The sequence below is a fragment of the Pseudomonas sp. FG98 genome (assembly GCF_057808595.1).
On record NZ_JBMDIJ010000030.1, the window covers coordinates 1 to 57,143 of the forward strand.

General features: G+C 63.6%; 51 protein-coding genes and 2 pseudogenes (1 of these 53 running past the window's edge). 26 read left to right on the forward strand and 27 right to left on the reverse strand.

The window, feature by feature from the left end; translation table 11 throughout:
* The 12 genes and pseudogenes from ACODSK_RS17945 to ACODSK_RS18000 all read left to right on the forward strand — a co-directional run.
* Positions 1–815 (forward strand): RHS repeat-associated core domain-containing protein (locus ACODSK_RS17945; protein ID WP_489017912.1); only part of this gene is annotated, 815 nt, incomplete at its 5' end.
* A gap of 12 nt (positions 816–827) precedes the next feature.
* A complete protein-coding gene (locus tag ACODSK_RS17950) occupies positions 828–1,163 on the forward strand; it encodes a DUF7716 domain-containing protein (protein WP_489017914.1) in 336 nt (111 codons plus the stop codon).
* Between the two features lie 59 nt (positions 1,164–1,222).
* Positions 1,223–2,231, forward strand: a pseudogene (locus ACODSK_RS17955) (RHS repeat domain-containing protein); the annotation flags it as partial.
* On the forward strand, positions 2,225–2,689 hold the full coding sequence (locus ACODSK_RS17960) for a hypothetical protein (protein ID WP_489017916.1): 465 nt from the start codon (positions 2,225–2,227) through the stop codon (positions 2,687–2,689). The pseudogene ACODSK_RS17955 and the gene ACODSK_RS17960, both read left to right, overlap by 7 nt.
* A 19-nt stretch (positions 2,690–2,708) precedes the next feature.
* Positions 2,709–2,909: pseudogene (locus ACODSK_RS17965) on the forward strand (hypothetical protein); the annotation flags it as partial.
* Between the two features lie 172 nt (positions 2,910–3,081).
* On the forward strand, positions 3,082–3,693 hold the full coding sequence (locus tag ACODSK_RS17970; RefSeq protein ID WP_489017917.1) for a glutathione S-transferase family protein: 612 nt from the start codon (positions 3,082–3,084) through the stop codon (positions 3,691–3,693).
* Between the two features lie 34 nt (positions 3,694–3,727).
* The gene (locus tag ACODSK_RS17975; RefSeq protein ID WP_489017918.1) at positions 3,728–5,761 is read left to right on the forward strand and encodes a 2Fe-2S iron-sulfur cluster-binding protein; all 2,034 of its coding nucleotides are present in this window, start codon (positions 3,728–3,730) and stop codon (positions 5,759–5,761) included.
* A 28-nt stretch (positions 5,762–5,789) separates the two neighbouring features.
* Entirely contained in the window at positions 5,790–6,254 is a 465-nt protein-coding gene (locus tag ACODSK_RS17980) for a nuclear transport factor 2 family protein (protein WP_489017919.1), read from the forward strand.
* A 112-nt stretch (positions 6,255–6,366) separates the two neighbouring features.
* Positions 6,367–7,257, forward strand: a complete 891-nt coding sequence (locus ACODSK_RS17985) for a LysR family transcriptional regulator (protein ID WP_489017921.1) — start codon at positions 6,367–6,369, stop codon at positions 7,255–7,257.
* A 106-nt stretch (positions 7,258–7,363) separates the two neighbouring features.
* Positions 7,364–7,894: a sigma-70 family RNA polymerase sigma factor gene (locus tag ACODSK_RS17990; RefSeq protein WP_489017922.1), complete on the forward strand. Its 531-nt coding sequence runs from the start codon at positions 7,364–7,366 to the stop codon at positions 7,892–7,894.
* The gene (locus tag ACODSK_RS17995; RefSeq protein WP_489017923.1) at positions 7,891–8,844 is read left to right on the forward strand and encodes a FecR domain-containing protein; all 954 of its coding nucleotides are present in this window, start codon (positions 7,891–7,893) and stop codon (positions 8,842–8,844) included. The genes ACODSK_RS17990 and ACODSK_RS17995 overlap by 4 nt, the downstream gene beginning before the upstream one ends.
* A gap of 89 nt (positions 8,845–8,933) precedes the next feature.
* Entirely contained in the window at positions 8,934–11,396 is a 2,463-nt protein-coding gene (locus tag ACODSK_RS18000; protein ID WP_489017924.1) for a TonB-dependent siderophore receptor, read from the forward strand.
* A gap of 21 nt (positions 11,397–11,417) precedes the next feature.
* Here the strand turns inward: ACODSK_RS18000 and ACODSK_RS18005 are convergent, their stop codons facing one another.
* The 8 genes from ACODSK_RS18005 to ACODSK_RS18040 all read right to left on the reverse strand — a co-directional run bounded on the left by ACODSK_RS18005 (position 11,418) and on the right by ACODSK_RS18040 (position 19,645).
* Positions 11,418–11,717, reverse strand: coding sequence for a type II toxin-antitoxin system RelE/ParE family toxin (locus ACODSK_RS18005; protein ID WP_489017925.1), 300 nt, complete (start codon positions 11,715–11,717; stop codon positions 11,418–11,420).
* The gene (locus tag ACODSK_RS18010) at positions 11,704–12,003 is read right to left on the reverse strand and encodes a type II toxin-antitoxin system RelB/DinJ family antitoxin (RefSeq protein ID WP_489017926.1); all 300 of its coding nucleotides are present in this window, start codon (positions 12,001–12,003) and stop codon (positions 11,704–11,706) included. The genes ACODSK_RS18005 and ACODSK_RS18010 overlap by 14 nt, the downstream gene beginning before the upstream one ends.
* A gap of 148 nt (positions 12,004–12,151) precedes the next feature.
* On the reverse strand, positions 12,152–14,002 hold the full coding sequence (locus ACODSK_RS18015) for an amidohydrolase (protein ID WP_489017928.1): 1,851 nt from the start codon (positions 14,000–14,002) through the stop codon (positions 12,152–12,154).
* 285 nt (positions 14,003–14,287) lie between these two features.
* Positions 14,288–15,865 (reverse strand): glutamine-hydrolyzing GMP synthase, encoded by a 1,578-nt coding sequence (guaA, locus tag ACODSK_RS18020; protein WP_489017929.1) that lies wholly within the window; start codon positions 15,863–15,865, stop codon positions 14,288–14,290.
* A gap of 80 nt (positions 15,866–15,945) precedes the next feature.
* Entirely contained in the window at positions 15,946–17,415 is a 1,470-nt protein-coding gene (gene guaB, locus ACODSK_RS18025; protein WP_489017930.1) for an IMP dehydrogenase, read from the reverse strand.
* An 85-nt stretch (positions 17,416–17,500) separates the two neighbouring features.
* Positions 17,501–18,058 carry a sugar ABC transporter ATPase gene (locus tag ACODSK_RS18030; protein WP_489017931.1) on the reverse strand — a complete coding sequence of 186 codons (558 nt, stop codon included), beginning with the start codon at positions 18,056–18,058 and terminating at the stop codon, positions 17,501–17,503.
* 81 nt (positions 18,059–18,139) lie between these two features.
* The gene (locus ACODSK_RS18035) at positions 18,140–18,802 is read right to left on the reverse strand and encodes a hypothetical protein (RefSeq protein WP_489017932.1); all 663 of its coding nucleotides are present in this window, start codon (positions 18,800–18,802) and stop codon (positions 18,140–18,142) included.
* 84 nt (positions 18,803–18,886) lie between these two features.
* The gene (locus ACODSK_RS18040; RefSeq protein WP_489017986.1) at positions 18,887–19,645 is read right to left on the reverse strand and encodes a sulfite exporter TauE/SafE family protein; all 759 of its coding nucleotides are present in this window, start codon (positions 19,643–19,645) and stop codon (positions 18,887–18,889) included.
* 115 nt (positions 19,646–19,760) lie between these two features.
* On the opposite strand from ACODSK_RS18040, the gene ACODSK_RS18045 reads away from it, so the two are divergent.
* From ACODSK_RS18045 to ACODSK_RS18060, 4 genes are all read left to right on the forward strand, one after another.
* Positions 19,761–20,651, forward strand: coding sequence for a LysR family transcriptional regulator (locus ACODSK_RS18045; RefSeq protein WP_489017933.1), 891 nt, complete (start codon positions 19,761–19,763; stop codon positions 20,649–20,651).
* A gap of 51 nt (positions 20,652–20,702) precedes the next feature.
* Entirely contained in the window at positions 20,703–21,461 is a 759-nt protein-coding gene (locus ACODSK_RS18050; protein WP_489017934.1) for a transglutaminase-like domain-containing protein, read from the forward strand.
* Between the two features lie 146 nt (positions 21,462–21,607).
* The gene (locus ACODSK_RS18055) at positions 21,608–22,348 is read left to right on the forward strand and encodes a response regulator (RefSeq protein ID WP_489017935.1); all 741 of its coding nucleotides are present in this window, start codon (positions 21,608–21,610) and stop codon (positions 22,346–22,348) included.
* A 149-nt stretch (positions 22,349–22,497) separates the two neighbouring features.
* On the forward strand, positions 22,498–23,022 hold the full coding sequence (locus tag ACODSK_RS18060) for an HvfX family Cu-binding RiPP maturation protein (protein ID WP_489017936.1): 525 nt from the start codon (positions 22,498–22,500) through the stop codon (positions 23,020–23,022).
* Between the two features lie 737 nt (positions 23,023–23,759).
* Here ACODSK_RS18060 and ACODSK_RS18065 read toward each other — a convergent pair.
* From ACODSK_RS18065 to ACODSK_RS18080, 4 genes are all read right to left on the reverse strand, one after another.
* Positions 23,760–24,182 (reverse strand): organic hydroperoxide resistance protein, encoded by a 423-nt coding sequence (locus tag ACODSK_RS18065; RefSeq protein ID WP_489017937.1) that lies wholly within the window; start codon positions 24,180–24,182, stop codon positions 23,760–23,762.
* A complete protein-coding gene (locus ACODSK_RS18070) occupies positions 24,179–24,952 on the reverse strand; it encodes an HvfC family RiPP maturation protein (protein ID WP_489017938.1) in 774 nt (257 codons plus the stop codon). Before ACODSK_RS18070 ends, ACODSK_RS18065 begins: the two co-directional genes overlap by 4 nt.
* Complete coding sequence (locus ACODSK_RS18075) at positions 24,945–25,790, reverse strand: HvfB family MNIO-type RiPP peptide maturase (protein ID WP_489017939.1); 846 nt, start codon at positions 25,788–25,790, stop codon at positions 24,945–24,947. Before ACODSK_RS18075 ends, ACODSK_RS18070 begins: the two co-directional genes overlap by 8 nt.
* Before the next feature lie 64 nt (positions 25,791–25,854).
* The gene (locus tag ACODSK_RS18080) at positions 25,855–26,307 is read right to left on the reverse strand and encodes an HvfA family oxazolone/thioamide-modified RiPP metallophore (RefSeq protein ID WP_489017940.1); all 453 of its coding nucleotides are present in this window, start codon (positions 26,305–26,307) and stop codon (positions 25,855–25,857) included.
* A gap of 274 nt (positions 26,308–26,581) precedes the next feature.
* Here ACODSK_RS18080 and xseA point away from each other — a divergent pair, with 274 nt between their 5' ends.
* The 3 genes from xseA to leuA all read left to right on the forward strand — a co-directional run bounded on the left by xseA (position 26,582) and on the right by leuA (position 30,788).
* The gene (xseA, locus tag ACODSK_RS18085; protein ID WP_489017942.1) at positions 26,582–27,961 is read left to right on the forward strand and encodes an exodeoxyribonuclease VII large subunit; all 1,380 of its coding nucleotides are present in this window, start codon (positions 26,582–26,584) and stop codon (positions 27,959–27,961) included.
* 4 nt (positions 27,962–27,965) lie between these two features.
* Entirely contained in the window at positions 27,966–28,790 is an 825-nt protein-coding gene (locus tag ACODSK_RS18090; RefSeq protein WP_489017943.1) for a peptidoglycan DD-metalloendopeptidase family protein, read from the forward strand.
* 324 nt (positions 28,791–29,114) lie between these two features.
* Positions 29,115–30,788, forward strand: a complete 1,674-nt coding sequence (gene leuA, locus ACODSK_RS18095; protein ID WP_489017945.1) for a 2-isopropylmalate synthase — start codon at positions 29,115–29,117, stop codon at positions 30,786–30,788.
* Positions 30,789–30,910: 122 nt separating this feature from the next.
* On the opposite strand, the gene ACODSK_RS18100 is transcribed toward leuA, so the two are convergent.
* The 3 genes from ACODSK_RS18100 to zwf are packed head-to-tail and all read right to left on the reverse strand — an operon-like array spanning position 30,911 to position 33,777.
* On the reverse strand, positions 30,911–31,588 hold the full coding sequence (locus ACODSK_RS18100) for a bifunctional 4-hydroxy-2-oxoglutarate aldolase/2-dehydro-3-deoxy-phosphogluconate aldolase (protein WP_489017946.1): 678 nt from the start codon (positions 31,586–31,588) through the stop codon (positions 30,911–30,913).
* A 16-nt stretch (positions 31,589–31,604) separates the two neighbouring features.
* Positions 31,605–32,318 (reverse strand): 6-phosphogluconolactonase, encoded by a 714-nt coding sequence (gene pgl, locus ACODSK_RS18105; protein ID WP_489017947.1) that lies wholly within the window; start codon positions 32,316–32,318, stop codon positions 31,605–31,607.
* Entirely contained in the window at positions 32,305–33,777 is a 1,473-nt protein-coding gene (zwf, locus tag ACODSK_RS18110) for a glucose-6-phosphate dehydrogenase (protein ID WP_489017949.1), read from the reverse strand. The genes pgl and zwf overlap by 14 nt, the downstream gene beginning before the upstream one ends.
* 209 nt (positions 33,778–33,986) lie before the next feature.
* Here zwf and ACODSK_RS18115 point away from each other — a divergent pair, with 209 nt between their 5' ends.
* Positions 33,987–34,847 carry a MurR/RpiR family transcriptional regulator gene (locus ACODSK_RS18115; RefSeq protein WP_489017988.1) on the forward strand — a complete coding sequence of 287 codons (861 nt, stop codon included), beginning with the start codon at positions 33,987–33,989 and terminating at the stop codon, positions 34,845–34,847.
* Positions 34,848–34,967: 120 nt separating this feature from the next.
* On the opposite strand, the gene ACODSK_RS18120 is transcribed toward ACODSK_RS18115, so the two are convergent.
* The 11 genes from ACODSK_RS18120 to edd all read right to left on the reverse strand — a co-directional run bounded on the left by ACODSK_RS18120 (position 34,968) and on the right by edd (position 47,127).
* A complete protein-coding gene (locus tag ACODSK_RS18120; protein WP_489017951.1) occupies positions 34,968–36,275 on the reverse strand; it encodes a carbohydrate porin in 1,308 nt (435 codons plus the stop codon).
* 58 nt (positions 36,276–36,333) lie between these two features.
* Positions 36,334–37,488, reverse strand: a complete 1,155-nt coding sequence (locus ACODSK_RS18125; protein WP_489017953.1) for an ABC transporter ATP-binding protein — start codon at positions 37,486–37,488, stop codon at positions 36,334–36,336.
* 3 nt (positions 37,489–37,491) lie between these two features.
* Complete coding sequence (locus tag ACODSK_RS18130; RefSeq protein ID WP_489017954.1) at positions 37,492–38,325, reverse strand: carbohydrate ABC transporter permease; 834 nt, start codon at positions 38,323–38,325, stop codon at positions 37,492–37,494.
* Positions 38,318–39,226 carry a carbohydrate ABC transporter permease gene (locus ACODSK_RS18135; RefSeq protein WP_489017956.1) on the reverse strand — a complete coding sequence of 303 codons (909 nt, stop codon included), beginning with the start codon at positions 39,224–39,226 and terminating at the stop codon, positions 38,318–38,320. Before ACODSK_RS18135 ends, ACODSK_RS18130 begins: the two co-directional genes overlap by 8 nt.
* 120 nt (positions 39,227–39,346) lie before the next feature.
* Complete coding sequence (locus ACODSK_RS18140) at positions 39,347–40,612, reverse strand: ABC transporter substrate-binding protein (RefSeq protein WP_489017958.1); 1,266 nt, start codon at positions 40,610–40,612, stop codon at positions 39,347–39,349.
* 102 nt (positions 40,613–40,714) lie between these two features.
* The gene (locus tag ACODSK_RS18145) at positions 40,715–41,137 is read right to left on the reverse strand and encodes a MarR family winged helix-turn-helix transcriptional regulator (protein ID WP_489017959.1); all 423 of its coding nucleotides are present in this window, start codon (positions 41,135–41,137) and stop codon (positions 40,715–40,717) included.
* Entirely contained in the window at positions 41,137–42,003 is an 867-nt protein-coding gene (locus ACODSK_RS18150) for an alpha/beta hydrolase family protein (RefSeq protein WP_489017961.1), read from the reverse strand. Before ACODSK_RS18150 ends, ACODSK_RS18145 begins: the two co-directional genes overlap by 1 nt.
* Positions 42,004–42,182: 179 nt before the next feature.
* On the reverse strand, positions 42,183–43,574 hold the full coding sequence (locus tag ACODSK_RS18155; protein WP_489017990.1) for an ATP-binding protein: 1,392 nt from the start codon (positions 43,572–43,574) through the stop codon (positions 42,183–42,185).
* A 37-nt stretch (positions 43,575–43,611) separates the two neighbouring features.
* The gene (locus tag ACODSK_RS18160) at positions 43,612–44,322 is read right to left on the reverse strand and encodes a response regulator (protein ID WP_489017963.1); all 711 of its coding nucleotides are present in this window, start codon (positions 44,320–44,322) and stop codon (positions 43,612–43,614) included.
* Positions 44,323–44,347: 25 nt separating this feature from the next.
* Positions 44,348–45,304: a glucokinase gene (locus ACODSK_RS18165; protein WP_489017965.1), complete on the reverse strand. Its 957-nt coding sequence runs from the start codon at positions 45,302–45,304 to the stop codon at positions 44,348–44,350.
* A complete protein-coding gene (gene edd, locus ACODSK_RS18170; RefSeq protein WP_489017966.1) occupies positions 45,301–47,127 on the reverse strand; it encodes a phosphogluconate dehydratase in 1,827 nt (608 codons plus the stop codon). Before edd ends, ACODSK_RS18165 begins: the two co-directional genes overlap by 4 nt.
* Before the next feature lie 220 nt (positions 47,128–47,347).
* Between edd and gap the strand changes: the two genes are divergently transcribed.
* The 4 genes from gap (at position 47,348) to ACODSK_RS18190 (ending at position 52,729) form a co-directional block, all read left to right on the forward strand.
* Positions 47,348–48,349: a type I glyceraldehyde-3-phosphate dehydrogenase gene (gene gap, locus ACODSK_RS18175; RefSeq protein ID WP_489017968.1), complete on the forward strand. Its 1,002-nt coding sequence runs from the start codon at positions 47,348–47,350 to the stop codon at positions 48,347–48,349.
* Positions 48,350–48,475: 126 nt separating this feature from the next.
* Positions 48,476–48,994: an RNA polymerase sigma factor gene (locus ACODSK_RS18180; protein WP_489017970.1), complete on the forward strand. Its 519-nt coding sequence runs from the start codon at positions 48,476–48,478 to the stop codon at positions 48,992–48,994.
* Between the two features lie 135 nt (positions 48,995–49,129).
* On the forward strand, positions 49,130–50,032 hold the full coding sequence (locus ACODSK_RS18185; RefSeq protein WP_489017992.1) for a FecR family protein: 903 nt from the start codon (positions 49,130–49,132) through the stop codon (positions 50,030–50,032).
* Between the two features lie 117 nt (positions 50,033–50,149).
* Positions 50,150–52,729, forward strand: coding sequence for a TonB-dependent receptor (locus ACODSK_RS18190; protein WP_489017971.1), 2,580 nt, complete (start codon positions 50,150–50,152; stop codon positions 52,727–52,729).
* 197 nt (positions 52,730–52,926) lie between these two features.
* On the opposite strand, the gene arcD (ACODSK_RS18195) is transcribed toward ACODSK_RS18190, so the two are convergent.
* Entirely contained in the window at positions 52,927–54,354 is a 1,428-nt protein-coding gene (arcD, locus tag ACODSK_RS18195; protein WP_489017973.1) for an arginine-ornithine antiporter, read from the reverse strand.
* Positions 54,355–54,767: 413 nt separating this feature from the next.
* On the opposite strand from arcD (ACODSK_RS18195), the gene arcD (ACODSK_RS18200) reads away from it, so the two are divergent.
* Positions 54,768–56,195, forward strand: a complete 1,428-nt coding sequence (arcD, locus tag ACODSK_RS18200; protein WP_489017974.1) for an arginine-ornithine antiporter — start codon at positions 54,768–54,770, stop codon at positions 56,193–56,195.
* Between the two features lie 33 nt (positions 56,196–56,228).
* On the forward strand, positions 56,229–57,143 hold the 5' portion of the coding sequence (gene arcA, locus ACODSK_RS18205) for an arginine deiminase (protein ID WP_489017976.1). The gene runs 342 nt beyond the window's last position; 915 of the gene's 1,257 nt are visible here — the first part of the coding sequence; its start codon is at positions 56,229–56,231; its stop codon lies beyond the right edge, outside the window.

The following is a 57,143-nucleotide window of genomic DNA, read 5'->3' on the forward strand; positions in this document are numbered from 1 at the left end:
TGCTGCAGGAGAAAACGCCGGAGCAGAGCCAGCTGTACCTGTACGAACCGGGCAGCTACGCACCGCTGGCCCGAGTCGATCAGCGCGAAGGCGAAGCGCAGAAGCTCCATTACTTCCACACCGACCAGATCGGCACACCGCTGGAACTGACCGACAGCGAAGGACAGATCGTCTGGCAGGCAAGTTACTGGAGCTGGGGGCAGCTACACCGGCAGCACGTGGACAAGACCGAACAGAACCTGCGCTTCCAGGGGCAGTACTTCGATGAAGAGACGGGGCTGCACTACAATACGTTTCGGTATTATGAGCCGGAGATTGGGCGGTTTATAACGCAGGATCCAATTGGGTTGGCGGGGGATATTAACCTCTATGGTTATGCGCCTAGTCCGACTGGCTGGGTTGATCCACTCGGATGGGCGAGCAGGCCGAACAATGGAGAATATAAAATTTTCCATGACTATATATTGCAGCCCAACAATAGGTATTCTAGTGATGCTGTCCAGTTTTCTCGGGCCAACATTGACTTTTTAAATCACATGAACAATAGTCCGGAATTCAGGCGCGACATGTTAGGTCGATATCCAGCTTTAGAGGTATGGATGAGCTCGAGAAACAGAAGTAAAAGCCCACCAGGACTTACATGGCACCATCACGAAGATCTGAATAGGTTGTCACTGGTTGATCGAATAGACCATAAACTCAACCATGCTTTATATCATCCGACAGGGAAAGGGGGGCGAGATATCTGGGGCGGTGGTGCAGAAGGAAGAAAAGGGAAGCTTCATGGTGCTTCTGGGAAGTCATGTGTCGGCTAAAAAGAGGTTTTTATGTTGTCAAAAAACAAGTTCCACAAAATCATTGACGTGATCGCTTATGTTAAAGAAAGCGACGGAAAAGATGACGATTTCTGCCTGTATGGCGCGGATAAAAATACGCTTGAGATCGACGGGGAGTATTTCATATCTGACTACCCTGACGTTTGTAGTGATAAAGAAATCTATCCTGAGGAGGTAACGAATCTTGGACTCAGCTATCTGTACTCAGGAGAACAGTTCGTTGATGTAGTGACATTGGCTATTGATCAAAACCCAGATGCGAGCGATAGTCTTCTGATTAGTGCGCTAAATTACTATCAGGAAAATGACGACTTCCTTGACATTTGACTGTATGAAATATGGTGCCAGGCACAGCCAGTAACTATTGCTCGGTCGGCTAATCCGGAAGATTTGGCGAATGGCGCCATTACCAGCATCGCTATGACGCCTGGGGCAACCTGATCGAACGACGCTCCATCAACCAGGCACTGAAGCTGCGCTACGACTGTGAAAACCGGCTGATCGGCAGCCAGCGCTGGCAGGAAGGCCGGATGGAAGCCGAGGGCGAGTACCGTTACGACAGCCTGGGCCGGCGGGTGCCGAAAACCGTTGAATACCGAGGCGGCGCCAAACGAGAGAAGCGCTTCCTCTGGCAGGGACTGCGGATGCTGCAGGAGAAAACGCCGGAGCAGAGCCAGCTGTACCTGTACGAACCGGGCAGCTACGCACCGCTGGCTCGGGTCGATCAGCGCGAAGGCGAAGCGCAGAAGCTCCATTACTTCCACACCGACCAGATCGGCACACCGCTGGAACTGACCGACAGCGAAGGACAGATCGTCTGGCAGGCAAGCTACTGGAGCTGGGGGCAGCTACACCGGCAGCACGTGGACAAGACCGAACAGAACCTGCGCTTCCAGGGCCAGTACTTCGATGAGGAGACGGGGCTGCACTACAATACGTTTCGGTATTATGAGCCAGAGATTGGGCGGTTTATAACGCAGGATCCGATTGGGTTGGATGGGGGGGCTGAATCTTTATCAGTATGTGCCTAATCCTACGGGGTGGGTTGATCCGTGGGGATGGGAGTGCTGGAATAGTGCGAGAAAGAACTATTGGAAAGCAGAAGCTAAAACACCTACCAGAGCATACTCATCGTCCAATATGACTCGCATGGCAGCAGGAAAAGCGCCCAAGATCACGGTCGAAGTTATTAATAGGAGGACTGGCATCCCACAAACAAAAGATGTTTCAATGGAATTGCATCATAGAGATATTCCACAGCGACTAGGTGGTGACGACGTACACAAAACTCGGAATCTAGATGCGCTTACACCTTGGGAACACGAAGCAGTGGACCCATTCAGACATGCTGGTAGTGACCTGGTCAGGATTATCAAAGGGGTAGATGTATGGTAGTCGCAGATGATGTACGTGTTTGGGTCAGTGGTGAGCTGTATACTGAATTGCTTGGATATGTTGTAAAGAAATTAGGGCTGTCGGTGAGTGCTGAAGAACCACCGGGCGTTGCCTTTCAGTTTGATGCTAATAAGTTAAACCTAGCGGGATTACCATTGGATGCCTTGGAGGTGATTGCGAAAAACCAAGACTTGGTTTGCAAATTTGTCTCTGAAAAGCTTGAGAAACTAAGTGGCGAGGCGGAAGATCAAGAGGGTAAAAGTGAGGGTGATGAGGCTGATGTAGTTCTGCAGACTCATGCCTTTTACCTGAACTTTCTCAATCTGTACTTGATTGAATTGCACTTTTTGATGTTTGATCGCCTGGGTCTTGATGCATATTTGAAGTCTATACGAATCCCCAAGGCAAAAAAATACTCTGCACAGATAATTAAAATGTATGAGGAGCTCAACAAATAGTAGGCAAAGAGTTTGATTGCTCCACAATGGGATCTACCGCACCCAGGGCAAGCTCACCAGTTGCTACGGCTACGACGCCATGGGCCGCAAGGCCTGGCAGTACGCCTCGACCCTGCCGGCGGAGATGCTGTCCACGGTCAGGTACCCGGGGTTCAGGTTCGAGGTCTACCTGGACAAGGACTGCAACCCGATTCACCGGCGCTACCAGTACGACCCGGCAGCCAATCGCCCGGACCTGAGCGACCATACAGGCAATGCCCACAACACTATTCCATCTGACGCAATAAAGAACTGCCAAGAAAGCGTATTCCGCCGAAAAGCGTCCGGTTACACACTGTTCACACGGATCGGGAATCACCCCGCCCCGCTCAACACAGTCAAGGAGCCGGACCATGAAAATCCATTACCACCCTCTCTCGGGCCATGCCCACCGCGCCGTTCTGTTCGCCTCGCTGCTGGGCGTTCCCCATGAGCTGGTCAAGGTCGATCTGGCTGCCGCAGCGCACAAGTCGCCGGCCTTCCTCGCCCTCAACCCGTTCGGCCAGATCCCGGTGCTGGAAGACGGCGAAATCGTGATCGCCGACTCCAACGCGATCCTGGTGTACCTGGCGAAGAAAGCCGGTCGCACTGACTGGTTGCCGGAAGATGCCCTGAGTGCGGCGCGGGTGCAGCGCTGGCTGTCGGTGGCCGCCGGCGAACTGGCCTACGGTGCGGCGGCTGCACGGCTGGTCACGGTGTTCAACGCCAGCTTCAACCCCGATGAAGTAATTGCCCGCGCCCACGTCATGCTGGGCCGGCTGGAGCAGCACCTGGCCGACCGCGAATGGCTCGCCGCCGCGCACCCGACCATCGCCGACGTGGCGATCTACAGCTACGTGGCCCGTGCCCCGGAGGGCAATGTCGACCTGTCGGACTACCCCGCAGTCAACGCCTTCCTGCGCCGCGTCGAGGCACTGCCGGGCTTCGTGCCTTTCACCCAGAGCCGCGCCGGGCTGAACGCCTGAGCCAAACCTGTCCCACCCCACGGGAGCGATGACCATGGCCGAGCACCTGAAACCGCAGTCCATCTGGCATGAAGGCGAGAAATTCATCCAGGAAAAACTGGGCGTCGCCGAGCGTATGGAGGGTGTCGGCCAGCGGGTGATCCGCGATTTCATGCCCGACCAGCACCGCGAGTTCTACGCGCAGTTGCCCTTCATGGTGCTGGGCAGCGTGGATCCCGAGGGTGATGCCTGGGCGACCTTTATTGAAGGCCAGCCCGGCTTCATGAGTTCGCCCTCCCCGACCCGCCTGGATATCGCCGCCCGCCCGGACCCACTGGATCCGGCAGGGCGCGGCATGTTCGACGGTGCCCCGGTAGGGCTGCTCGGCATCGAGATGCACACCCGGCGGCGCAATCGCATGAACGGCGTGGTGTCGAGCCTCGACCAGGGCTTTCGGGTCGAGGTGGACCAGAGCTTCGGCAACTGCCCGCGTTACATCCAGTTGCGCGACTTCAGCTTTGCCCGTGATCCACAGGTCGCCTTCTCCGGGCAGATCGAAACCCTGGCGGCGCTCGATCCGGCCGCCCGCACGCTGATCGAAAACGCCGATGCCTTTTTCGTCGCCACCTACGCCGACCGCGATGAGCGTCGCCAGGTCGACGTGTCCCACCGTGGCGGCAAGCCGGGGTTCGTCCGCGTCGGCGACGACGGCACCCTGACCATCCCGGATTTCAACGGCAACCTGTTCTTTTCCACCCTGGGCAATATCCATCTCAACGGCAAGGCCGGGTTGCTGTTCGTCGATTTCGAAAGTGGCGACGTGCTGCAACTGAGTGGCGATGCCGAGGTGATTTTCGAGTCGCCGGAAATCGCCGCGTTCCAGGGCGCTGAGCGGCTGTGGACCTTCCGTGCCCGGCGCATCGTCCGGCGTCCCGGCGGGCTCGCCCTGCGCTGGGCCTTCCAGCAGGACGGCGAAGCGGAAAGCTCGCTGATGACCGGTGACTGGCAAGCAACCGCAGAACGCCTGCGCGCCAGCCAACTGGCCAGCAGCTGGCGCCGCTTCAAGGTGGCGGAGACCGTGCGGGAAAGTGCCTCGATCCAGTCCTTTTACCTGGAACCGGAAGATGGCGCGGGCGTGCTGCCCCATCTTGCCGGGCAGTACCTGCCGATTCGCGTGCAGATCCCAGGCACGGAAAAGCCGTTGATCCGCACCTACACCCTGTCGACCGCGCCGTCCGATGGCTACTACCGCATCAGCGTCAAGCGCGACGGCCTGGTCTCGACCTGGCTGCACGAACACCTGCACGAAGGCGACACCCTGGAAGCCCGCGCACCTGCCGGCGACTTCACCCTCGATGACAGCAGTTCCCGCCCGCTGGTGCTGCTGGCCGGTGGCGTCGGCATCACGCCGATGCTGGCGATGGCACGCCACCTGGCCTTCGAAGGCCGGCGGACCCAGCGCATGCGTCCGGTCGTGCTGTTCCATGCCGCCCGCACGAAACAGGAGCAAGCCTTCCTCCGCGAACTGCGCGAGCTGGATATCGGTGTGGTGCGGGTGCTCAGCGATACCCGCGATGCCCAGGAAGGCCGCGACTACGACGCCGCAGGCCGGATCGACATGCCGCTGCTAAGCCGCTACCTGCCCTTCGGCGACTACGAGTTCTACCTGTGCGGCTCGCCGTCGTTCAGCCAGTCGCTCTATGACGGACTGCGCGGCTACGGCGTCAGCGACGGGCGGATCCACGCCGAGGCGTTTGGGCCCGCATCGCTGAAGCGCTCCACCGATCACGTGCAAAGCAGCCCCGCTGCCCTGCCACCCGCGACTACCTCGATCCCGGTGACCTTCATCGACTCGCTGAAGGAAGCGCGCTGGGAACCCGGCTCCGGCACCCTGCTGGAACTGGCCGAAGCCCGCGGCCTGGAACCCGCCTTCAGTTGCCGCGAAGGCCATTGCGGCAGTTGCAAGACCCGCCTGCTCAAGGGCGCGGTCAGCTACATCAAGGAACCCGCCGCCAAGGTCGGCGAGGACGAAGTCCTGGTCTGCTGCGCGGTGCCCGCCGGCGAAGACCCGATCCAGCTTGCCCTTTGATTGATTCACCTCACCCAGGAGATTTGCCATGTCCCGCCCACCGCTGCCCCCATTCACCGAAGCAAGCGCCATCGAAAAGGTCCGCCTGGCCGAAGATGGCTGGAACAGCCGCGACCCGGCCAAGGTCGCCCTCGCCTACACCCTGGATACCCGCTGGAGAAACCGCGCCGAGTTCGTCCGCAACCGCGACGAAGCCCAGGCCTTCCTCACCCGCAAGTGGAACCGCGAGCTGGAGTACCGCCTGATCAAGGAGCTCTGGGCCTTCACCGGCAACCGTATCGCCGTGCGCTACGCCTACGAATACCGCGACGACAGCGGCCAGTGGTACCGCGCCTACGGCAATGAAAACTGGGAATTCGCCGAAGACGGCCTGATGCGCGCGCGGCATGCCAGCATCAACGAACAGCCGATCCGCGAGGATCAGCGCCAGTTCCATTGGCCGCTGGGCCGGCGTCCGGACGATCACCCGGGCCTGAGTCACTTCGGTTTCTGAAGCCGGCACTGGAAGGAACGTGAAAATGGCACATAATCCCGGGCACCCTGACCGTGTCCCGGGCCCCACCGGAGACACCCAAGACACCCTGAAACGAAGGAAACACAGCGCAATGGACCGTTGGCTGGCAATGCGGGTTTTCGTCAAGGTCGCGGAAACCGAGAGCTTCGCCAAGACCGCCCGCGCGGTGCACATGAGCGCGCCGGCGGTGACGCGGATCATCGCCGCGCTGGAGGACCTGGTCGGTGCGCGCCTGCTGGTGCGCACCACCCGCTCGGTCAAGACCACCGAGGCCGGCGCGCGCTACCTCGCCGACTGCCGGCGCATCCTCGGCGATATCGCCGAAGCCGAGGCGGCGGCGGCCGGGCACTACAGCGAACCCTCGGGCACCCTGGCGATCACCGCGCCGATCCTGTTCGGCCAGTTGCACATCCTGCCGATCGTCACCGACTACCTCGATGCCTACCCCGGCATGCATGCCCGCACCCTGTTTATCGATCGCCAGGTCAATATCGTCGAGGAAGGCCTGGATATCGCCTTGCGCATCGGCCATCTGGCGGATTCCGGGCTGACCGCCGTACGCGTCGGCTCGGTGCGGCATGTGATCTGCGCAGCACCGGATTACCTGGAAAAACGCGGCATCCCGCGCACCCCGGCGGACCTCAAGGAACACCGTATCGTCGCCTCCAACAGTTCATGGGCCTCGCCGGAATGGCGCTTCACCGGCGGGCAGCGGATCAGCATCGACCCGACGCTGCTGTGCAATACCAACCAGGCAGTGATCGACGCCGCGCGCTCGGGCTGGGGCGTGACCCGGGTGCTGCAATACCAGGTCGGTACGGCCTTGCTCGCGGGTGAGCTGGAGGTGGTGCTAGAGGCATTCGAAGAGCCGCCCTTGCCCATCCATCTGGTGTATCCCGAGGGGCGGCAGGCGCCGGCGAAAGTGCGGGCGTTCGTGGATATGGCGGTGGAGCGGTTGCGGGGGAATCCGTTGTTCACCTGAGGGCAATGGCCATCAAAGCACTGGCACTTGTGTTGCAAATGCGGAAACGTCGCGCCTAATATACGAACAATTCCCATTTACAACTTACGTTAGTAGCCCCACCGCCATGACCACGCCGGATGCCTCCCTGAACACCCAGGTCACCCATCTTTACCAGTCGCAAAGTCGCTGGCTGCATGGCTGGCTAAGGTCGCGCGTCAACTGCCAGCACATGGCCGCCGACCTGGTGCAGGACGTGTTCATCCGGGTCCTGACCGCCGTGGACGGGGCTACCAGGCTGAGCGCGGTGCGCGAGCCCAAGGGCTATCTGGCAACCATTGCGCGGCGCCTGATGATCGATCGCATGCGTCGCACCAACCTGGAAAAGGCCTGGCTGCAGGCACTGGCCGAGCATCCGGAGGCCTTTCACCCCTCTCCCGAACATCAACTGGCGCTGCTGGAAACCCTCTACGAACTCGACGCCATGCTCGCCGCATTGGGCGACACGGTGCGCAAGGCGTTCCTGTTGTCGCAGGTCGACGGCATGCCCTACAAATCGATCGCCGCAGAGCTGGGCATCTCCGAGATGAGCGTGCGCCGCTACATCACCAAAGCCGCCGAACACTGCATGATCTACAGCCTGTGCCACGGCCTTTGAGCAGCACCTTGAACCCCGGGCAGCTCGCCGCCCTGCGCCAGGCCGCCGAATGGCTGTGCCAGCTGAACAGCGGCGAGGCACAGCCGAGCGACCATGCCGCCTGGCAACGCTGGCACGATGCAGCGCCGGACAATGCCTGGGCCTGGCAGCAAGCCGAGCGCCTGCAAAATCGGGTGGCCAGCACCGCTCATCCCTCCACCGCCCGGGTGTTGCACCTGACCGCCGAGAACCGCCGCAGCAGCCGGCGGCGGGTGATCAAGGCGGGCGTGATCCTGCTGGGCGTCACCGCGCTGGGCGCCGGCAGCTACCCGCAAACCTCGCGTCTGAGCTGGCTGGCAGATTACCGCAGCGGTGTCGGCGAGCAGCGCCGGCTGCGCCTGCAAAACGGCACCACCGTCCACCTCAACACCGACACTGCGCTGGATGTCGATGAAACGGCCGGGCACCCCAGGTTGTTCCTGCGCCAGGGCGAGATCATGGTCGAGGTCCCCGCGCAGCAGCAGTGCCAGGTCCAGACCCGGCATGGGCTTATCGACGCGCAACACTGTCGTTTCTCGGTACGCCTGCTGGATACCGGCAGCCGTCTTGATGTGCATGCCCGGCAAGCCCGCGTCAGCCTGCCTTCCGGCCAGTCATTGATGCTCGGCCAAGCGCAGCGCTGCCAGTTCGACGACCAGCGCTTCGGCCCTATCGAGGCGCTTGCCAGTGGCTCCGACGCCTGGGACAAAGGCCTGATCATCGCCAACGGCCAACACCTGGGCCACTTCATTGCCGAGCTGTCCCGCTATCGGCCGGGCTGGCTGCGCTGCGCCCCCGAAGTGGCGGACCTGAGCCTGAGCGGCACCTTCAAGCTCGACGATACCGAACAGGTCCTGCGTGCGATTGCCAGCGCCCTGCCCGTGCGCCTCGAACGGCGTACGCGCTACTGGGTGACCGTGGTCAGCGCATAAAAATCACCACGCCTGAACACTTTCCGCGGGCTTGTCCGACTCATAGGTGATCCCGGCACTTGCTGGCTGAATTTCCTTGAGAGAGCCCCATGACATCGACCTGCTCACCCCGCCGCTCGCCCACTCTGCGCACCAGCGTTGCGCTGTCCCTGCTGCTTGCAGGACCTGCCGCCGCACTGGCAGCGCCAGCCCATGACTACGAGCTGAGACAAGGCGACCTGGGCGAGGCCTTGACCGGCTTTGCCGCACAGGCCGGCGTGGTGCTGTCGTTCGACACTCGCCTGACCGCAGGCATGCGCACCCCGGGCCTGCACGGGCAGTACTCGGTGGAAGAGGCGTTGGCATTGCTGCTGCGCGGCACCGGCCTGCAGGCCGTGCGCGAAGCGGATGGCCGCTACAGCCTGGTGAAACTGCCGCAAGACAGCGCCATGGTGCTGGCCCCCAGCACCATCAGCGCCCAGGGCCTGGGCGAGGTCACCGAAGCGACCGGGTCCTATACCACCGGCTCGGTGTCCGTCGGCAAGACTCCGCAGGCGATCAAGGACACGCCGCAGACCGTGAGCGTCATCAGCCGCCAGCGCCTGGAAGACCAGAAGCTCACCACCGTGGCCCAGGCGATGACGCAAACCACCGGCATCAGTCTGTTCGAGGGCAGCCTGACCTCCACCCGCTACCTGTCCCGTGGCTTTGAAATCACCAACTTCCGCGTGGACGGCGGGGCGTCCATGGCCGATGGCGTGTGGAAGAATTCCGACACGGCGATCTTCGATCACATCGAAGTGCTGCGCGGCGCCGACGGCCTGTTCGCTGGCGCTGGCGAGCCCGGGGGAACGGTCAATTTCGTGCGCAAGCGCCCGACCTTCGAGCCCCAGGCCAGCATCACCACTTCGGCTGGCAGCTGGGACGACTACCGCAGCGAACTGGACGTCAGCGGCCCGCTGGCAGCCGACGGCAAACTGCGCGGCCGGGCAGTAATGGTCAGCCAGAACAAGCAGTCCTTCATGGATGACGCCAGTGCCAACCACGACCTGTTCTACGGCGTGCTGGAAGCCGACCTGACCGACAGCACCAACCTGTTCGTGGGCCTGAGCCGCGGCCGTTACCGCGACAGCGACCAGACCTACGGACTGCCCCGCTACAGCACCGGCGAAGACCTGAAACTGTCGCGCAGCCTGTTCCTGGCGGGTGCCGACGACTACTTCACACAGCGCGAGAACAGCTACTTCGCCACCCTCAAGCAACAACTGGGCGAAGACTGGAGCCTGAACCTCGACACCCTCTATACCCGCCTGCTCACGCAACGGGACTACTACAACTTCAACGGCGCCATCGATCCCGCCACCGGCAGCGGCAGCAACGCGGAATGGGGCTACCAGGACGCCAGGGCCCACGAACGCTCGGTCGACCTGTCGCTGCGCGGCAACTTCACCAGCTTCGGCCTGGAACACAGCCTGGTGGCCGGCTGGATGTGGCACGACTTCGACACCCGCACGCCCTTGTACACCGGCGGATTCGTCAGCGTGCCGAACATCTTCACCTTCGATCCCAAGGACTACCCGAGCCGCAAGGCACAAGCCGTGCAGAACGGCAGCAACCAGACGAAAAGACGTACCGACGGCCTCTACACCAACCTGCGCCTGCAACTGGCCGAGCCGCTGCACTGGTTCATCGGTGGCAGCCTGACCAACTACCGTTACGCCTACGACTACACCGATACCACAACGGGCGTGGTTTCCCCGTCCCGCTACGAGGACAGCAATGTGCTGGTGCCCTACACCGGCCTGACCTACGCCCTGACGCCGCAATGGACTGCCTACGGCAGTATCAGCGAAATCTACAAGTCCCAGGCCGATCGCCTTGCCGGCCCGCTGCCGGGTGGCAGCTCGCTGGATCCGATCGAGGGGCGCAGCTATGAACTGGGGATGAAGGGCTCGTTGTGGGACGGCAGGGTCAACACCTACGTGGCGCTGTACTACGTCAAGCGCGAGGGCGAGGCGGTGCGCGACCCGAACAGCGGCTCATCGAGCAACCCGCAGACCGGCGCCAGTTGCTGCTTCCTGCGCGAAGGCGAAGTCACCAGCAAGGGCATCGACCTGGAAATCAGCGGAGAAGTGCTGGAGCGCCTGCAAGCCACGTTCGGCTACACCTACAACCACATCGAAAAGAACGCCAGCTCGCTCGACTACACCTCGCTCACGCCCAAGCATCTGGCCAAGCTGTTTGCCACCTACCAACTGCCGGGTGCCTGGTCGGCGTTCAAGGTCGGCGGTGGAGTCACCGCGCAAAGCGCCAGCTTCGTCAGCGGCAGTGCCCTGGTCCGCGACGGCAACGGCAACCTGACCGGGCAGAGCCAGACCTACAGCTTCGGCCAGGCCGGCTACAGCCTGTGGAACGCCTTTGCCCATTACGACGTGGACGAACACTGGAGCCTGGCCCTGAACGCCGAGAACCTGTTCGACAAGCGTTACTACTCGACCGTGGGGTATTCGGACTACGCCAACTTCTACGGTGAGCCGCGACGTTATACGTTGACGTTGAGTGGGCGTTTCTAAGCCAGAAGGATCAATGGTGCATCAAGGAACTCGGTGATCCTGCGGTAGCGGCCAGCACTGCGCAGCATGCAACACTCGCAGGATCAACAGGGTGGATGCACCTTCCATGTAAACGACGATGTAGTTGGGCCTGACTACCATTTCCCGGGTGCCCTGAACCCTGCCAGGCTTATAGAGCCTCGGGTGTTCTCGCAGCTTCAAGGCTTTGCGTTCGATCTCGTCATACAGACGTTGCGCAGCATCAGGATCGTCATCCGAAATGTAGTCGATGATCGCCAGTAAATCGGCTCGCGCAGCTTGGGTCCATTCAAGCCCGAGCACGGCGCTTCCTGTCGATCAATGCTTGTGCCTCATCCATGACCTGCTCATGCGGTAGCGCTGCACGAGTATCCTCCAGCGCCTCCAGAACCTTGGCCCGGAACCATTCGTCATGAATCTGGGGATCGCTGGCCAGCCCCGCCGGCAACCCGCCCTCCTTGGTAACCCGGGTCAGAAAAATCCGCACCGCGTCCGAAACGGACAAACCAACGTTGGCCAATGTCTCGGTCGCATCGGCTTTCAACTTGTCGTCGATACGAATGTGGAGCATGGAAGTTTGGGCAGCCATTGCGGTGACTCCGAATTTGAATGTCGCCAGTGTGTATCTCAATCGATACACACTCAAGGACCTTCTGTCAGACCACCCTCAGCGCTAAAAGCACCAGAAGCCCGATTCATCCGGGCCTCTGGATGCCTGCTTCGCTAGCGGTACGCCCTTACGCCGAATACACCTTGCGCCCACTCACCCAGGTTTCCTCCACCTGGATACCACGCATGCCCGCAGCATCGGTGGCCGTCCATTGCAGCGGGTCCTGGGCCAGGATCACCAGGTCGGCCTGCTTGCCCGGTAACAGCGAACCCACCTGATGGTCGAGGTGGCATTGCCAGGCGGCATCGATGGTCACCGCGCGCAGGGCCTGGTGTACGTCGAGACGTTCGTCCTTGTTGAGAATCCGCTTGTTCTCGTCCGGCTCGTCCACCACGGCTTCCATCACCCGGCCGACGGCCTGCTCCATGTAGCGCAACGGGCCGAACGGGGTGACGAAACGGTCGCTGTGCAGGCTGATGCGCAGGCCACCTTTCAGGGCCGAAGCACAGCGGTCGAGCATGTTTGCCCGCTCCTCGCCGAGGATGGTCTGCTGGAACGCCCGGCCCCAATAGCCGACGTGACCGATCAGGAAGCTTGGGGAAATCGCCATGCGCTTCATGAGGGCGATGGCATCGTCGTGCAGCAGCGAGCAGTGCTCGATGCGATGACGCTGGTTGGCCCAGGCCGGTTCGCTGGTGAATGGCGGCTCGGGCAGCGGGGCCTTGTCGGTCGGCGGATTGCACAGGGCCAGTTGGTAGGCGGACAGCACGTTGTCGATGGCTTCGTCGCCGTTGGCATGGGTGAGGATCGGCCAGCCCTTGGCGGTGACATCGGCCATGACATTGGCCAGTTCGCGCACCGGGTTGTAGTTGAACAGGCCGTAGGCGCCGACGCCCGGTACCTGGTGTTCATGGCAGCATTGGTAGGGCGCGCTTTGCAGCCCGGTAAGCCCCTGGTTCGAGCCGTCGGCGATCAGCTTCATCGCGCGCAGGGTGAACAGTTCGTTGCCCTTGCTATCCAGCTCGGGATGGTAGGACTTCAGCCACATCTTCAGATCATCGGCATCGCTGCCATACAGGGCCCCGCCTACCCGCAGCGTCAGCACATGGGTCTTGGCCAGCAGGCGCATCAGGCCGATTTCATACTGCTTGCCGACCAGGCCGACGCTCGCATCGAACACCGTGGTGATGCCGCGCTTGTTGGCGTCCTTGAACACCTGCAGCAGGTTGCGGAAAAACTGGAACGCTCCCGGTTTAGGCAGCTTTGGGATCATCAGGGCCGATTGGGTTTCGGTGAGGACGCCATTCTTGTAATCCTTTTCGAGACCGGCCAGCTCCAGGGCCTTGGTGTTGGCATAGCTGATATGACCGGACGCGTTGAGCAGGAAGATCTTCAGCTCAGGCAATTCGGGGTAGAGGCCATCGAGCGTGGGCGCGTCGATGTCCTGCCATTCCTTCATCAACGAAGGATCGACACCGAATCCGGTCACCCATTGCTCAGCTTCGGGCTTGTCTTTCACCGCCTCGGCGGCCGTCACGATCCTGGCCTTGACGTAGTCGATGCTGTATTCCCTGTTCAGGCTCTGGTCCTGGATAGGCGACAGATCGGTCCATCCGGTGATCAGAGCAGTGGACATCAGGTGCGCATGAGCATCGATCAAGCCGGGCAACAGGGTTTCCTCCGGCTTCAGCGGGTGATCGACCGGCTTGTACTGCTGCATCGCCTTGCGCACATCGTCCAGCGCACCGCTCGCCTTCACCTCACCCTCGGCGATACCGATGGCCTCGACCTGCTGCCCCGGCCGCTCGGGATCAGGGTAGATATTGCCGCCAAAGAAAATCACGGCTTGCTGGCCGCCATGGGGGGCCAGGGTCTCGGCCTCGGAGAGCAGGGCTTGCCAGGCTTCGGCAGCGTGCTCGAAGCGCGGCAGCATGTTGGGGGTGCAGCAGGCACAGCCGAATTGAGGACGTTGCGACATGATGATTCCTTTCAGTTTCAGAGGTGGTCTGTGGAATGACGATGAACATCGCATGGCACGATTTCAGTTCGGTTTCCCCCGCGTCCCGCAGTGCGAAGAAGTCGAGAGGCCGTCCTGATCCGTGCTCGATCGCGGGCCTAACTTAACACTACAAATTGTGCGGGTAGTCACAATTTGGTCTGTGAACATAGCAATCCAGCACTGAACGCCAGGCACAAAAAAACCCGCTGCAAGGCGGGTTTCTTTGTGGATCATGCCTGCTGGAAACAGGCTATGAACGCGGGATCACTCCCACTCGATGGTCGCCGGCGGCTTGCTCGACACGTCGTAGGTCACTCGCGAGATACCTTCGATCTCGTTGATGATCCGGCCGCTGACGGTTTCCAGCAGCTCGTACGGCAGGTGCGCCCAACGGGCGGTCATGAAGTCCACGGTCTCGACGGCGCGCAGGGCGACGACCCAGGCGTAGCGACGGCCGTCACCGACCACGCCCACCGATTTGACCGGCTGGAACACCACGAAGGCCTGGCTGGTCTTGTGGTACCAGTCGGCTTTGCGCAGTTCTTCGATAAAGATGTGGTCGGCACGACGCAGCAGGTCGGCGTATTCCTTCTTCACTTCACCGAGGATGCGCACGCCCAGGCCCGGGCCCGGGAACGGGTGGCGGTAGACCATGTCGTACGGCAGGCCCAGCTCCAGGCCGATCTTGCGTACTTCGTCCTTGAACAGCTCGCGCAGCGGTTCGACCAGCTTGAGGTTCATTTCCTCCGGCAGGCCACCGACGTTGTGGTGCGACTTGATCACGTGGGCTTTGCCGCTCTTGGCGCCAGCCGACTCGATGACGTCCGGGTAGATGGTGCCCTGGGCGAGGAACTGGATGTTTTCCAGCTTGCTGGCTTCGGCATCGAACACGTCGATGAAGGTGCGACCGATGATCTTGCGCTTCTTCTCCGGGTCAGCTTCGCCTTCCAGGTTGCCGAGGAACTGCGCTTCGGCGTCGGCGCGGATGACCTTGACGCCCATGTTCTCCTTGAACATGGCCATGACCTGGTCACCTTCGTGCAGGCGCAGCAGGCCGTTGTCGACGAACACGCAGGTGAGCTGGTCGCCGATGGCGCGATGCAGCAGCGCGGCAACCACCGAGGAGTCGACGCCGCCGGACAGGCCCAGCAGGACGTTGGCCGAACCGACCTGCTCGCGAACCTGGGCGATGGCGTCTTCGACGATGTTCGAGGCGGTCCACAGGGCTTCGCAGCCGCAGATGTCGAGGATGAAGCGGGACAGGATGCGACCGCCCTGCTTGGTGTGGGTCACTTCCGGGTGGAACTGCACGCCGTAGTAGCCGCGGGCGTCGTCGAACATGCCGGCGATCGGGCAGCTCGGGGTGCTGGCCAGGACGTGGAAGTCCTGCGGCATGCGGGTGACCTTGTCACCGTGGCTCATCCACACGTCCAGGCCGAGGACGCCGTCGTCATCGACGTGGTCTTCGATGCCGTCCAGCAGGCGGCTCTTGCCGACCACGTCGACACGGGCGTAGCCGAATTCGCGCAGGTCCGAACCTTCGACCTTGCCGCCCATCTGCTCGGCCATGGTCTGCATGCCGTAGCAGATGCCCAGCACCGGTACGTTGAGGTCGAACACCGCCTGCGGCGCACGCGGGCTGTTGGCTTCGTGAACCGACTCGGGACCGCCGGCGAGGATGATGCCGCGCGGGTTGAAGGCACGAATCGCTTCATCGTCCATGTCGAACGGGTGCAGTTCGCAGTACACGCCGATTTCGCGCACGCGGCGGGCGATCAGCTGGGTGTACTGGGAACCGAAGTCGAGAATCAGGATGCGGTGAGCGTGAATGTCGAGGGCCATGACTCAATCTCGTCAGTGGTAATCGGAAACGACGCGGGGCTGTTCGATAACAGCCCCGCTGAACGGTGTTGCCGGAAGCATCAACCTACGCGGTAGTTTGGCGCTTCCTTGGTGATCTGTACGTCATGCACGTGGGACTCGGCCATGCCGGCACCGGTGATGCGCACGAATTCAGGCTTGGTGCGCATCTCTTCGATGGTGGCGCTGCCGGTGTAGCCCATCGAGGAACGCAGGCCGCCCATCAGCTGGTGGATGATCGCGGACAGTGCGCCCTTGTAAGGAACGCGGCCTTCGATGCCTTCCGGAACCAGTTTCTCGGCGCCGGCCGAGGAGTCCTGGAAGTAACGGTCCGAGGAGCCTTGCGCCTGGGCCATGGCACCCAGCGAACCCATGCCGCGGTACGCCTTGTAGGAACGGCCCTGGAACAGCTCGACTTCACCCGGCGCTTCTTCGGTACCGGCGAACATCGAACCCATCATCACGCAGGAGGCGCCAGCCACGATGGCCTTGGACAGGTCACCGGAGAAGCGGATGCCACCGTCGGCGATCAGCGGTACGCCAGTGCCTTCGAGGGCGGCAGCGACGTTGGCGATGGCACTGATCTGCGGCACGCCAACACCGGCGACGATACGGGTGGTGCAGATCGAGCCAGGGCCGATACCGACCTTGACCGCGTCGGCGCCGGCTTCGGCCAGGGCCTTGGCGGCAGCGCCGGTGGCGATGTTGCCGCCGATCACCTGCACTTGCGGGAAGTTCTCTTTCACCCAGCGAACGCGGTCGATCACGCCCTTGGAGTGACCGTGGGCGGTGTCGACCACCACCACGTCAACGCCGGCGGCAACCAGGGCGGCTACGCGCTCGCCGGTGTCCTTGCCGGTGCCGACCGCGGCGCCGACGCGCAGGCGACCCTGGTCGTCCTTGCTCGCCAGCGGGTAGGCCTTGGCCTTCTCGATGTCCTTGACGGTCATCATGCCCTTGAGGTTGAAGTCGGCGTCGACGATCAGGACCTTCTCCAGGCGATGCTTGTGCAGCAGCTCGCGGACTTCGTTCTTGTCGGCGCCTTCGCGGACGGTGACCAGACGCTCTTTCGGCGTCATCACTTCGCGAACGGTGGCATCCAGGCGGGATTCGAAACGCACGTCACGGGAGGTGACGATGCCGACCAGATCGCCGTTGTGCAGCACCGGCACACCGGAGATGTTGTTCAGGCGGGTCAGCTCGAACAGGTCGCGCACGGTGGCGTCGGCATCGATGGTGATCGGGTCCTTGACCACGCCGGCCTCGAACTTCTTGACCTTGCGCACTTCACCGGCCTGCTGGTCGATGGTCATGTTCTTGTGGATGATGCCGATGCCGCCTTCCTGGGCCATGGCGATGGCCAGGCGGGCTTCGGTCACGGTATCCATGGCGGCGGAGACCAACGGAATGTTCAGCTCGATGCCACGGGTCAAACGGGTCTTGAGACTGACTTCGTTGGGCAGTACCTCGGAATAGCCAGGTACAAGGAGAATGTCGTCGAAGGTCAGGGCTTCTTGGCTGATACGCAGCATCGCGGGGGCTCCCGGGCGGGAAAAATGGAAGCGCGCCATTATACTCATGCGCGCCTGTTCGCTCAATGTAAAGATGGGCCTTCGGTCAGTTGCCCGACAGCGTTCCGCGCACTACCGCCACCGGCTGGTCGAGCCAGTCGGCGAACTCGTCGAGGAAGGCTTGGCGGAAACCGGCCTGGGCCCACCCGTTGAAGATGAAGCCCAGGTTGGAAAAGGCACATGGCTGCAGGAAAAGGAAGCCGTTGATGTCGTCTTCATGGCCGCATTCCGGGCAGATGAAGTTGTCGGTCTGCGCCGGCATCCACTCTTCGAGGCTGTCGAACAGCGCCTCGCCGATCTCCTGACGGCACTCCGGGCAGCCCGCTTCTTCGAGGAAATCCACCGACGGCGTATAGATGCAGCGCTTGGTGATGATCTCCAGACCGTTGATACGCTTGCCGAACGGCAGCAGTTCGGGCCGTTCGACCACCTTGCGCGCCCCCTCGGCGATGGCATGGGCCATGCGATTGCCGGTGCCGCCGCAGGTGCTGAGGGACTCCTCGACGATCTTCTCGCGCACCAGCCAGCGCAGGATGGCCCGGGCGCGGGCTTCGTGCACCGGGATGGAGGACATTTTCGGAACGATGATGCTCTGGGTGATCATGACGGTGGTCGGCGCAACTCGAAATCGCCAGTCTACCTCACCTGGCTGTGGCGGATGCGCCGCCCGGATATCCTGACCGGCCTACAACTGGGCCCTGAAACTCCCGTCCAGCATGATCATTTCGTAAGGTGCATCGGGACCGGTACCGATCAGGTCGTCGGTTTTGTGAATCCGCACAAGGACATTCCTGAACTCGCCGGAGATCACACCCTGCTCGCCATTGTTCTGCAGCACGAGTTTGCCGCTGACCACGTCGAAGGAAACCGTGATATCACCCTCGGGAAAATAGGGCGGATTTCGGAAATACAGCGAATAACCGATGGTTACAGCGGGATCGACAACCGCTTCTCCGACTTCGTAGGAGCCACTCGGCAAATTTTTCCGCAGCCCGATCCCCAGTTGTTCGAAGAACGCGTCATGAGGCGGCCAGGTGCGATGGGTCCCGATGACCATCCAGGCGTTAAAGGCTGAGTCGTCAATCAACTCGACAATGTCGGCAACGTAGTCTCTCCGCTCACCACCCGCCATTCGCTTGAAGACCGCCGAAACAGCAGCGTCCTGACGGCCTGTGCCGCTAGTCGGTACGACCCGGTCGGGGTCGGCCAACCAGGTCCTGGCACTTTCATCGTTAGGTAATGAACTTTTCAGTGCACCAATGCGGCGCAAGTAGTCGAAAACAGCAGACATGATGGTGACTCCCTGGACATGGATGATGACGTTCCTCGCCGCACCGGGGTCGAACATCATCAATTCCACACGGGAGGACGCCCTTGGAATGCATCGAGAATGCGTCCGATCGGAACCTGACAGAAATAACAGGTTGGTGACTCATGCCTGGCTCAGGTAACGCCCGATCAGCGCCACGCCACTGGCCAGCACCAGCCAGGTGACCAACCGCACGAAGACCTCGCGAGACATGTTCAGGGTCAGGCGCCGGCCGATACGCAGGCCGAGCAGCATCATCGGCAACAGGCACACCGCCAGCAGCAACAGCGGCATGTCGGCATACACCCCGGCGATCAGGAACAGGCTCAGGCGCACCACGGTGCTGCAGCTGATCAAGGCGCTCTGGGTCGCCCGCGCCTGCTCGGTAGAGTCCAGCCGCGCATTGAGGTACAGCGCATATAGAAAGCCACCGCTGCCGAACAGCGCACCGAACAGCCCGCCCACCGTCCCCGCCGGCACCGACCACGCCGGAGCCAGATTCGCCGGCTTGACCTTCACCGCCAGGCTGTACAGCGCATAGGCGGTCACGAACAGGCCCATCAGCAGCATCAACACATCGGCATGCAGGTTGAGCAGGAACACCACGCCAAGGGTGCACCCCAGGGCCATGAACGGCAGCAGGCGCAGCAACTCGCCCCTGTTCACCGCCTTGCGCGCCGGCAGCCAGTTGCCGAAGGCGGCGACGAAGTCGAGCAGCACCAGCAGTGGGATGATCCGCGACAACGGCATGAAGTTGATCAGGATCGGCCCGGCCACCAGTGCTGTGCCGAAACCGGCGATGCCGAACACTATGTAGGCTGCGGCCACGCCGAGCAGGATCGGCAACCAGTCGAGCAGGGATAACGGCAATTGGGCGAACAGGGTCGAGAGCATCCGCAGAGCACCTTGAAGAGAGTTTCAGCGCACCTTACCCAGCGGGCAGTCATGCCGACTAATATGCAATATCGCCATCAGCCATCTCGAAACGGCATAGCTCATGATCTCTACCCGCCAGTTGCGCTACTTCGTCGAAATCGCCGAGAGCGGCAGCTTCAGTGCCGCCGCCGAACGCCTGTATATCGCCCAGTCGGCCCTGAGCCGGCAGATCCGTGAACTGGAACAGCAACTGGACACGGCGCTGTTCGAACGTACCGCCCGTCTGCCGCGCCTGACTGCCGCCGGCAGCGCCTTCCTGCCGCGGGCACGCAGCCTGTTGCAGGAGCTGGACAAAGCCGCCGACCTGGCTCGCGCCGTCGGCCAGGGCCTGCGCGGTAGCCTGCGATTGAGCCATTCCAGCACCGTCCCACTGACCGGTACCCTGTTGCAAAGGGTCAGTGGCTATCTGCACGACAACGCTGGGGTCTCCATGGAGATAGCCCAGCTTTCCTCCGAAGGCCAACTCGAGGAGCTGGCCGAGGGGCGTCTGGATATCGGCCTGCTGCGTCTACCGGTACTGCGCCAGCATGAGGGCCTGTGCGTCGAGCCACTACTGGCCGAGCCGCTGCTACTGGCAGTGGCCGAAAACCATCCACTGGCGCAGCGGGACAGCGTGCAACTGGCCGACCTGCGCGACGAGGCCTTCATCTCCATTCCCCATCGCCAGCGCGGCGGCCTGAGCTACCTGTCGGCAGAACTGTGCATGGCCGCCGGCTTCTTCCCCCGCCCGGCGCGGGTGGTGTCGCGCAAGACCACCCAGTTGCAACTGATCCAGGCCGGCTTCGGTATCGCCCTGCTGCCGCGCTGCATGCAGGACATTGCCCCGGCGGCGTTGCGCTTCATTCCTCTGGCCGATCCGGGGTGCGTCAGCACCGTCGCCATCGCCTACCGGCGCGATGCCGGGCCTCTGGTCCGGCAGTTCCTCGAACAGATGCACGAGAGCCAGTCTTGACCTTGAAGTAACTACAGGGTCCACCCTAGGCAAAAACACGGAGGCTTTGCCATGCGCACCCAACAGGACCAGGACTATCTGCAACGCACTGGGATACTCGATTTCGACGCCCCGGCGATCACCCGACTCATCGACAGCCGCGGCTGGCGCCAGTTGCCGGCGGAACAGGCGGCGCGGGCCGTCTACGAGTTCTGCCGCGACGAGATCCTGTTCGGCTACAACGCCGGTGCCGACAGCCTGTCGGCCTCGGCGATCCTCGACGAAGGCCTGGGCCACTGCAACACCAAGTCGAACCTGCTCATGGCCCTGCTGCGCGCCCTGGGCATCCCCTGCCGACTGCGCGCCTTCACCATCGACAAGCACCTGCAAAAGGGCGCGATGACCGCCTTCGTCTACTTCATGGCACCACGGGAGATCCTGCACACCTGGGTCGAAGTCAGCCTGGACGGGCAGTGGGTGGTGCTCGAAGGGGTGATTCTCGACCAGCAGTACCTACGCGCGTTGCAGAACAGATTCAGCAACTGCCGACACGCTTTCTTCGGCTATGGCGTGGCGACACCTTCCCTGGCCGAGCCGGCGGTGCAGTGGACCGGCCGCGATACCTATATCCAGCACGAAGGCATCGCCCGGGAATTCGGCCTGTATGACTCGCCGGACGATTTCTACCGCGAGCACAAGACCAACCTGAACGGACTGAAGGGCTGGCTGTACCACAACTTCTTCTACAAGGTGCTCAACGACAACGTACGGCGCATCCGCGAGGGCGTGCTGGACTCTGGCGGCAATCGCGCCTGTGGTCACCGGCAGTAGCCCACGACAGATTTCAAGACACCAGGCTGACCTCCACGAACGTAGCCAGCCCCCAGGCACGAGATACAGTGGAATACAAAGGCCACAAGGCAACCGCGGGCAAGCGCTATACACTGCGTCCCATCCACCCCAAACGAGGAACCGGCATGGACCATGTCGATCACGTACTCATCGTCGATGACGACCGCGAGATCCGCGAGCTGGTCGGCAATTACCTGAAGAAGAACGGCCTGCGCGTGAGCCTGGCGGCGGATGGCCGGCAGATGCGCGCCTTCCTCGACGGCAATACGGTGGACCTGATCGTGCTGGACGTCATGATGCCCGGCGACGACGGTCTGAAGCTGTGCCGTGAGCTGCGCGTGGGCAAGCACAAGGCCACCCCGGTGCTGATGCTCACCGCGCGCAACGACGAGACCGATCGCATCGTCGGCCTGGAAATGGGCGCCGACGACTATCTCAGCAAGCCCTTCTCCGCCCGTGAGCTGCTGGCGCGGATCAATGCCGTGCTGCGCCGCACCCGCATGCTGCCGCCGAACCTGCAGGTCAGCGAAGCCAGCCGCCTGATCGGCTTCGGTCGCTGGAAACTGGACACCACTGCCCGCCACCTGCTTGACGAAGACGGCACCCTGGTCGCCTTGAGCGGCGCCGAGTACCGCCTGCTGCGCGTATTCGTCGATCACCCGCAGCGCGTGCTCAGCCGCGAGCAGTTGCTGAACCTGACCCAGGGCCGCGAGGCGGACATCTTCGATCGTTCCGTCGACCTGCTGGTCAGCCGCCTGCGCCAGCGCCTCCTTGATGACGCCCGTGAGCCGGCCTATATCAAGACAGTACGCAGCGAAGGCTACGTCTTCGCCCTCGCCGTCGAACTGCTGGAGCCCCATACCTGAAGGCGCGCCGAGCCGGCGCCCGACAGCCTTGTACAAAGCGATACATCACGGCCATTGCCGGACACATCACGGATAAACCCGGTTGACACCATGGCTCCACGAATCGCGGCGGCATTCCGCACGTCGCGTTCATACCCCGGAGCCTTGCCATGAACCGTCCCGTTGAAATCACTTCGAAGTCGCCAAAGTCCGTTTTCGAACCACTCGATCGCCTCGCTGCCTGGAGCTGGGACATTCCCCTGCGGCTGTTCCTGGCCTGGGAGTTCCTGGAATCGGGTCTGGAGAAATGGCACGGCGACAACTGGTTCGAACAGATCCACGCCAACTTCCCTTTCCCGTTCAACCACTTCTCCGCCGGCTTCGACTGGCAGGTGTCGATGTGGGCTGAACTGATCGCGCCGGTGCTGCTGCTCCTGGGCCTGGCAACGCGCTTCGCCTCGGCCGCGCTGATCGTCGTGACCCTCGTCGCCATCGCCGCCGTGCACTGGCCGACACAGTGGTCGGGCCTGGCGGAGCTGGCCCGGGGCTACAGCATCACCGACCATGGCTTTGGCAACTACAAGTTGCCCCTGATCTACCTGGTGGCGTTGGTGCCGCTACTGCTGAAAGGATCTGGGGGGCTTAGTGTGGATGCCTTGGTTCGTCGGTTCGCGAGCAGCGTTCGTTCGGTCTGATTACCTGCTTTGCGACATGGGTATCTACGCGTTCTTTTTACTTTGTGCTGGTGCTGGTGCGGCGAGCTTATCCGTTCAAGGCGGCGCCGCTGGCGGCCCCTTCCGCCTTTACGGCGGCCTACTTTTTTCTTGGAAAAAGTAGGCAAAACCGCCTGCTCCTGCATCCGGCCCTACGCTTCGCTACGGGTCCCCTCCCTCCGGTGCCTTACAGGGGCCGAGCGGCCTACGACTTGCTGCGCAAGTCTACATCTCGCTCCTTCGGCTAACGCCGAAGGGTGCTGCGCACCTGCCCCTTCCAGACACCTCCGCTCGGCCTCCTGACGTCGCGAGTTACGGGTGGCGCCTGCACGGGCGCATCTTCGAAATCAAAGACTGCGCCAACAGGTCAAAGCCAAAGCAGGAGCTTTTACTCCTGCTCTTGCTCTGGCTTTTGCTCTTCTTGCGCGCCAGTTCAGACACCACAAGGTGCGACCTTGTCAGGCCGCGATGGCCGCGAAAGGCGCCGGAAGGAGGGGACCCGAAGCTCAGCGTAGGGCCTGATGTGGGAGCGAGCGGTTTTCGTCCATTTTGCCAAGACAAAATGGACTCGCCGTAGAGGCGAAAGGGGCCGGCAGCACCGGCATAGCAAACGGATAAGTGCGGGCTTTCAGCGTCCAGGATCATCCGAAAATCCGGGTACCGGCAAAAGGCCCGCACACCTTAAAAGAGATGCACGGGCCTGGCAGTCAAAAGCGCAATCACGGAATCACAAACCCCACCTCGATATTGCCCCGGGTCGCCTTGGAGTACGGGCAGATCTGGTGCGCTTCCGCCACCAGTTTCTCCTTGTCCTCCGCCGACAATCCGGGCAACTGCACGGTCAGCCGGGCAGCCAGGGCGAAGCCGCCGTCAGCGGTGTTGCCCAGGGACACATCGGCATCCACCGCCACGCCTTCCGGCAGCCGGACGTTGTATTTCTGCCCGGCCCGACGCAGGGCGCCGATGAAACAGGCGGACCAGCCGATGGCAAACAACTGCTCGGGATTGCTGCCGGGACGGCCGGAGCCGGGCGGGCTCAGCGCCAGGTCCAGCTCGCCGTCGAGGGTCTGGCCGCGCCCGTCGCGGCCGCCGGTGGTGTGGGTCTTGGCGGTGTAGAGGATGGTTGTCAGGGCGTTGCTCATGCTGTTTCTCCTTCACGGACGAGGACGGTTGTTGCAGTTGGGCGGGTGCCGAGCACCGCGCCTTGCTCCTTGAGGCTGCGCAGCAGGGCGAGGCCCGGCGTTTCGATGGCAGCCAGTTCGAGGCCGGCGATGTGCGCCAGCGCCTTGAGGTGTTCACGGCCCGTGAGCTGGCTCTGCTGCAGCGATACCAACAGGGCATGGGCCAAAGGGGCAAGGCGCGAAAAGTGCACCTTCAGGTCGGCGCCACGGCGGACCAGCAGCAACGTGGGTGCAAGGGGCTTCTCCTGCGGGATGTGGCCTGGACCGATCTGACTCACCGGCCAGACATAGGCCAGTGGTGCGGCAAGACTGGAGAGCAGCGGCACACCGTCAAGCAGGTCGCCGTCCGCATCATGGGCCGGCTCGACCTCGTCACTGAGCAGCAGCGCGGTCTCGATCCATTCGTAATGAGCCAGTTCCACCACCCAGCCAGGCTGCCCGGAGCAGGTGTCCAGGTAGTCGACGAACTCGCCGGCGACTTCAGTGAACAGTGGTGTGTGACACCGATAACGGGCGTAGAAACCCTCGGTGAGCGACTGCCATTGCTCGTCCGGCAAGCTGGCGCGCAGCACCGGGAAGTTGCCGGCCAGCAGCGACTGCAGGTTGCCCAGGAACAGTTGCCGATACACCGCCAGGCGCCGCTCTTCGATGCCGGGTGGCGCTGCGTTGGCCTGCGGGTCGCGAATGAAACGGGTCATGCGCAGTTGCTGTTCACGCAGGGTCTCAGCCATGGCGCACCTCCCGCGCATACGCCGCATGCTGCAACTCGCGGATGCAGGCCACTTCGTCGAGCAGTTCGGCCAGCGGCGGCAGGTTGAAATCACGTTCCAGCAGGGTCGGCAGATTGCCCAGGTGCTGGTAGGCGCTGGCCAGCAAGTCCCAGACATCGGGTCTCACGCTGGCACCGTGGGTATCGATCTTCAGGTCTGGCGCGTGGTCGTAATGACCCGCCACATGCAGGCAGGCAACCCGCCTGGCCGGCACACGGGCGAGAAAGCCGGCAGCGTCGTAGCCATGGTTGTGCGCGTTGACGTAGAGATTGTTGATGTCCAGCAACAGGTCGCAGTCGGCCTCATCGAGTACCGCGCGGAGGAAGTCGATCTCGCTCAGCGCCTGGTAGGGCGCGGCGTAGTAGGAGATGTTTTCCACGGCAATGCGCCGGCCAAGGACGTCCTGCACTTCGCGGATGCGTCCGGCGATATGGCGCACCGCTTCGTCGGTAAAGGGCATGGGAATCAGGTCGTACAGATGGCCTTCGTCAGAGCAGTAGCTCAGGTGTTCGCTGAACAGCGGCACCTGATAGAGGTCGAGGAATTCGCCAATGCGGCACAGGAACGCGTGATCCAGCGGCTCCGGGCCGCCGAGGGACAACGACAGGCCGTGACAGGACAGCGGGAAGCGTTCGGCCAGGCGGGCCAGGTCTCGACCATATGCACCGCCGACGCCGATCCAGTTGTCCGGTGCGACTTCGAGAAAGTCCACCGCGTCGTCGGCCATGCTCAGCAGGTCGGGCAGCAACGCACGGCGCAGGCCGAGACCGGCGCCTTGCAGGGATGCGGGAAGGGTCATGGCGGTCTCCTGCGGGATGAAATGCCCTCCCCGGCCAGTGGCCCGGGGAGGTTGCCGGTGCGACTCAGTTCCTGGCCTGGCTCAGCTTGCTGTAGAGATCGGACGGGAACGGTTTGCCGTTGGCGTCGAACTGGTTCTTGCGGAACTGGTAGACCTCGCCTTCGGAGAGATAACCGTCATGGTTGGCATCGATGGCATCGAACTCGGCGTTGGCCTTGGGCGCCACGGCCAGCAGTTCGGCACGGGAAACCCGGCCGTCGTGGTCGGCGTCGGTACGGTTGAAGGAGGCGTCGCCGCACTTGCCTTCACCGCACTTGCCCTCGGCGCCGCTGGCTTTGACCTGAGCGCCGCTGGCCCCGCATTTGCCTTCACCGCATTTGCCTTCGCCGGCCTTTTCGGCGGAGGCCAGTTGGTAGCCTTGCGGCAACGCCTCGGCAGCAAAAGCGGAGGCCAGGTTCAGGCCGCCGACCAGCACGGCAGCCAGAAGGCCCAGTTGGGTTTTCGAGGTACGGGTCATGATGCTTCTCCAGATACTGGGGCGCATTCGCGCGCCGGGTCATGCCTCAAGGGCGGATGAGCCAGCAAACGGGGCCAGCAGGCCTTGTCGTTCGGGCTGGGTCATTTGGCCTGCGGCGTGTATCCCGGACGTATCCGGCGGAGGAAGCATTTGTAAGGGAGTCCGGAAGGCATGCCGCCAGATACAGAGGGATACATCCGGCAGCGCGCTCGGTGTAACCGCGTTGATTCCACCTTGTGACACCCGTCCCCCCGATCCTTTATAGTGCCGCCCCATGATCAGAGACCCTTTCGAACGCCTCGGCCTCGACCGTGAAGTGCTCACCGTCAGCCAACTCAACGGCCGCGCCCGCGTGCTGCTGGAAGATGTCTTCAGCAGCATCTGGGTCGAGGGCGAGATATCCAACCTCGCCCGCCCTGCCTCCGGCCACGTCTATTTCACCCTGAAGGACAGCGGTGCCCAGGTGCGCTGCGCGTTGTTCCGCAACAACGCCGCCCGGGTCCGCCAGGCCCTGCGCGACGGGCTGGCGGTCAAGGTGCGCGGCAAGGTTTCGCTGTTCGAGGGCCGTGGCGACTACCAGTTGATCCTCGATACCGTCGAACCGGCCGGTGACGGCGCCCTGCGCCTGGCCTTCGAGGCACTGAAGGAAAAGCTCGCCGCCGAGGGCCTGTTCGCCGCCGAGCGCAAGCGCCCGCTGCCCGCCCATCCGCAACGCATCGGCATCATCAGCTCGCCCACCGGCGCGGTGATCCGCGACATCATCAGCGTATTCCGCCGCCGGGCGCCGCAGGTCGAACTGAACCTGGTGCCCACTGCCGTGCAGGGCCGCGAAGCCATCGGGCAGATCGTCCGGGCTATCCAGAAGGCCGACGCCCAGGGCTTCGACGCGCTGATCCTGGCCCGCGGCGGCGGCTCGCTGGAAGACCTCTGGTGCTTCAACGAAGAAGCCGTGGCCCGTGCCATTGCTGCCTGCGTAACCCCGATCGTCAGCGCCATCGGGCATGAGACCGATGTGTCCATCAGCGATTTCGTCGCCGACGTACGCGCCCCGACGCCCTCCGCCGCCGCCGAACTGCTGGCACCGGACAGCAGCGATCTGCAACGGCGCCTGGAAAACCTGCAACGACGCCTGCTGCTGCGCATGCAGAACCGCCTGGTGCATGACCGCCTGCGCCTCGACGGCCTGGCCCGGCGCCTGCGTCATCCCGGCGAGCGCCTGCGCCAGCAGGCCCAGCGTCTCGATGACCTGGACATGCGCCTGCGCCGCGCCTTCGAGCAGCGCCTCAACCAGCGTCGCGAACGCCTGGCCCGCCTCGATACCCGCCTCGCCGCGCAGCATCCCGGGCGCACCCTGGCCCTGCTCAAGCAGCGCCTGGACAACCTCGCCGAGCGCCTGCCGAAAGCCATGCGCGACCAGCTCAAGGACCGCCGCCAGCAGCTGCAGGCCCAGGTGCAGATGCTCGAAGTGGTCAGCCCGCTGGCCACCCTGGGGCGTGGCTACAGCATCCTTCTCGACGAGCGCGGCCAGGCCATTCGCAGTGCCGCGCAGACGCAGAACGGCCAGCGCCTGAAGGCCCGCCTCGGCGAAGGCGAGTTGCTGGTGCGGGTCGAGGACAATCACCAGACTCCGGTCACGCTTTCCCTTCTGGACTGAACCCATGCCACGACTGTTTTCCGCACTTCTCCTGCTGTGCCTGACCTTCGCCAGCAGCGCCCAGGCCAGCTACATCACCCGCCAGCTGAACAAGCCGGTGCCCGGCGGCGTCGCGGTGATCGACCTCGGCCCGTCGGCCCAGCCCCTGACCGCGCGTTTCGATGGCAAGCCGGTGCTGGTGGTCAAGGAGCAGAACAACTGGCTGGCCATCGTCGGCATCCCCCTGACCCAGAAACCCGGCAGCGCCAGCATCACCCAGGGCAACCGCAGCCTGAGCTTCACGGTCGGCAGCAAGAAGTACCAGGAACAGCACATCACCCTGAAGAACCAGCGCCAGGTCAATCCGAATCCGGCCGACCTCAAGCGCATCGATGCCGAGCTGGCCGAGCAGATCAAGGCCTACCGCAGCTTCAGCGCCGGCACGCCGAGCAACCTGATCCTCGACAAGCCGGTCAACGGCCCGCTGTCGAGCCGCTTCGGCGTGCGCCGTTTCTTCAACGGCGAGGAGCGCAACCCGCATTCCGGCCTGGACTTCGCCGTGCCTGCCGGCACCCCGGTGAAGACCCCGGCCAATGGCAAGGTAATCCTCACCGGCAGCTACTTCTTCAACGGCAACACGGTGTTCGTCGATCATGGGCAGGGCTTTATCAGCATGTTCTGTCACCTGTCGAAGATCGATGTGAAGCCAGGCCAGGTGCTGACCCGCGGGATGGTGGTGGGCAAGGTCGGCTCGACCGGACGCGCCACCGGCCCGCACATGCACTGGAATGTCAGCCTCAACGACGCGCGGGTCGACCCGGCGATTTTCATCGGTGCCTTCCAGCCCTGAGCGACAAGCCAGACGGCGCTGTTGCGCCAATCAAAAAGACCGCGCAACCGACGCGGTCTTTTTCATTGCAGGGCGCGATTAAATGCCGATAAAAACCGGATTCCGCACATTTCTATCAATTTTTTCGAGGTGCTTGCCATCTTTCACCTCACTGGTTAGGGTTGAGGGCATGAAAACCTTTGAAATGCTTATCCGCCTCCGCCAACACCGCAGCCTTTGCCTGGTCAGTGCACGACTACCAAGCTGAATCGCGTCGCCTCGCCCATTCCAAATTTTTTCTTGTTTCGGCAGGCCAGTTCCAGGCCGCATTAAAGGATTGCTCTCATGTCCATGCTCAAAGACCCTTCGAAGAAATACCGCGCCTTCCCGACCATCGACCTGCCTGACCGCACCTGGCCGTCGAAGACCATCACCCAGGCGCCGATCTGGTGCAGCTCCGACCTGCGCGACGGCAACCAGTCGCTGATCGAGCCGATGGACTCGGAAAAGAAACTGCGCTTCTGGAAGACCCTGGTCAGCGTGGGCGTGAAGGAAATCGAAGCCTCGTTCCCGTCCGCCTCGCAGACCGACTTCGACTTCGTCCGTACCCTGATCGAAGACGGCCACATTCCTGACGACACCACCATCCAGGTCCTGACCCAGGCCCGCGAAGACCTGATCTCGCGCACCTTCGAGTCCCTGCGCGGCGCGAAGAAGGCCATCGTCCACCTGTACAACGCCACCAGCCCGTCGTTCCGCCGCATCGTCTTCAACCAGGACAAGCAAGGCGTGAAGGACATCGCAGTGAACGCCGCCAAGCTGTTCGTCAAATACGCCGCCCAGCAGCCGGAAACCCAGTGGACCTTCCAGTACTCGCCGGAGACCTTCAGCGCCACTGAAATGGAATTCGCCAAGGAAGTCTGCGACGCGGTGATCGAGGTGTGGAACCCGACCCCGGAACACAAGATCATCCTCAACCTGCCGGCTACCGTCGAAGTGTCGACGCCGAACGTCTACGCCGACCAGATCGAATGGTTCTGCCGCAACGTCAACCGCCGTGACAGCGTGATCATCAGCCTGCACTGCCACAACGACCGCGGCACCGGCATCGCTGCCACCGAACTGGGCCTGATGGCCGGCGCCGACCGTGCCGAAGGCTGCCTGTTCGGTAACGGCGAGCGTACCGGCAACGTCGACCTGGTGACCCTGGCCCTGAACCTCTACACCCAGGGCATCGACCCTGAGCTGGACTTCTCCGACATCGACGGCGTGCGCAAGGTGGTCGAAGAGTGCAACCAGCTGCCAGTGCACCCACGTCACCCGTATGTCGGCGACCTGGTCCACACCGCATTCTCCGGCTCGCACCAGGATGCCATCCGCAAGGGCTTCGCCCAGCAGAAGGAAGACACCTTGTGGGAAGTGCCGTACCTGCCGATCGACCCGGCCGACATCGGCCGCAGCTACGAGGCGGTGATCCGCGTCAACAGCCAGTCCGGCAAGGGCGGTATCACCTACCTGCTGGAACAGGAATACGGCATCAGCCTGCCGCGTCGCATGCAGATCGAGTTCAGCCAGGTGGTCCAGGGTGAAACCGACCGTCTCGGCCTGGAAATGACTGCGCAGCAGATCTACAAACTGCTGCAACGCGAGTACCTGCAAGCCAACTCGCCGTACGCGCTGGTCAGCCACCGCCTGCAGGAAGAAAACGGCCACAGCGCCGTGGAAGTGGAAGTTTCCGGCGAAGGCGAGACCACCCTGCACTGGCGCGGCAAGGGCAACGGCGCCCTGGAAGCCCTGGTGGCCGGCTTGCCGGTTGCCGTGGAAATCATGGACTACAACGAGCACGCCATCGGCGCCGGCACCAATGCCAAGGCCGCGGCCTACATCGAACTGCGGGTTGCCGGCGGTCGTCCGGTACACGGCGTGGGCATCGATGAAAACATCACCACCGCCAGCTTCAAGGCGCTGTTCAGTGCGCTGAACCGCTCCCTGAGCCAGCAATCGGCAAAGGCAGCGTAAGTTTCGTCGCGCTGTCCGCCAGATGAAAAAGCCCGCCTCTCGGAGGCGGGCTTTTTTATTTGTGCAAAAAAAAGGGCGCCGACCAAGCGCCCCGAACAGCCGTAAAGCACACAACTTGATGGTTATTCGTCCAGCAGCGCGATCGCCTCGGCGCTGCATTTCTCCACGGCGGCCCAGTCGCCGTTCTTGATCCAGCCGCTGTCGAGCATCCAGGTACCGCCCACGCACATGACGTTGGGCATGTTCATGTAGCTCTTCAGGTTGTCCGGCCTGACTCCACCCGTAGGGCAGAAGCGCACGTCGGAGAACGGACCGGCATAGGCCTTGATCGCGGCGATGCCGCCGCTGATTTCCGCCGGGAACAGCTTGAAGCGCCGGTAGCCGAGGGCGTAGCCCATCATGATTTCCGACGGTGTGCTGATGCCCGGCAGCAGCGGGATATCGCTCTCGACGCCAGCCTGGAGAATTTCCTGGGTCACGCCCGGGGTGACCACGAACTGCGCCCCCGCTGCTTCCACCGCATCGAACTGCGCGCGGTCCAGCACCGTGCCGGCGCCGATGCACAGCTCCGGACGCTGCTCGCGCAGGACCTTGATGGCCTTGAGGCCGTGCTCGGAGCGCAGGGTCACTTCCAGGGTGCGGATGCCACCGGCAGCCAGGGCATCGGCCAGGGGCAGGATATCGGCCTCACGGGCGATGGTGATCACCGGCAGGATGCGCGCCTGGCCGCAGATCGCGTCGATCCGGGCGATTTTTTCGGCCATGGTCAGCAATGGCGTTGGGCGTTCGAGCGTGGTCATGACAGGGGTCCTTGGCTCATGGGCACCAGTAGATGCTCAAAGGGTCGTGAAGAAAGGCGCGAATCGGCATCTGCGCCGGCTCGTTGCCCGCCAGCGCGGCGCGCAGGGTAGCGAGTTTGCCCTCGCCTTGCACGGATAACGCGGTAAACGCCGCCGTGGCCAGCAGGCGTCGGGTCAGGCTCAGGCGCTGATGCGGTACAGCCGGTGCCAGCATCGGCAATACCCGCCGCTCGCCCTCCGCACGCAATCCCTCGGCGAGATTGGGGCTGTCGGGGAACAGCGAGGCGGTATGGCCATCGTCGCCCATGCCCAGCACCAGCACGTCGATCGGCGGCAGTTCGGCCAGGGCCTGGTCGGCGGCCAATGCAGCAGCGTCAAGGCTGGCGGCGTTGCGATAGAGGCCAAGGAAACGCGCCTTGGCCGCCGCGCCCTGAAGCAGATGACGGCGCACCAGGGCCTCGTTGCTGTCGCCATGCTCGACCGGCACCCAGCGCTCGTCAGCCAGGCTGACAGTCACTTTCGACCAGTCCAGGGACTCTTGCGCCAGCGCCTGGAAAAACGCCACCGGGCTGCGCCCGCCGGAGACCACCAGGGTCGCCCCGCCCTGCCCGGCGATCGCCGCGCGCAGGCGCTCGGCAACGTCTCCGGCCAGGCGCCGGGCCAGTTGCTCGGCATTCTTCAGTGCATGCGCGGTGACCGTCGCCGGCCACTGCATTTCAGATATCGCCATACCACGACCTCCCATCACGGGTAATCAGTGCCACCGCCGCCACCGGCCCCCAGGTGCCAGCGGCATAGGGTTTCGGTGTCTCGCCGGACTGTTTCCAGCCGGCGATCAACTGGTCGCACCATTTCCACGCGTATTCGATTTCATCCTTGCGCACAAACAGGTTCTGGTTGCCACGCATCACCTCCAGCAGCAGCCGCTCGTAGGCATCGGGAATCCGTGCGCTGCGAAAGGTGCCATCGGAGAAATTCAGTTGCAGCGGGCTGCTGCGCAGTTGCATGCCCTTGTCCAGGCCCTGCTCCTTGGTCATCACCCGCAGCGAGATACCCTCGTCCGGCTGCAGGCGGATGATCAGCTTGTTGCCGATCTGCAAACGCTGTTCCGCAGCAAAGATATAGTGCTGCGGTTCCTTGAAGTGGATAACGATCTGCGACAGCTTCTGCGGCATGCGCTTGCCCGTGCGCAGGTAGAACGGCACCCCGGCCCAGCGCCAGTTGCGGATATCGGCGCGCAGGGCGACGAAGGTCTCGGTGTCGCTGTGGGTGTTGGCGTTGTCCTCTTCCAGGTAACCCGGCAGCGCCCGGCCATCGCTGTGCCCGGCGATGTACTGGCCGCGCACCACGCGGGTGCCCAGGCCTTCGCCGGTGATCGGCGCCAGGGCCTTGAGCACCTTGACCTTCTCGTCGCGGATGCTGTCGGCGGAGAGGTCGCTGGGCGGGTCCATGGCGATCAGGCAGAGCAGTTGCAGCAGATGGTTCTGGATCATGTCGCGCAGCTGCCCGGCCTTATCGAAATAGCCCCAGCGCCCCTCGATGCCGACCTTCTCGGCAACGGTGATTTCCACATGGGAAATCGAGGTCTGGTTCCACTGGGTTTCGAACAGGCTGTTGGCGAAGCGCAGGGCGATCAGGTTCTGCACCGTCTCCTTGCCCAGGTAATGGTCGATGCGGTAGATGCGGTTTTCCGGGAAGAACTGCGCCACCGCGTCGTTGACCCGCCGCGATGACTCCAGATCGTGCCCGATGGGTTTTTCCAGCACCACGCGGGTGCGTTCGCCCAGGCCGACCTTCGCCAGGTTTTCGCAGATGCCGCCGTAGACCGCTGCCGGGGTGGCGAAATAGGCGATCAGCGGGGTTTGCGGCAGCACCTGCTCGACCAGCGCCGGGTAGGCCGCAGCGTCGAGAAAGTCCATGTGCAGGTAGCTCAGGCGCCCGAGGAAGCGGCGCAGCACGTCGCTGTCCAGCGCCTCGGCGGCGACGAACTCGTGCAGGTGCGCCTCGATCGACGCCAGGTGCTCATCGGCGCTACCCGGCTCGCGGGCCAGGGCCAGCAGGCGGGTGCCCTCGTGCAGCAGACCGGCGCGGTCCAGTTGGTAGAGCGCCGGGAACAGCTTGCGCAACGCCAGGTCGCCAAGGGCGCCGAACAGGGCAAAGGTGCAGGGCTCAACACTGATGGAAGACATGATGTAGGTTCTTTTACCAAGTGGAAGTAGAAATACCTGTTTCCAGCGTGGGAATCAAGATCAAATGTAGTAATAACAACAACATTGCCTACGACCGCTATATTCAAGTGGTGCAGTAACCATGCCACCAGTAGGATAAGCCTTCGTGACAGTAGCCCCGCGCCGACCGCAGGCTGTCTCCCAAACCCAAGGAAACCTCAATGGATCGCGTGCGAAACCTCCTGGAACAGATCCAGGGCCGTCTCGACGAGTTGAACAAGGCCGAGCGCAAAGTCGCCGAAGTCATCCTGCAAAGCCCCCAGCAAGCCACCCGCTTCAGCATCGCCGCGCTGGCCCAGGCGGCCAAGGTCAGCGAACCGACGGTCAATCGCTTCTGCCGCTCCTTCGGCGTCAGCGGCTACCCCGAGCTCAAGCTGCAACTGGCGCAGAGCCTGGCCAGCGGCGCCGCCTACGTCAGCCGTGCGGTGGAAGCCAACGACGACCCGGCCGCCTACACCCAGAAAATCTTCGGCAGCACCATCGCCTCGCTCGACGTCGCCTGCCAGCAGCTCGACCCGGCACTGATCAGCCGCGCCGTGGACATGCTGATCCAGGCCCGGCAGATTCACTTCTTCGGCCTGGGTGCCTCGGCACCGGTGGCCCTGGATGCCCAGCACAAGTTCTTCCGCTTCAACCTGGCGGTGTCGGCCCATGCCGACGTGCTGATGCAACGCATGCTGGCCTCGGTGGCGCACACCGGTGACCTGTTCGTGATCATTTCCTACACCGGGCGCACCCGCGAGCTGGTGGAAGTGGCGCAGCTGGCGCGGGACAACGGCGCCTCGGTCTTGGCCCTGACCGCCGCCAACTCGCCCTTGTCCAAGGCCAGCAGCCTTAGCCTGAACATCCCGCTGCCGGAGGATACCGACATCTACATGCCGATGACCTCGCGGATCATCCAGCTCACCGTCCTGGATGTACTGGCCACCGGCATGACCCTGCGCCGCGGGGCGGATTTCCAGCCGCACCTGAGGAAGATCAAGGAAAGCCTGAATGCCAGCCGGTATCCGCTGGATGATGAATTGGGTTGATCCGGGATCTTTAGTGATCTTGAGGGCCTCATCGCTGGCAAGCCAGCTCCCACAGGTGTTGTGGGTGCTGGCTTGCCAGCGATGAGGCCCTCAGGCTTGTAAACTTACTACAAGCCGATCTCAGAACGACGACTGCACCTTGATCCCCGCCACCAGGGCATTGTCCACCTCGTCCACCCCACCCGGGCTCTTGATGTACTGCAGGTTCGGCCGCACGGTCAGCCAGTCGGTGACGTGGAAGCCGTAGTACAGCTCGGCGTTGTACTCGCTGCGCTGGATCGGCACGAAGGCCGGGTTGTCGTAGTCGTCGATACCATTGGCGGCATTGAGCAGCTCCGCCCGCTTCTTCACATCGTCGTTGACGTGGATCCGCGCCACGCCGAAGCCGATATCGTCCTTGGGCCGACCATCGAACGCGCCTTTGTAGACCACCCCCACCTGCTGGTAGTTGTCCACCACGTTGGTGTCCTTGTCATGCACGGTGAAGTTGGCGAACAGGCTCAGGCCACGATTGGCATCGCCGTTGTGCGTGGTGACCTGCTGCTGCGCCACCACCCACCAGCCATGCTTGCTCGAATGGGATTGGCTCGGGTCGTAGACATCATCGGCCTTGGCGGTGCTGTAGTAATAGCCGAGGCGGTATTCACCCGGCAGCCCGTTGACCTCGGGCGACCAGACCAGCTCCACCGGCAGGATCATGCCCTTGGTGCCGCTGCCGCTGAGCTTGAAGCCGTTGCCGGTTTCCAGGTTGGACGGATTCTGCTCGAACACCCCGACCTGGGCGAAGAACTCTGGCGTAAGGTTGTACTTGACCCGCAGCGCCCATTGGCTGACCGGCCAGTTGTACCAGATGCCCCCGACCCAGTTGCCCACCTGCGAGCCGCAGAAGGCCAGGTTCTGGAAGTCGCAGGGGAAGCTGTTGAAATCCTCGCCCTCACCGAAACGCCCGACCTTCACGTCGAGGGCGCCGTCGAAGTACTTCTGCTTGATCCACATCTGCGTCAGTCGCCAGGTCTGGCCACGCCCCCAGACCTCCTGCACCGAACTGAACTGCCCGGCCCGCGGGTCGCTGATGCGGTCGTTGGACAGGTTGCGCCCGCTGCGCTCGGTGATCGCCAGCTTGAACTCGGCGTCCTGCCAACCGAGGATCTTCTGCAGGTCGAGCTTCATGCCCAGGGCGAACTGGTCGCTGTAGCGCGCCGTGCGGTCGTCGTTGTAGCCGCCGTGCAGGTTGGTCGCCGCCTCGCCGACATAGTCGAGGGTGAAGTCGTAGCCCTTCTCCAATAGTTCGGTGCGGGTGCCGCCCCAGTCGCCGGTCATCCATTTCGACGACGACTCGAAGGCCCCGGCGGCCAGCGCCGGGTTGCTGCCGACCGCGAGCACCACGGCCAGCGGGGTCAAAGCTGAAATGCGCTTGAAGTACTCCATCCGTTCTTTCCTCGTTTTCTTGTTATCGATGGTGACTCGTGCACGGCGAGCGAACCGGCTAGCGGCCCTTGAACTGCGCCACCTTGCCGGTGCTCGCTGGCGGACTGCCGACCACGCCCAGGCGTTCGCCGCTGGCGGCGTCGAACAGCAGCACCCGGGCGGGATCGAATTGCAGGGTCAGGCTGTCACCGACCCGCGCCGGGATATCCGGCGCCAGACGGCAGCAGACCTTGGTCTGGTTGAGGGTGACAAACACCAGCAGATCGGGACCGGTGGGCTCGGTGATCTGTACTTCGGCGCGAATGCCCGGCAGGCCGTTGGCTTCGGTCGGCGCCAGGCTGATCTGTTCCGGTCGGATGCCGAGGATCACATCGCGGTCCTCCAGCCCCGCTTCACTCAACCCCAACGGCAGTTCGCAACGGGCCTGGCCACTGTCGAGCAGGGCCTGCAAACGGCCTTCGCGGCGCTGCAGGCGCAGCGGGATGAAGTTCATCGGCGGCGAACCGATGAAGCTGGCGACGAACAGGTTGGCCGGATCGTTGTAGATCTGCTGCGGCGTGCCGAACTGCTGGATCAGCCCGTCCTTCATCACCGCCACCTTGTCGCCCAGGGTCATGGCCTCGATCTGGTCGTGGGTGACGTACACCGTGGTGGTCTTCAGGCGCTGGTGCATCAGCTTGATCTCGGTGCGCATCTCCACCCGCAGCTTGGCGTCGAGGTTCGACAGCGGTTCGTCGAACAGGTAGATCTTCGGCCGCCGCGCCAGCGCCCGGCCCATGGCCACGCGCTGCTGCTGGCCGCCGGAAAGCTGCCCCGGCTTGCGCCCAAGCAAATGCTCGATCTGCAACAACCGCGATACCCGTGCCACCTCCTCGTCGATGGCCGCCGCCGGCATCTTGCGGATCTTCAGGCCGAAGGCGATGTTGTCGCGCACGTTCATGGTCGGGTACAGCGCGTAGGACTGGAACACCATGGCGATATCCCGGTCCTTGGGGCTCATGCCGCTGATATCGGCGTCATCCACCAGGATCGCCCCGCCGCTGATCTGCTCCAGGCCGGCGATGCAGTTCATCAGGGTGGACTTACCGCAGCCGGAGGGCCCGACGAGAATCAGGAATTCCCCGGAGTCGATCTTCAGCTCGATGTTTTTCAAGGTATCCGGCAGGCCGCTGCCGTAGCTCTTGTTGACGTTGCGCAGTTCCAGCGTTGCCATGCTTCACCCCTTGACCGCGCCGGCCGTAAGCCCGCGCAGGAAGTATTTGCCCGCAAGGACATAGACCAGCAGGGTCGGCAGGCCGGCGATCATCGCGGCGGCCATGTCGACGTTGTATTCCTTGACCCCGGTACTGGTGTTGACCAGGTTGTTCAGGGCCACGGTGATCGGTTGGGCGTCGCCGCTGGCGAACACCACGCCGAAGAGAAAGTCGTTCCAGATCTGGGTGAACTGCCAGATCAGGCAGACCATGATGATCGGCACCGACATCGGCAGGAGGATCCGTCCGAAGATGGTGAAGAACCCCGCCCCGTCCAGCCGCGCCGCCCGCACCAGGGCCTCCGGCACGCTGCAGTAGTAGTTGCGGAAGAACAGCGTGGTGAAGGCCAGGCCGTAGACGATATGCACCAGCACCAGGCCGGTGGTGGTGCTGGCCAGGCCGAGCTTGCCGAGAGTGAAGGACGCCGGCAGCAGTACGGTCTGGAACGGCAGGAAGCAGCCGAACAGCAGCAGGCCGAAGAACAGCTGCGAACCACGGAAGCGCCACATCGACAGCACGTAGCCGTTGAGCGCGCCGAGCAGGGTCGAGATCAGCACCGCCGGCACGGTGATCTTCACCGAGTTCCAGAAGTAGCCGCCCACCGTGTCCCAGGCCTTGATCCAGCCGATGCCGGTGACCACCTCGGGCCAGCTCAGCAGGTTGCCGGCGCGGATATCCTCCGGGGTCTTGAAGCTGGTCAGGAGCATCACCAGCAACGGGATCAGGTACAGCGCGCAGGCCGCCAGCAGCGTCGCGTAGATGGCGATGCGGGCCGGGTGCAGCGAAGCTCTAGTCATGACGTTTGCCTCGCAGTTCCGAATACAGGTACGGCACCAGGATCGACAGGATCGCGCCGAGCATCAGGATCGCGCTGGCCGAACCCATGCCCATCTGCCCGCGGCTGAAGGTGAAGGAGTACATGAACATCGCCGGCAGGTCGGAGGAGTAACCCGGCCCGCCTGCGGTCATGGCCGCGACCAGGTCGAAGCTCTTGATCGCGATATGGGCGAGGATCATCAGGGCGCTGAAGAACACCGGGCGCAGGCTGGGCAGGACGATGCGCAGGTAGATGGTCGGCAGGCTGGCGCCATCGACCTGGGCGGCACGCACGATGGACGAATCCACCCCGCGCAGGCCGGCAAGGAACAGCGCCATGACAAAGCCCGAGGCCTGCCACACGGCGGCGATCACCAGGCAGTAGACGACCCGGTCCGGGTCCACCAGCCAGTCGAAGCGAAAGCCCTCCCAGCCCCAGTCGCGCAGCAGCTTGTCCAGGCCCAGACCGGGGTTGAGCAGCCATTTCCAGGCGGTGCCGGTGACGATCATCGATAGCGCCATGGGGTACAGGTAGATGGTGCGGATAAAGCCTTCGCGACGGATGCGCTGGTCCAGCAGGACTGCCAGCAGCACCCCGACCACCAGGCTGATGGCGATGAACAGGCCGCCGAACACCAGCAGGTTCTTGCTCGCCACCCACCAGCGGTCGTTGTCCATCAGCCGCGCGTACTGGGCCAGGCCGACCCACTTGTAGCTGGGCATGAAGCTGGAGTTGGTGAACGACAGGACGAAGGTCCACAGGATGTAGCCGTAGAAGCCTACCAGCACGATCAGCATGCTCGGGGCCAGGACCAGTTTCGGCAGCCAGCGCTGGAGAGCGTCCAGGGGGGTGGCTCGCCGTTGGGCGATTGCAGTGGTCATGATCAGGATTCTCCGGTGTATGGGAGGGCCTCATCGCCGGCAACGCCGGCTCCCACAAGGTCCTGTGCAGATATCAAGAATGGTGCTGGACCTGTGGGAGCTGGCTTGCCAGCGATGGAGCTACTTGGCCGCCTTGATCGCCGCGCTGAGCTGCTTCACCGCCGTCGCCGGCTCGGCCTTGGGATCATTGAGGAAGTTGGTCACCACATCGAAGATCGCCCCCTGCACCGCCAGGGTGGTGGCCATGTTGTGCGCCATGCTCGGTTGCAGGCCGTCACCCTTGGCCGCTTCCTTGAAGTCCGTCGCGGACTTTTGCGTGCAGGCGTCGAAGGCGCTCATGTCCATGTCCTGGCGCACCGGCAGCGAGCCTTTGTTCTGGTTGAACACGGTCTGGAACTCCGGCTCCAGGGCGACCTTGGCCAGGTCGTTCTGCGCCTTGATGTCGTTGGCGTCCTTGAGCTTGAACATCGCCAGCGAGTCGATGTTGTAGGCGAAGCTGCCCTGGGTGCCGGGGAAGGCCACGCACTGGTAGTCCTTGCCCGCCACCTTGCCGGCGGCGCTCCATTCGCTCTTGGCCCAGTCGCCCATGATCTGCATGCCGGCCTTGCCGTTGATCACCTCGGCGGCGGCGATGTTCCAGTCACGCCCGGCGCGGTTCGGGTCCATGTAGGTGCCGAGGCGCTTGAGGGTGGCGAAGGCTTCGGTCATCTGCGCCCCGGTCAGGGTCTTTTCATCCAGGTCGACGAATGCCGCGTGATAACCCTTGGGCCCGAGGATGCTCAGCACCAGGTCCTCGAACACCGTGCTGTCCTGCCATGGCTGGCCGCCATGGGCCAGGGGGATGAAGCCGGCGGCCTTGAGCTTGTCGGCGGCGGCGAAGAGTTCGTCGAGGGTGGTCGGCACCTTGGCCCCGGCCTTGTCGAACACCTGCGGGTTGATCCACAGCCAGTTGACCCGGTGGATGTTCACCGGCACGGCGACGTAGTGACCGTCGTACTTCATGATGTCGGCGACCTGTTTCGGCAGCAGGTCGTCCCATTTGTTGGCGGCGGCCACCTCGTCCAGTTCAGTGAGCAGGCCGAGGGCGCCCCACTCCTGGATATCCGGACCCTTGATCTGCGCGGCGGACGGCGGGTTGCCGGAAATGGCGCGGGTCTTCAGCACGGTCATGGCGGCGGCACCACCACCGCCGGCGACGGCGTTGTCCTTCCACACGAAACCGTCTTTCTGGATCTGCTGCTTGAGGGTTTGCACGGCCTTGGCTTCGCCGCCGGAGGTCCACCAGTGCAGGACATCGACGGTGCCGGGATTGTCGGCGGCATGGGCAGCGAGGGGGAACAGCGAGGCCAGGGAAACCACGGCAGCGATACGGGTGAGCGCATTCATCGGGGAAAGCCTTTTTGTTGTTTTGCCTGGAGTCTAAACAGCCCGCGTGACGCTGGACGTAACGAAGGGATGCGCGAATGTCACCAAGCGGTGACATTGCCGCTATTCGAAGCGCTGCGCCACCGCCGAAAGCCAGCGCGATACCACCTGCATCTCTTCGTCGCTGAAGCCCTCGGCGAGGGTCTGGTTGAACGGCGCCAGCTCGGCGCGCGCGCGCCCGACCACCTCGCGGCCATGTTCGGTCAGCCACAGGCGGTTGATGCGCTTGTCCTGCTCGTCGACCCGGCGCTCCAGCAGGCCGAGCCTGACCATGCGATCGGCCAAGCCGGTCATCGCCGACGGGGCGATGTCCAGCTCCACGGCCAGTTCGCTGCTGATCGCACCGTCCTGGCGTTGCAGGGCGAACAGCGCGCCCGCCTGGACCACGCTGATCCCCGCCTGCTGTTCGGCACGCTGCTCCAGGTGGCGGTGCAGTCTTTTCTGCGCCCGGTTCAGCAACCAGAAGTAACGCCGTTCGAAGGCCATCAGCTGCGCTCCTGAACGCGTTGCTCCAGCCAGCGCACCAGCGCCGGCCACAGGGTGCTGGCGTGACGGTCGCGGAAGAAGCCGAGATGGCCGATGGCCTGGCCCTGACTGTCCGCCGGGGTGTACTCGCGGCGTTCGACGGCGCAGTTGCTGAAGTGCCCGCTCATCAGGTCGATGGCCTCGGCCGGGGCCCAGGGGTCGTCGCTGAAGCCGACGGCCAGCAGCGGCATGCGCGGGCGCCGGAAGCGCTCGACGGCGTTCATCGTCGGGTCGTCGAAGAAGTAGTTGGGCAGGGAGGTCCAGCGACACCATTCGAGCATCACCCTGGCCGGCAGGTCTTCGCCGATGCCAAGGCGGCGCCCTGGTACATAGCCCATGACCCGGGCGCAGAACGGACCGATCAGCTTGAGCAGGGCGGTGACCCGCAGGCGCTCGCTGGTGGGACGGATAAAGCGCAGGCAGCCGGCCTGGGAGGCGATGGTCACGGCACCGGCGAGCAGGCGACTGCTGTCGCACAGGCCGAGGGCATGGCCGCCGAAACTGTGACCGACGGCCAGCAGCGGCAGGTCGGGGAACTGCTCGGCGGCCCAGTGGGTCACCGCTTCCACATCGAGATCGGCCCAGGTGCTGAACCCGGCATCCACCGCCTTGGCCGGGGTGCCGACCTGCACGCCGCGGTAGTTGTAGGTCAGGACCAGGAAGTTCCGGACCGCGAGGTAGCTGGCGAAGGCGGCGTACATGCGCTCGGTGACGCCAGTGGCCGGGTGCAGCAGCACCAGGGCCCGGGCAGTGCCGGGGTCGCCGAACAGGGTGGCACGCAGGATAAGACCGTCGGGGCAGGTGATCGCTTGGGTGTTCTTGTGCATGGCGGGGCCTGGGAGATAGGTGTAAAGCTATTATTTAACATGCGAAATAATGACTGGCGAGTCTCAGTTCATGTGTCGCTCTTTCGGGCCTCATCGCCGGCAACGCCGGCTCCCACAAGGTTCTGCAGCGCACGCGATACCTGTGGGAGCCGGCGTTGCCGGCGATGAGGCCGGAACAATCAATCGAGATAGCGGGGCAAACTCAGGGTCACCCGCAACCCACCCTCGCGAAGGTTGCACAGGCTCACCTCCCCCCCATGGCTATGGGCAATATTGCGCGCGATCCCCAGCCCCAACCCATAACCCTGCTGCTTCCCGGCCAGACGAAAATGCGGTTCGAACACCTGCTCCATCTGCTGCGCCGGTACCCCCGGCCCTTCATCATCCACTTGCAGGATGAAGCTGTCCTCGCCATCGATCACCCGCAGATGCGCGCGCTCGCCGTACTTCAGCGCGTTGTCGATCAGGTTGCCGATACACCGTCGCAGCGCCAGCGGCTTGCCCGGATACGCCGCCTCGGCCCGCCCGCGTACGGTCACCCGGCCGTTGGCGAGGTAGGGCTCGACCAGGCATTCCAGCACCTGGTTGAGATCGATCGGTTCGATGTTCTCGTGGATATCGGTGTCCTTCACGCATTGCAGCGCGCCCTTGACCAGCATCTCCAGCTCGTCGAGGTCGCGGCCGAATTTGGCCTGGACCTGCTCGTCCTCCAGCAACTCGACGCGCAGGCGCAAACGGGTGATCGGCGTGCGCAGGTCATGGGAAATGGCGCTGAACAACTGGCTGCGCTCGGTGAGGTAGCGGCTGATGCGCTCGCGCATGGCATTGAATGCCCGCCCCACTTCCTCCACTTCGCTGCCGCCGCCCTCAACCACCGGCTCGACATCCGCCCCCAGCGACATCTCCCGCGCGGCCAGGGCCAGGCGCTTGAGCGGGCGGCTCTGCCAGTGCACCAGCAGGCCGATGAACAGCAACAGGAAGAAGCTGGTGAAACCGATGAAGAGGATCTGCTGACGCGGCAGGCCTTCGTCTTCAAGGGTGGTGTAGGGCTCCGGCAACAGCGAGGCGATATACAGCCACTCGCCTTCGGCCAGGCGGATCTGGGTCACCAGCACCGGCGGTTCCACCGGTTCCAGGGTCAGTGCGTAGTGAGCCCAGGAGCGCGGCAGTTCATCCAGCTTCAGGCCGCTGTTGAAGATGCGCAGGTCCTGCGGGCTGACGAATTCCACCGAGATGCGCATCTCGCCCAGGCGCTGGCGCAGCACCTCGTCCACGGCGGCAATCACCGCCTCCTTGCGCGGCGTGCTCGGCAACACCTGCATGTCCAGCGGGCGGTCGTTGAGCGAGACGAAGAAGCGCGTGCCGCCCATGCTGCGCAACTGGTCCAGCACCAGCGGCCGATAGGCCAGGGGCAGGGAACGGAAGTAACTGACGCTGGCGCTCATCGAGTGGGCCAGGCTGCGCGCGCTGGCCACCAGCCCCTCGCGTTGGCTGGCGCGCAGTTGCGAGAGCCAGATCAGGCTGGACAGGCCCTGGGCGAGCAGCACCACCAGCAGGGTCAGCAACAGCATCCGCCCCAGCAGCGAACGCGGCAGCGGCAGGCGCCGCTCAGTGCGCGGGCGCAACGCTGGCCGCCAGCAGGTAGCCACTGCCGCGCACGGTACGGATCAACCGTGGTGGCTTGTCGGTGTCGCGCAAGCGCTGGCGCAGGCGGCTGACCGCCATGTCGACGATGCGGTCCAGCGGCATCGGCTCGCGCCCGCGGGTGGCGTTGCCGATGGTGTCGCGGTCGAGGATCTGTTGCGGGTGATCGAGAAACAGCTTGAGCAGGGCGAAGTCGGCGCCGGAGAGAATCACCTCCTCGCCGTCGCGATGGAACAGGCGGTGGCTGATGGTATCCAGGCGCCAGTCATCGAAGGCCAGCACCTCGCCGCCCGGCGCCTGGAAGCCGGCACGGCGCAGCAGCGCCTTGATCCGCGCCTGCAATTCCCGCGGGCTGAACGGCTTGCCCAGGTAGTCGTCGGCGCCCAGTTCCAGGCCGATCACCCGGTCGGCTTCGTCGGAACTGGCGGTCAGCATGATGATCGGTACCCGGGCCTGGCGCGGATGCTCGCGCACCCAGCGGCACAGGCTGAAACCGTCTTCGTCGGGCAGCATCACATCGAGGATCACCAGGTCGCTGCCCTCGGCATCCAGCGCCTGGCGAAAGGCCTGGCCGTCGGCCACGGCACGCACCTGAAAGCCGCAACGGCTCAGGTAGGCTTGCAGCAGTTCGCGGATGTCCTGGTCGTCATCCACCAGCAGAATCGACTTGCTCACGATCGCGGTCCTTGTCTTCGTGGGTTCACATCAACGCCTGCTGCAAGGCCACGCCGGCGCCCAGCAGCCCGGAGAATTCGGCGGTCACCAGCCATACCGGGATGTCCTTGAAATAGCCGCTCATGCAGCCCTTGTCGGCAAAGCTGTCGGCAAAGCCGCTGCGCAGGAACAGGCGACTGAAACGCGGCACCACGCCGCCGACGATATACACGCCGCCACGGCCGCCGAGGGTCAGCACATCGTTGCCGGCGACGCGGCCGAGGAAGCGGCAGAACTGCTCGATCACTGCCAGCGCCAGCGGCTCGCCAGCCAGCGCGGCCTCGGTGATCTGCGCAGGCGTGGCCAGGGTCGGTGGATGTCCGTCGAGGGTGCAGATGGCCTGGTACAGCCGCAGCAGGCCGCCACCGCTGAGCACGGTTTCGGCACTGACATGGCCGGTGTGCTCGGAAATGGCCTGGCGGATCGCCGCCTCGCGGGCGTCGTTCACCGGCAGGTCGACATGCCCGCCCTCCCCCGGCATGGCCAGCCAGCGACCTTCTTCCAGACGCAACAGGCTAGCCACGCCGAGACCGGTGCCAGGACCGATCACCAGGGCCGGGCGGCTGAGGTCAGCCTCGCCGGCACACACGCTGACCCGCTCTTCAGGACGCAGCCGGGTCATGCCCAGGGCCATGGCGGAGAAGTCGTTGATCAGCAGCAGGTGTTCGATCTGCAAGGCGGCACAGAACGCCTTGCGGCTGATCCGCCAGTGGCTGTTGGTGAAGCGGAACTCGTCGCCGGAGACCGGCCCGGCCACCGCCAGGCACACCGCCTGCAACTCGCCGCGGGCAATGCCCTGGGCCTGCAGGTACACGCCTATGGCCTGCTCCGGGCTGCTGTAGTCCGCCGTGGCGAACACCTGCACCTCGTGCAGGGCATCGTCGCGCCACAGGGCGAAACGGGCGTTGGTCCCACCGATATCGCCAACCAGCGCGACCGTCATTTGCAGCCCTCCAGTGCCTGGGTGAAGGCGCTGGCGCCCTTCTCCGCCGAACTGAACGCCTGGCGCATGAAGCCGAACAGCTCGCGGCCGCAGCCGAGGCCATTGCCCAGCGGCGCCGGCGGGATCTCGCGGGATGCCAGCTCTGCGTCGGAGACGCGCACCAGCAGGCTGCCGGTAACGCCGTCGACACGCACGATATCGCCATCGCGAACCCTGGCCAGCGGCCCGCCGTCATAGGCTTCGGGGCAGACATGGATGGCCGCCGGGATCTTGCCCGAGGCGCCGGACATGCGTCCGTCGGTGACCAGCGCCACCTTGAAGCCGCGGTCCTGCAGCACGCCGAGGAACGGAGTCATCTTGTGCAACTCGGGCATGCCGTTGCAGCGCGGGCCCTGGAAGCGCATTACCGCGACGAAATCCCGCTCCAGCTCGCCGGCCTTGAAGGCATCGGCCAGTGCCTGCTGGTCGTGGAAGACCCGGGCCGGCGCTTCCACCACCTGATGCTCGGGGGCGACCGCCGAGACCTTCATCACCCCGCGCCCGAGGTTGCCTTCCATCACCCGCAGTCCGCCTTCTGCCGAGAACGGCCGGGCCACGGGGCGCAGGATGGATTCGTCGAGGCTGTCTTGCGGGCCGTCGCGCCAGACCAGTTTGTCGCCATCGAGGAAAGGCTCCTGGGTGTAGCGGCGCAGGCCGTGGCCGGCGACGGTGTTGACGTCTTCATGCAGCAGGCCGGCATCGAGCAGTTGGTGGATCAGGAAGGCCATGCCACCCGCCGCCTGGAAGTGGTTGATATCGGCCTTGCCGTTCGGATAGACGTGGCACAGGGTCGGCACCACTTCGGAGAGATCGGCCATGTCCTGCCAGGTCAGCTGGATCCCGGCAGCCTGGGCGATGGCCGGAATGTGCAGGGTGTGGTTGGTGGAACCGCCAGTGGCATGCAGGGCCACCACCGAGTTGACGATGACCTTCTCGTCGACGATCTCGCCCAGCGGCATGAAGGCGCCGCTGGCCTTGGTCAGGCGCGTGACCTGCTGCGCGGCGGCGACGGTCAGGGCATCGCGCAGGGGCGTGTATGGATTGACGAAGGACGCGCCCGGCAGGTGCAGGCCCATCACTTCCATCAGCAACTGGTTGGTGTTGGCGGTGCCATAGAAGGTGCAGGTGCCGGGGCTGTGGTAGGACTTCATCTCCGACTCCAGCAACTGCTCGCGGCTGGCCTTGCCTTCGGCGTAGAGCTGGCGCACCTCGGCCTTTTCCTTGTTGGAGATCCCCGACGGCATCGGCCCGCCGGGAACGAACAGCATCGGCAGGTGACCGAAGCGCAGCGCGCCCATCATCAGGCCGGGGACGATCTTGTCGCAGATGCCCAGCATCAGCGCAGCATCGAACAGGTTGTGCGACAGCGCCACGGCGGTGGACATGGCGATCACCTCGCGGCTGGCGATGCCCAGTTCCATGCCTGGCTCGCCCTGGGTGACGCCGTCGCACATGGCCGGCACGCCACCGGCGAACTGGCCGACCGAGCCGATCTCGCGCAGGGCCTGCTTGATCTGCTCGGGATAGTGCTCGTAGGGCTGGTGCGCCGACAGCAGGTCGTTGTAGGCGGAGACGATGGCGACGTTGGCCGAATTGGTCAGGCGCAGGGTCTGCTTGTCGTCGGCGCCACACCCGGCCACGGCATGGGCGAAGTTGGCGCATTGCAGGCGGGCGCGCATCGGGCCATCGCCGGCGGCGCCGCGGATCAGTTGCAGGTAGCGTTCACGGGTGGGACGGCTGCGGGCGATCAACCGTTCGGTGACCTCGACAATACGCGGATGCATGAACTCGACTCCAGGCTAAACGGTGGTATGCGGCTCTCTGGCGGCTGTCCCTTCCAAACGATTGCGCCTACGCTGAAGTACAGCGCGAGGCAGAAGGGCCTGATCAGCAAATGTTGTGATCCGAACAAAATACTGCCAGCAGATAAGCTTGTTTTCTATTTGTTTCAGATTAATCTTGTAATTAAAACAACAAAAGTCAGGACAGACGCGAGGTAGCTCCATGACTATTCGTATCGCAATCAACGGCTTCGGCCGCATCGGCCGCAACCTGCTGCGCGCACTCTATACCCAAGGCTACCGCCGCGACCTGCAGGTCGTCGCCATCAACGACCTTGGCGACAGCGCGATCAATGCCCATCTGCTCCAGTACGACAGCGTCCACGGCCATTTTGCCGCGGACGTTTCCTTCGATCATGAAAGCCTGACGGTCAACGGTGACCGCATCGCGGTCAGCGCCATCCGCAATCCGGCGGACCTGCCCTGGCAGGCCGTGGGCGTCGACGTGGTGTTCGAATGCACCGGTCTGTTCACCGATCGCGCCAAGGCGGCCGCACACCTGTCCGCCGGGGCGCGCAAGGTGATCATCTCGGCGCCGGCCAAGGGTGCGGATGCCACTGTAGTCCATGGCGTCAACCACGACATCCTGCGCGCTTCGCACCAGATCATTTCCAACGCCTCCTGCACCACCAACTGCCTGGCCCCGGTGGCCCAGGTGCTGCACCGCGAACTGGGCATCGAACAAGGGCTGATGACCACCATCCACGCCTACACCAACGACCAGAGCCTGACCGACGTCTACCACAGCGACCCCTACCGCGCCCGCGCCGCGACCCAGTCGATGATCCCGAGCAAGACCGGTGCCGCCGAGGCGGTCGGCCTGGTGCTGCCGGAACTGGCCGGCAAGCTCACCGGCATGGCGGTTCGGGTGCCGGTGATCAACGTGTCGCTGGTCGACCTCACCGTCACCCTCGCCCGCGAGACCACCGCCGAGGAGGTCAATGCGCTGTTCAAGGAGGCCAGCCGGGGCTCGAAGGTGCTCGGCTACAACGACCTGCCACTGGTGTCCTGCGATTTCAACCACAACCCGCTGTCGTCGATCTTCGATGCCAACCACACCAAGGCCAGCGGCAGGTTGCTGAAGGTCATGGCCTGGTACGACAACGAGTGGGGCTTTTCCAACCGCATGCTGGATAACTGTCTGGCGCTGTGGAACGCCCGCTAGACGGGGCTTTCAGCGATTCAGTGTCGGACGTTTCGGTCAACGTCCGGCACTGCCGTCCTACTTAGTGCTTGACCAATGCTGTTAATGACAATCACTATCATTGGCAAATTCCGGTCGGGTATCCCCGTGAGCCACTCTCACTTCAACTCCGTTTTCCTCGCCCAGCGGGTCACCCTGCTGCGCACGCTGCAGCGCATGGTGGACAACCCCAGCACCGCCGAAGACCTGCTGCAGGAAACCTACCTGCGCGTCACCCGGGCCCTCGGCGAGCGGCCCATCGAGCACCTCGAACCCTTCGTCTTCCAGACTGCGCGCAACCTGGCGCTGGACCACCTGCGCGCGCGCCGGGTGCAGGCGCGCACGGTGGTCGACGATGTGCCGGAGCAGGTCCTGCACAGTGTCGCCGCGCCGGCCAGCAGTGCCGAGGACGCGGCCCATGCGGAAAAACTGCTCAAGCGCCTGAGCAGTTCGCTGGCGCAACTGACCCCGCGCCAACAGCGCATCTTCATCCTCAGCCGGCTGCATGGCGCCAGTTACCTGGAGATCGCCGAGCAACTGGACGTCTCCGCCAGCACGGTGCAGAAGGAACTGAAACTGATCATGGCGATCTGCATGGGTGTGGCCGATCGACTGAACGGCAACTGATCGCGGCTTGCCTGATCCGCCGTTAGCCACGATCATGACGCCCACTACAAGACCGCCGCAGCACCGCAAGGATTTCCCGTGACAGAGCCCGCCCCTCATCGCCCCGCGCCGGACCCGTCTGCCCGCGACCAGGCCATGGACGAGGCCCTGGACTGGCTGATCCGTCTGCAATGCCCCAGCGAAGACGATACCCGCGCCTTCGAAACCTGGCTGGAAGCCGATCCGGCCAATGCCCAGGCCTATGTCGATGCCGAAGCGCTGTGGAATGGCGGCGTGCTGCGCCAGGCCGCCGATGACCTGCAGCAGCAACGCAAGCCCACCCGTTTGCAACGCCTGCGCCCGCACTGGAAACCCCTCGCCGCTGCCGCAGTGCTGCTGGTCGGTGTCTTCACCGTCGGCAATCTGCCGGTGCGCCTGCAGGCCGATCATCTGACCGTGGTCGGCGAGCGCCAGCGCGTCGAGCTGAACGACGGCTCGCGGGTGCTGCTCAATACTAATTCGGCCTTCTCCAGCGATATCGATGCCCGCCAGCGCGTCGCCCGCCTGTACCAGGGCGAGGCCTATTTCGAGGTGCCCGGCGGCCACACCCAGCCCCTCGAACTGCAAGCCGGCCCCCTGCGCGCCAGCGTGCGCGACAGCGATTTCGCCGTGCGCTACCTCGACGGCGAGGCCCAGGTGCAGGTGCAGCGCGGTGATCTCGACGTGCTCGCCAGCAAGGACCAGCGCATCCGCCTGAGCAGCGGCGAGAGCATCCGCGTCGGCCCCAACGGCTTCGGCGAGCGCGAGCGCGCCGACCTGCAAAAGGACCTGGCCTGGGTCAAGGGCCGGCTGATCTTCGAGAACTGCCCGATGAGCGAAGTGCTGGCCGAGCTGCGCCGCTACTACCCGGGCCTGATCATCAACACCAACGACAAGCTGGAGCAGGTCGCGGTGACCGGCAACTACCGCCTCGACCAGCCGCTGGAAGCCGTGCGCTCGCTGGCCCACATCACCTCGGCACGGGTCCAGGAGTTCCCGGCGCTGGTGATTCTCAACTGACGCGAAAGTTTTTTTACGCGATGCCCTGACGCCATACGTCTCGTTATAGCCAATGCAACTGATTCTTGTTTTGAGTCAGCCGCACCTATAACAACGCGCGTCAGGGAGCGCCTTTCGATGTCTACCGGATCCACCCGTCGAGTTTCCATCTCCGCACGCAAGCCGGGCCTGCAACGTTGCACGCTCTCCCTGCTGACCCTGGCCATGCTCGCCAGCGGTGCAGCCAGCCTGCCGGCCCTGGCCGCCGAGCCGGCGCAGGCCCCTGCCCAGCGCATGGGCGACTACCGCTTCGCAATCAGCCAGCAATCGCTGGTCTCCGCCCTGAACGCCTTCACCACGGTGACCGGCTGGCAGGTCGGCCTTTCCGCCGAACTGGGGCAGAACGTGGTTTCGCCAGGAGTGCGCGGCTCGCTGCCGCCGGAACAGGCCCTGCAACGCCTGCTGCTGGGCACCGGCCTGACCTACCGCAAGCTGGGCGCCAACAACGTCGCCATCGAGCGCAGCCAGTCGCAGACCATCGCCCTGCAACAGGTGACCATCAGCGCCACCCGCAGCGCCCAGGACGTCAGCCAGGTGCCGAGCACCGTCAGCGTGCAGACCCGCGAGCAGCTCGACCGGCAGAACGTGAAGACCATCAAGGACCTGGTGCGTTACGAGCCAGGCGTGTCGGTCGCCGGCACCGGCCTGCGCAGCGGCCTGACCGGCTACAACATCCGCGGCATCGACGGCGAGCGGGTACTGACCCAGGTCGATGGCGTCGCCATCCCCGACAGCTACTTCTTCGGCCCGTACGCGCAGACCCAGCGCAACTACGTCGACCCGGAGATCGTCAAGCGCGTGGAAATCCTCCGCGGCCCGGCCTCGGTGCTGTACGGCAGCAACGCCATCGGCGGCGCGGTGAGCTACTTCACCCTCGACCCGGACGACATCATCAAGCCCGGCCAGGACGTCGGCGCGCGCCTGAAGACCGGCTACAGCTCGGCTGACAACAGCTGGCTGAAGTCCGCCACCGTCGCCGGCCGCCAGGGCGAGTTCGACGGCCTGCTGCACCTGAGCCGTCGCGACGGCCATGAAACCGAATCCTACGGCGAGCACGGCGGTACCGGACTGAGCCGTACCGAAGCCAACCCGTCAGACAACCAGACCGACAACGTCCTCGCCAAGCTCGGCTGGAACTACGCCGACGATGCCCGCCTGGCCCTGACCTACGAGCACTACAAGAACGATCGCGACTTCAACGAGAAAAGCTCCGTGGGCGGGCCGTTCACCCCGAGCCCGCTGAACATGTACCAGGCCCGTACCGGCAGCGACGTGGTCACCCGCGAGCGCTTCGGCATCGCCCACGACTTCGCCCTCGACAGCCTGCTGGCCGACAACGTGAAGTGGAGCCTGAACTACCAGATCGGCAAGACCGACCAGCGCGTCGAGGAAATCTACCGGCCGATCTACACCGTCGAGCGCACCCGCAAGACCACCTACAAGGACCGCCAGTGGGTCCTCGACGCCCAGGCCGACAAGGCCTTCAACATCGGCAGAACCGAGCACCTGCTGACCTACGGCGCCACCTTCAAGCGCAACGAAGTGACCGGCTCGCGCAGCGGCACCGCCACCTGCCTGACCACCGGCTTCGGCTGCGTCACCGGCCAGCCCAATGCCTCCGGCACGCTGCGCGAAGTCAGTGACTTCCCCGATCCGATCGTGAAGACCTACAGCGTCTTCGCCCAGGACGAAATCCGCTTGAACAATTGGACCTTCCTCCCGGGTCTGCGCTACGACCAGACCCGCCTGGAACCCCATGCGACCGACGAGTTCCTCCGTGCGATCAGCGGCACCACCGACCCGATCAACCTCGACGAGAAGAAATGGCACCGCGTCTCGCCGAAGTTCGGTGTGACCTTTGCCTTCAACGACCACTACACCTGGTACGGCCAATACGCCGAAGGCTTCCGCACCCCGACCGCCAAGGCGCTGTACGGCCGCTTCGAAAACCCAGGCGTCGGCTACAGCGTCACCGGCAATCCGAACCTGGAACCCGAGACCAGCAAGAGCCACGAGACAGGCCTGCGCGGCAACTTCGATGCCGGCAACTTCGACGTGGCGGTGTTCTATAACAAGTACCGCGACTTCATCAACGAAGACGCCGTGCAGGGCAGCAACATCGGGCAGAACTTCGAAGCCAACAACATCAAGCACGCCACCATCAAGGGTGCCGAGTTCAAGGGTCGCCTGAAACTCGATGCCTTCGGCGCGCCGAACGGCCTGTACAGCCAGGGCTCGCTGGCCTATGCCTGGGGCAAGAACGAAGACACCGGCGAACCGATCAACAGCGTCAACCCGCTCACTGCGGTGCTGGGGCTGGGCTACGAGCAGGAGCAGTACGGTGGCCTGGTCAGCTGGACCCTGGTCAAGCGCAAGAACCGCGTCGACGACACCACCTTCTACGCGCCGGACGGTACCAGCAAGCAGTTCCGCACCCCGGGCTACGGCGTGCTCGACCTGACCGGTTTCTACAAGGTGACCGACGACGTCACGGTCAACGCCGGCCTGTACAACCTGACCGACAAGAAGTACTGGCAGTGGGATGACGTGCGTGGCTACGACGGTATCGGCGAAGCCGGCGCCACCTCGCCGGCCAACCTGGATCGCCTGACCATGCCGGGTCGCAACTTCTCGATCAATGTGGTGTGGGATATCTGAAGGTAGCCCCAAGGCTTGTATAGATCCCATGTGGGAGCTGGCTTGCCAGCGATGAGGCCGGCACAGACCAAGATGTTGTCAGGTCTGCCCCTATCGCTGGCAAGCCAGCTCCCACAGAGACCGCGCCGAGCATCGATTCTGTGGCTGACCCAGTCCACCCTGTGGGAGCCGGCTTGCCGGCGATGAGGCCATCGGCATCATAGGGTCAGGACTCCGCTGTACAAACTGAACGCCGCCACCCCCGCCCCCGCCAGCACCGCCGCGAAAATCAGCTTCTCCCACCCGGTAAACAACGGCAGTCCCTGCTCTCGCTTCGCCCGCGCGAACAGGATCACCCCCGGCGCATACAGCAGCGCCGAGAGCAGCAGGTACTTCAGCCCGCCCGCATACAACAGCCACACCGCATACAGCAGCGCCACCAGGCCGACCAGCAGGTCCTTGCGCCTGGCTCCGGCAAAGCCTTCGTAGGTTTCCCCGCGCAGCGCCAGCAGCACCGCATAGGCCGCCGACCACAGGTAGGGCACCAGGATCATCGACGATGCCAGGTAGATCAGGCTGGTGTAGGTCCCCGCCGAAAACAGGGTGATCAGCAGGAACAACTGGATCATGCTGTTGGTCAGCCACAGCGCATTGGCCGGCACCTGGTTGGCATTCTCCCGGGCAAGAAAGCGCGGCATGGTCCTGTCCCGCGCCGTCGCGTAGAGAATCTCGGCACACAGCAAGGCCCAGGACAACAAGGCGCCCAGCAGCGACACCGCCAGCCCGAGGCTGATCAGCAAGGCGCCCCAGGGCCCGACGATATGCTCCAGCACCGAGGCCAGCGAAGGGTTGTGCAGCGCCGCCAGCTCTGGCTGGGTCATCACCCCCAGCGACAGCACGTTGACCAGCACCAGCAAGGCAAGCACGCCGAGAAAGCCGATCACCGTGGCCTTGCCCACGTCGGAGCGCTTCTGCGCCCGCCCGGAGTAGATGCTCGCGCCCTCGATGCCGATGAACACGAACACCGTCACCAGCATCATGTTGCGCACCTGGTCCAGCACGCTGCCGAAGCTCGGGTTTTCCAGGCCCCAGATATCGCGGGTGAAGATGTCCATGCGGAACGCCGCCGCCGCGATGACGATGAACAGGATCAAGGGCACCACCTTGGCCACGGTGGTCACCTGGTTGATGAAGGCCGCCTCCTTGATCCCGCGCAGCACCAGGAAGTGTACGGCCCAGAGCAACAGCGAGGCACAGCCGATGGCCAGCGGCGTGTTGCCCTCGCCGAAGGCCGGGAAGTACAGCCCCAGGGTGCTGAACAGCAGGACGAAGTAACCGACGTTGCCCAGCCAGGCACTGATCCAGTAGCCCCAGGCCGAGGAGAACCCCATGTACTCGCCGAACCCGGCCTTGGCGTAGGCGTACACCCCGGAGTCCAGCTGCGGCTTGCGGTTGGCCAGGCTCTGGAAGACGAAGGCCAGGGCCAGCATGCCTACCGCCGTGATGCCCCAGCCAATCAGTACTGCACCTACGTCGGCACGGGCCGCCATGTTCTGCGGCAGGGAGAAAATGCCACCGCCGATCATCGAGCCGACCACCAGTGCAATCAGCGCCCCAAGGCGCAGTTTATGACCAGGCTCGGACATGAAATTCCCCTCTTTATTCGTTGTTTTTCAGCCAATAAACCTGATCTTAATTCTGTAAAAATTCCCGGTTATAAGCCTTTTTATTTAATAACAAAGGACTCTAATAACCACACAATCCGCTGAGAGTTTTGTGCACTAATTCCGCTTAATCAAGCCAAATGAGAATTTTTCCAGGTAAAATTTGCGATTCCCCGGAAACGGACTAGCTTCAAAGTTCGCGAACATTTACGAGCGATTCGGAAACTTCCAAGAGCGCCGTACCACAAGGCCTCCGCAGCATCCTGCTGATCTTACGGAGGCACTTTCAGTCATTCATAAACAATGGAATGTAGCAATGAACTGACCTGCATCAGCTTCCCTTCATTACTTGCGTCGTATCTTCAGGTCTCTCTTTTCTGAAATGGAGTCAAGCCATGTCAGAGGCTTCCGGAAAACTTCGACTCGGTGCGCTCGTCGCACTTGTAGTTGGTTCGATGATTGGTGGCGGTATCTTCTCCCTGCCGCAAAACATGGCGGCCAGCGCCGATGTCGGCGCGGTACTGATCGGCTGGGCAATCACCGCCGTCGGCATGCTGACCCTGGCCTTCGTCTTCCAGACCCTGGCCAACCGCAAACCCGATCTGGATGGCGGGGTGTATGCCTACGCCAAGGCCGGTTTCGGTGACTACATGGGCTTCTCGTCGGCCTGGGGCTACTGGATCAGTGCCTGGCTCGGCAACGTCGGTTACTTCGTCCTGCTGTTCAGCACCCTTGGCTATTTCTTCCCGATCTTCGGCGAGGGCAACACCCTGGCAGCGGTGATCGGCGCCTCGGTGCTGCTGTGGGCCGTGCACTTCCTGGTGCTGCGCGGGATCAAGGAAGCGGCCTTCATCAACCTGGTCACCACCGTGGCCAAGGTGGTGCCACTGGCCCTGTTCGTGCTGATCGCCCTGTTCGCCTTCAAGCTCGACATCTTCACCGCCGACATCTGGGGCAGCATGAACCCTGACCTGGGCAGCGTGATGAACCAGGTGCGCAACATGATGCTGGTCACCGTCTGGGTGTTCATCGGCATCGAGGGCGCGAGCATCTTCTCGGCCCGTGCGGAAAAACGCTCCGACGTGGGCAAGGCCACGGTCATCGGCTTCATCACCGTGCTGCTGTTCCTGGTGCTGGTCAACGTGCTGTCCCTGGGCATCATGACCCAGCCAGAACTGGCCAAGCTGCAGAACCCGTCGATGGCCGCCGTGCTCGAGCATGTGGTCGGTCACTGGGGCGCGGTACTGATCAGCGTCGGCCTGATCATCTCGCTGCTGGGGGCGCTGCTGTCGTGGGTGCTGCTGTGCGCCGAGATCATGTTCGCCGCCGCCAAGGACCACACCATGCCGGAGTTCCTGCGTCGCGAGAACGCCAACCAGGTGCCGGCCAACGCCCTGTGGCTGACCAACGCCATGGTGCAGATCTTCCTGGTCATCACGCTGTTCTCGGCCAGTACCTACCTGTCGCTGATCTACCTCGCCACCTCGATGATCCTGGTGCCTTACCTGTGGTCGGCGGCCTACGCGGTGCTCCTCGCCGTGCGCAGCGAGACCTACGAAAACGCCCTGGCCGAACGCAAGAAGGACCTGATCATCGGCGGCATCGCGCTGATCTATGCGATCTGGCTGCTGTACGCCGGCGGGGTCAAGTACCTGCTGCTTTCCGCCCTGCTCTATGCCCCTGGCGCGATCCTGTTCGCCAAGGCCAAGCGCGAGCTCGGCCAACCGATCTTTACCAACGTGGAGAAGTTGATATTCGCCGCCGTGGTCGTTGGCGCGCTGGTCGCAGCCTACGGCCTGTATGACGGCTTCCTTACGCTGTAACCCCCGTATTTCACACCTTTGGAGGAAATGATCATGTCCACGGAAAAAGTTAAGTACGGCGTCCATTCCGAGGCGGGCAAACTGCGCAAAGTGATGGTTTGCTCCCCCGGTCTCGCTCACCAGCGCCTGACCCCGACCAACTGCGACGAACTGCTGTTCGACGACGTCATCTGGGTCAACCAGGCCAAGCGCGACCACTTCGACTTCGTCACCAAGATGCGCGAGCGCGGTGTCGAAGTGCTGGAAATGCACAACCTGCTGACCGAGACCATCCAGAATCCCGAAGCACTGAAGTGGATCCTCGATCGCAAGATCACCCCCGACACCGTCGGCGTCGGCCTGACCAACGAAGTGCGCAGCTGGCTCGAAGGCCTGGAGCCGCGCCACCTGGCCGAATTCCTGATTGGCGGCGTGGCCGGCGAGGACCTGCCGGACAGCGAAGGCGCCAGCGTGATCAAGATGTACCGCGACTACCTGGGCCATTCCAGCTTCCTGCTGCCACCGCTGCCCAACACCCAGTTCACCCGCGACACCACCTGCTGGATCTACGGCGGCGTGACCCTGAACCCGATGTACTGGCCGGCGCGACGCCAGGAAACCCTGCTGGCCAGCGCCATCTACAAGTTCCATCCCGAGTTCACCCACGCCGACTTCGAAGTCTGGTACGGCGACCCGGACAAGGACCACGGCCAGGCCACCTTGGAAGGCGGCGACGTCATGCCGATCGGCAATGGCGTGGTGCTGATCGGTATGGGCGAGCGCACTTCGCGCCAGGCCATCGGCCAGCTTGCCCAATCCCTGTTCGCCAAGGGCGCGGTGGAGAAAGTGGTGGTCGCCGGCCTGCCGAAATCCCGCGCGGCGATGCACCTGGACACCGTGTTCAGCTTCTGCGACCGCGACCTCGTCACGGTCTTCCCGGAAGTGGTCAAGGAAATCGTGCCGTTCGTG

Bases quoted from the DNA above. Each gene is read 5' to 3' on its own strand.
- ACODSK_RS18155 (WP_489017990.1), bottom strand. From the start codon at position 43,574: ATGCTGTTGCTGACCCTGCTGGTGGTGCTGCTCGCCCAGGGCCTGTCC.
- xseA (WP_489017942.1), top strand. From the start codon at position 26,582: ATGATCAGAGACCCTTTCGAACGCCTCGGCCTCGACCGTGAAGTGCTC.
- ACODSK_RS18120 (WP_489017951.1), bottom strand. From the start codon at position 36,275: ATGGAGTACTTCAAGCGCATTTCAGCTTTGACCCCGCTGGCCGTGGTG.
- ACODSK_RS18130 (WP_489017954.1), bottom strand. From the start codon at position 38,325: ATGACTAGAGCTTCGCTGCACCCGGCCCGCATCGCCATCTACGCGACG.
- ACODSK_RS18010 (WP_489017926.1), bottom strand. From the start codon at position 12,003: ATGGCTGCCCAAACTTCCATGCTCCACATTCGTATCGACGACAAGTTG.
- ACODSK_RS18075 (WP_489017939.1), bottom strand. From the start codon at position 25,790: ATGACCCTTCCCGCATCCCTGCAAGGCGCCGGTCTCGGCCTGCGCCGT.
- guaB (WP_489017930.1), bottom strand. From the start codon at position 17,415: ATGCTGCGTATCAGCCAAGAAGCCCTGACCTTCGACGACATTCTCCTT.
- ACODSK_RS18140 (WP_489017958.1), bottom strand. From the start codon at position 40,612: ATGAATGCGCTCACCCGTATCGCTGCCGTGGTTTCCCTGGCCTCGCTG.
- ACODSK_RS18035 (WP_489017932.1), bottom strand. From the start codon at position 18,802: ATGTTCGACCCCGGTGCGGCGAGGAACGTCATCATCCATGTCCAGGGA.
- ACODSK_RS18090 (WP_489017943.1), top strand. From the start codon at position 27,966: ATGCCACGACTGTTTTCCGCACTTCTCCTGCTGTGCCTGACCTTCGCC.
- ACODSK_RS18060 (WP_489017936.1), top strand. From the start codon at position 22,498: ATGAACCGTCCCGTTGAAATCACTTCGAAGTCGCCAAAGTCCGTTTTC.
- arcD (WP_489017973.1), bottom strand. From the start codon at position 54,354: ATGTCCGAGCCTGGTCATAAACTGCGCCTTGGGGCGCTGATTGCACTG.
- edd (WP_489017966.1), bottom strand. From the start codon at position 47,127: ATGCATCCGCGTATTGTCGAGGTCACCGAACGGTTGATCGCCCGCAGC.
- ACODSK_RS18065 (WP_489017937.1), bottom strand. From the start codon at position 24,182: ATGAGCAACGCCCTGACAACCATCCTCTACACCGCCAAGACCCACACC.
- leuA (WP_489017945.1), top strand. From the start codon at position 29,115: ATGTCCATGCTCAAAGACCCTTCGAAGAAATACCGCGCCTTCCCGACC.
- ACODSK_RS18080 (WP_489017940.1), bottom strand. From the start codon at position 26,307: ATGACCCGTACCTCGAAAACCCAACTGGGCCTTCTGGCTGCCGTGCTG.
- ACODSK_RS18015 (WP_489017928.1), bottom strand. From the start codon at position 14,002: ATGTCGCAACGTCCTCAATTCGGCTGTGCCTGCTGCACCCCCAACATG.
- ACODSK_RS18050 (WP_489017934.1), top strand. From the start codon at position 20,703: ATGCGCACCCAACAGGACCAGGACTATCTGCAACGCACTGGGATACTC.
- ACODSK_RS18185 (WP_489017992.1), top strand. From the start codon at position 49,130: ATGGACGAGGCCCTGGACTGGCTGATCCGTCTGCAATGCCCCAGCGAA.
- arcD (WP_489017974.1), top strand. From the start codon at position 54,768: ATGTCAGAGGCTTCCGGAAAACTTCGACTCGGTGCGCTCGTCGCACTT.
- ACODSK_RS17970 (WP_489017917.1), top strand. From the start codon at position 3,082: ATGAAAATCCATTACCACCCTCTCTCGGGCCATGCCCACCGCGCCGTT.
- ACODSK_RS18165 (WP_489017965.1), bottom strand. From the start codon at position 45,304: ATGACGGTCGCGCTGGTTGGCGATATCGGTGGGACCAACGCCCGTTTC.
- ACODSK_RS17950 (WP_489017914.1), top strand. From the start codon at position 828: ATGTTGTCAAAAAACAAGTTCCACAAAATCATTGACGTGATCGCTTAT.
- ACODSK_RS18055 (WP_489017935.1), top strand. From the start codon at position 21,608: ATGGACCATGTCGATCACGTACTCATCGTCGATGACGACCGCGAGATC.
- ACODSK_RS18100 (WP_489017946.1), bottom strand. From the start codon at position 31,588: ATGACCACGCTCGAACGCCCAACGCCATTGCTGACCATGGCCGAAAAA.
- ACODSK_RS18000 (WP_489017924.1), top strand. From the start codon at position 8,934: ATGACATCGACCTGCTCACCCCGCCGCTCGCCCACTCTGCGCACCAGC.
- gap (WP_489017968.1), top strand. From the start codon at position 47,348: ATGACTATTCGTATCGCAATCAACGGCTTCGGCCGCATCGGCCGCAAC.
- ACODSK_RS17990 (WP_489017922.1), top strand. From the start codon at position 7,364: ATGACCACGCCGGATGCCTCCCTGAACACCCAGGTCACCCATCTTTAC.
- ACODSK_RS18190 (WP_489017971.1), top strand. From the start codon at position 50,150: ATGTCTACCGGATCCACCCGTCGAGTTTCCATCTCCGCACGCAAGCCG.
- ACODSK_RS18150 (WP_489017961.1), bottom strand. From the start codon at position 42,003: ATGCACAAGAACACCCAAGCGATCACCTGCCCCGACGGTCTTATCCTG.
- ACODSK_RS17960 (WP_489017916.1), top strand. From the start codon at position 2,225: ATGGTAGTCGCAGATGATGTACGTGTTTGGGTCAGTGGTGAGCTGTAT.
- ACODSK_RS18135 (WP_489017956.1), bottom strand. From the start codon at position 39,226: ATGACCACTGCAATCGCCCAACGGCGAGCCACCCCCCTGGACGCTCTC.
- zwf (WP_489017949.1), bottom strand. From the start codon at position 33,777: ATGTCTTCCATCAGTGTTGAGCCCTGCACCTTTGCCCTGTTCGGCGCC.
- ACODSK_RS18145 (WP_489017959.1), bottom strand. From the start codon at position 41,137: ATGGCCTTCGAACGGCGTTACTTCTGGTTGCTGAACCGGGCGCAGAAA.
- ACODSK_RS18030 (WP_489017931.1), bottom strand. From the start codon at position 18,058: ATGATCACCCAGAGCATCATCGTTCCGAAAATGTCCTCCATCCCGGTG.
- ACODSK_RS17975 (WP_489017918.1), top strand. From the start codon at position 3,728: ATGGCCGAGCACCTGAAACCGCAGTCCATCTGGCATGAAGGCGAGAAA.
- ACODSK_RS18045 (WP_489017933.1), top strand. From the start codon at position 19,761: ATGATCTCTACCCGCCAGTTGCGCTACTTCGTCGAAATCGCCGAGAGC.
- ACODSK_RS18125 (WP_489017953.1), bottom strand. From the start codon at position 37,488: ATGGCAACGCTGGAACTGCGCAACGTCAACAAGAGCTACGGCAGCGGC.
- pgl (WP_489017947.1), bottom strand. From the start codon at position 32,318: ATGGCGATATCTGAAATGCAGTGGCCGGCGACGGTCACCGCGCATGCA.
- guaA (WP_489017929.1), bottom strand. From the start codon at position 15,865: ATGGCCCTCGACATTCACGCTCACCGCATCCTGATTCTCGACTTCGGT.
- ACODSK_RS17985 (WP_489017921.1), top strand. From the start codon at position 6,367: ATGGACCGTTGGCTGGCAATGCGGGTTTTCGTCAAGGTCGCGGAAACC.
- ACODSK_RS18070 (WP_489017938.1), bottom strand. From the start codon at position 24,952: ATGGCTGAGACCCTGCGTGAACAGCAACTGCGCATGACCCGTTTCATT.
- ACODSK_RS17980 (WP_489017919.1), top strand. From the start codon at position 5,790: ATGTCCCGCCCACCGCTGCCCCCATTCACCGAAGCAAGCGCCATCGAA.